This is a genomic window from Cupriavidus sp. 96C5-1 (assembly GCF_057798855.1).
Map to the genome: position 1 here is coordinate 114,084 of NZ_JBYOJU010000016.1, position 43,833 is coordinate 157,916.

Here is a 43,833-nt window from a genome sequence, read left to right on the forward strand (position 1 = left end):
AGCGTGCCGACGACGATGCCGGCAAAGCTGCCATCGGCATGCGACAACCTTCGGCTCAGGCCGATCGACTGGGCTGTTTCCGTCAGGCGGGGCTGGAACGGCTGGCTGACGAACAACCCGGCCGTGGTCGAATCGCGATGCACTTTGAAGTAGTCGCGGTCGGCAACATTGACCGGACGGGCAGGGGTGGAGCGGGAGTCGAGCACGAGATTGCCTTTCTCGTCCGTCGCCAGCATGGAGCCCAGGTCCGTTGCGTTGGTGGAGCGGTCAAACAGCACCAGCTGGCGGATGGCCGGAGGCAGCCGAAGGATCTCGGGATCCTTGACGCCGTCGATCACGGCGTGCATCGACAGCTCGAAGATTTCCAGGTTGCGGGCAATGTCGCGTTCCAGGATCAGCGAGAGATTGGAGGACGCTTCCTGCGCGCGCGCGAAGGCGTCCTGGCGCATTTCAAGGAGCGCTCCGGCACCGATGGCGGCGATGGCGACAGCAAGCGAAATGCTGCTGGCCACGAAAAGGTTGGGATACTTAAGAATCAATTTTTCGGGGCTGCCAAGGCAATTCGGATGTCTTTTGGAGGGGGCCGCGCCCAGGCGCGAGCTTGCCGATTGTACCGCCCCCTCTGCTGCATTTGTCTGCTTCTGGTCCGGCGTACAACCGTACAACTATAGGGGATCGACCGGATTGCTGCGCTGACGCGCGCGTATTTCATCCGCGGCACGGCGCACGGCAAAGAGGGTCAGGTAGTTCTCGACGCGCGCGCCGGTACTCAGCGTTTGAAGGGCATCGTAGAACGCGGCCTCCGCCTCCTTCGTCGATACCTGCACTGCGTGGGCAAGTCTTGCGATGAGCCCAGCATGGGAATCCGTGTTCATAGGGGGAACTCGCGAATGACAGCGTGGGCGGCACGGAACCCTGCATCCAGCCTGCCTGGGCAAGCGCCCGCGCTGTTTCTTGTGAATGCCGCGACTGGCGGCGCGATTATCAACAGACGATAGAACAGATTCGTGCGGCGGCCAACATGATTTTCAGCGCATGCGCGTGGCGTATGGGGCACTGGAAATGCTCTTGATCGACACAAAATGTAGCCGTTGGGTTGCGGATTCGGCGCGGGCAGGCCTGCCGGTCGGGGAAGTCTGCAATCCGGTCCTGATCTGTGGCCCGCGATTATATTCGATGCGTGATTCAAGCAACGCACCATTAATCCCTGCATTGGTGGGGAGAAAATCAGGGAAGATACCCCTGGCATTGGCTCGGCTCATGTGCGGGCTTTCTGGCTGCCCTGCGCGGCAGTTCGCCGGGGCTTGCTGTGCGCGCTTAAGAGAGCCGGCTGGCCGATATTCGGGCACTGGGCTGGCATGGAAGTGAGCTATTATGACATCAGCATGTCATAAACCCTTATTCAGCATTCAATCAGCACAATATGGAAGAAAGCGCGACATTGATCTCGCGGGATGGCTTCTCGCAGGCCATCATGAGGAAAGCAGGGGGGAAGCGCGCTGAAATACCTTCGAGTCCGACGGGCGCGGCGCTTTACTCCAACCGGGAACTCAGTCTGCTGGAGTTCAACCGCCGGGTGCTGGCCCAGGCCGAACACGCGGATACGCCTTTGCTGGAGCGCTTGCGCTTCCTGTGCATCTTCAGCAGCAATCTCGACGAGTTCTATGAGGTTCGGGTTGCGGGGCTGAAGGAGCAGATCAAGGTCCAGTCCGTGGCGACCGGCCCGGACGGGCTCGACGCGCAACGCGTCCATACCTTGGTCAGCGCCAAGGCGCGGGAACTGGTGGCGCACCAGTACCGGCTGTTCAATGAGGTCCTGATTCCCGAACTTGCAGAGCAGGGGATCCGTTTCCTGCGTCGCCCGAACTGGACTGCCGCGCAGTCGGAGTGGATTAGGGCCTACTTCTTCGAGCAGTTGATGCCGATCCTGACCCCGATCGGCCTGGATCCGACGCATCCGTTTCCCCGCGTACTGAACAAGAGCCTGAACTTCGTCGTCGAGCTGCAAGGACGGGACGCCTTCGGCCGCAGCCACCGCGCGGCCATTGTCCAGGCGCCGCGTGCGCTGCCGCGTGTCATCCGCTTGCCCAGGGAGGTCGCGGGCTGCGAGCATGGCTTCGTCTTCCTGTCGTCCATCCTGCATGCCCATGTGTGCGAATTGTTTGCGGGGATGGAGGTGCGCGGCTGCTACCAGTTCCGCGTCACCCGCAACAGCGGGCTGTTCGTCGACGAGGAGGAGGTCAAGAATCTGCGCGAAGCCCTGCAGGGCGAGTTGCCGCAGCGGCATCTCGGCGCCGCGGTGCGGCTGGAGGTGGCCGGCAACTGCTCGGCGGAGATGACGCATTTCCTGCAGGAGCAGTTCGGCCTGGATGATGCGGATGTGTTCTGCGTCGACGGGCCGGTCAACCTGGTGCGCCTGATGAATGTGCCGGACAAGGTCGACCGCCCCGATCTCAAGTATCGGCCGTTCCGTCCGGGGCTGCCAAAGGCGCTGCTGAACCAGCCGGATATGTTCCGCGCCATCCGCGATGGCGACATCCTGCTGCACCATCCCTATCAGTCCTTTGCGCCTGTTGTCGATTTCATCCAGCAGGCAGCGCAGGACCCGGACGTGGTGTCCATCAAGCAGACGGTGTACCGTGCCGGCCATGACTCCAGCTTGCTGCAGGCGCTCATCGATGCCGCGCGGGCCGGGAAGGAAGTCACTGCGGTGGTGGAACTGCTGGCGCGCTTCGACGAGGAGGCCAATATCGGCTGGGCCGCGGCGCTGGAGCAGGCCGGCGCCCATGTGGTCTATGGCGTGGTCGGCTTCAAGGCGCATGCCAAGATGGCCCTGGTGCTGCGGCGCGAAGGCCGGCATCTCAGGCGCTATGCCCACCTCGGCACCGGCAACTATCATGGCCAGACCACCAAGGTCTACACGGATTTCGGTTTGCTGACCTGCAACGAGGGCATCACCGACGACGTGGCCGGCGTCTTTGCGCAACTGACCGGGCTGGGCCAGACCAGCCAGCTCGCCCGCATCTGGCAATCGCCGTTCACCCTGCATGCGGCCTTGCTGGCGGCGATCCGGCGCGAGGCGGAGCACGCCAGGGCGGGACGCAAGGCAAGAATCATCGCCAAGATGAACGCCTTGCTGGAGCCAGGCATCATCGACGCCCTCTACGAGGCGTCAAACGCCGGGGTCAGGATCGACCTGATCGTGCGGGGCGCATGCGCCTTGCGCCCAGGTATTCCGGGGTGCTCGGAGAACATCCGGGTGCGCTCGGTCATCGGCCGTTTTCTTGAGCATTCGCGCATCTTCTACTTCTACAATGACAAGGCGGAGGACGTGATGCTCTCCAGCGCGGACTGGATGGGGCGCAATCTGTTCCGGCGCATCGAGGTGTGCTTTCCGGTGGCCGACAAGCGTCTCAAGGCGCGCGTCATCGACGAGGGATTGAAGGCATACCTGAAAGACAAGCGGGATACATGGGAAATGATGGCGAACGGCACTTACCGCCGCCGGCGCGGCCGTGTGCCATTTGCCGCGCAGGATGCCCTGCTTCGCATGCTGGCGGGGTGAACGACGCAGCTTGCGTCAGGTCCGCTTGCATGCGCGCCTGACGTGCTCCGGCCACGAGATGTGGCGAGATGCGGCGGGCCTTGCCGGACTTATTCCGGCAGGGCCAGGTCGGCGATCGCCGCGGCCAGGAAGCGGGCGGCCTCGCCGCCCGTCACCACCCGATGGTCGAAGGTCAGGCTGAGCGGCAGGATGCGGTGCACGGCAGGCACGCCGCCGGCCGCCACCACCGCGTCGTGAATGCGGCCGGCGCCGAGAATGGCCACCGTGGGCGGTACCACGATGGGCGCCGCGTACTTGCCGGCGATCATGCCGAAGTTGGACAGCGTGATGGTGTTGCCGCGCATCTCCTCGGGCGCGATGGTGCGTGCGCGGACGTCGGCGCGCATGCGGTCCAGGCCGCGCCGCAGGTCGGCCGCGTCCCGGTTGCCGGTATCGCGCAGCACAGGGACGAACAGGCCCTCCGGCAGGTCGACCGCGATCCCCACGTCGATCCGCTTGGGCACATGGCGGCGCCCGGTCTGGCTTTCGTACCACGCATTCAGGCCGGGCTCGGCGCGGCAGCCGGCGACCAGCGCGCGCACCAGCCGGATCGTGGTGTCGGAGCCAGGCACCCAGGCATGGATGTCGGCATCGTCGATCACGGTAGCCGCGGCCACTTCGTTCTGCGCGCGCGCCATGTTCTGCGCCATGGCGCGGCGCACGCCGCGCAGCACCTCGGGCGGTCCCAGGTCCGCCAGCGTCGCGGCGACGCGCCGGACGTCGGCGGCGGTGATGATGCCGTCCGCGCCCGAGGGGCTGACCATGGCCAGGTCCACTTCGAGCTGCCGCGCCAGGGCGCGCACGGCCGGCGCCGCCCGCACCGCGCCCCCGCCACCGGCGAGGGCCGCCGGCGCTTCCGCCAGCACCTGGGTGCCGACCTTGACCACGCCCACCACGGTGCCCGCGTCGTCTTCCCCCCCGGCGCCCTCGAAGCCCACCAGCGGCGCGCCGAGATGCACGATCTCGCCCGGCTGGGCGTAGAGACGGGCGATGCGTCCGGCGCTCGGTGACGGGATTTCGACGATGGCCTTGGCGGTCTCGACGGAGACCAGCGGCTGGTCGGCCGCGACCGTGTCGCCCGGCTTGACGTGCCATTCGGTGATCTCGGCCTCCTGGAGCCCTTCGCCCAGGTCCGGCAGCTTGAAGATGTTCATCGTGGCTCCCAGGAAAGTCGATGGTCGATCGTCGATAGTCGAGATCGTCAGGCGGCCAGCGCCTTGCGTGCCGCGTCCATGATCCGCGCCACGCTGGGCAGGTATTCGTACTCGAGCCGGGCCATCGGCACCACGGTGTCGTATCCGGTGACGCGCTGCACCGGCGCCGCCAGCGAATACAGTCCCGCATCGGCCAGGTTGGCCGCGATCTCGGCGCCGAAGCCAGCGGTGCGCGGCGCTTCATGAACGATGACGCAGCGGCCCGTCCTGCTGACCGAATCCAGGATGGTGCTCATGTCGAGCGGCTTGAGCGTGGCGACGTCGATCACGGTCGCGGCGATGCCTTCCTGCAGCAGCAGGTCGGCCGCCGCTTGCGTTTCCGTCAGCATCGCGCCCCAGCTCACCAGGGTGATGTCGCCGCCGTCGCGCAGCGTGAAGCAGACGTCCAGCGGCAGCGCCTCGCCGTTGTCCGGCACCTGCTGGCGAAACAGGCGATAGAGCCGGGTGGGTTCGAGGAACACCACCGGGTCGGGGTCGCGCATGGCGGCCAGCAGCAGGCCATAGGCACGCGCGGGCGAGGACGGTATCACCACCCTGATGCCGGGAATATGGGCGAACATCGCCTCCGGGCTTTCGGAGTGATGCTCAGGCGCGTGGATGCCGGCGCCAAAGGGCGAGCGCAGCACCAGCGGGCAGCTCAGCCTGCCGCGCGTGCGGTGGCGCAGGCGGCCGGCGTGGTTGATGATGTGGTCGATGACCGGGTAGATAAAACCGGTGAACTGGATTTCCGCCACCGGCGCCAGGCCCATCGCCGCCATGCCGATGGCGGCGCCGGCGATGGCGGACTCCGCCAGGGGCGTGTCGATGACGCGCTGCGCGCCGAAGCGGGCCTGCAGCCCGGCCGTGGCGCGGAACACGCCGCCGTTCACGCCGATATCCTCGCCGAGCAGCACCACCCGCGGATCGTGTTCCAGGGCATAAGCCAGTGCCTGGTTGACGGCTTCGACCAGGTTGATTTCAGCCATGATCGTGCTCGCTTCCGCTTGCCGGCACGTCCGGGGCAAAGCGCCGCGCCGTATCCGCTTGCGTGGCCAGCGCCGTGGGCAGGCTGGCATAGAGGTAGTCGAACATCGCCGCCGTATCCGGTGGGGGGATGGCCAGGTAGGCATCCACCGCGGCGGCAACCTCGGCGGCGCAAGCCTTGGCAAGCTGCTCTTCGCGCGCCGCATCCCAGGCGCCGAGCCGCAGCAGGTAATTGCGCAGCCTGGCCACCGGTTCGAGCAGCCAGTGCTGCTTGACCTGATCCACGTCGCGATAGCGCGAGGCATCGTCTGCGGTGGTGTGGTCGCCGAGCCGGTAGGTGATCGCCTCGATCAGCGTGGCGCCGCCGCCGGAGCGCGCGCGTTCGAGCGCTTCGAGCGTTTTCTGGCGGACCGCGACGATATCGTTGCCATCCACCTGCAAGCCGGGGATGCCGGCGGCGATGGCCTTTTGCGCGAGCGTTTGCGCGGCGGTCTGCTGGCTGCGCGGCATCGAGATGGCCCACTGGTTATTGTTGACGACCAGCACCAGCGGGGCCTGCCAGGCGCCGGCCATATTCATGCCTTCGTAGAAATCGCCTTTCGAGGTGCCGCCGTCGCCAAGCAGGCAGACCGCGGCGCGTGGCTCGTTGCGCAGCTTGATCGCATAGGCAATGCCGGCGGCATGGCAGACCTGGTTGCCGATCGGGACGCAGTTCGGGAAATCATGCGGCGCCGCTGCAAAGCAATTGCCGCGCTCGTCGCCGCCCCAATACAGCAGGCTCTCGGTCATCGAGACCCCGCGCTGGAACTGCGCGGCATGATCGCGGTAGGACGGCACCAGCACGTCCTGCGCGCGCATCGCGCTGGCCACGCCGACGCCTACCGCCTCCTGGCCGAGCGCCGAGGCGAAGGTGCCGATCTTGCCGGTACGCTGCAGCGCAATGGCCTTGAGGTCGAACTGGCGCGTGAGCACCATGGCCCGGTAGAGCGGAAGGAGAGCCCCGGGGTCGAGCGCGAATGCGGGTAGCGCCTGCGTCGGCTCACCTTGCGGATCGAGAAACTGGGTGTACTCGATTTCGAATGTTGCGACCGTTGTCATGGCAAGCCCTTTCTTTCTTGTTCCAGTCGTTGCACTGGGGGCTGTATCTTCTCGGTGCGCGTCCCCGGTTCTGGCGTAACAAGGTGGGGGCGACTGGCACACGCCGCATCTGGCGTTTGCTCCGGGAGGGTGTCTCGGATCCAGTGTAGTGCTATTGCGGCGTTTGGGGCTATTGGCGGGATCGGGACAATGTGGGGTAGCGACCGGACGCGCGAGCGCTGGCGGATGTGGCTCGCATGGCCTGCCGTACCGCCCGTTGCGGGCTCCGGATATCCGCGACGCAGGCCGGCGCCGCGGCCGGCCCGAAGATGCCAGGCCAGACGGTGGCATCGCCCCCGTGAAAACCCTAGGAAAATCGGGCTTGCCGGGTTTCGCCAACGAGGTCTAGAATATTTCAAAGTGCGAATTTAAGTTCGCAATCCGAATAAAAGTGGCTGTGCAGAGGGAATGCAGAGCCGGGGAGTGCTGCTACGCGCTCTTTCTTTTTGCGGTCTTTGCGAATAAAAATTCGCAATCCGAATTTACTGAGCCCGGCAGCGATGCCGATGTCCATCCACCTGTCTTGCGCGAGGGCTTTCTTCTGTCAGTTCATCGAATTAAAATTCGGATTCCGAACTCGAGGTAGAACTCGAGCTTGAACTAACAGTGGAGATTGAAATGGCAACCGAGAGCACAGTCCGTTCCGCATCGAAAGCGAGTAGCGCGAGCGACGCATCCAAGAACACGGTGCAGTCGCTGGCGAAGGGCTTCCGCATTCTCGAAGCGTTCTCGGCCCAGGAGCCCGAACTTACCATGGCCGAAGTCGCGCGCCGCTCCGGGCTGGACAATGCCACCGCCTTCCGCTTTCTCAACACGCTGGTGGATATCGGCTACGTGCAGCGCGTGCCGGATACGCGCTTGTTCCGCTTGTCGCTGAAGGTGCTGGACCTTGGCTTCGACGCCATCGCCCATTCCGACCTGCGCACGCGGGCTCGTCCGATCCTGCGCGCGCTGGTGGGCGAGATCAACGAAGCCGCGTCCATCGGCGTGCTGGATGGCGCCGAAGTGCTCTACGCGGAACGGGTCCAGGCCGGGCTGACGCGGCTCGGCGTCGATATCCGCATCGGCAGCCGGGTGCCGGCTTATTCCACCGCCGTCGGCTACGCCATCCTGGCGTGGCTGCCGGAGGACATGCAGGCCCGCGTGCTGGACGCCCAGCCGCGGCAGAAGCTGACCGACCACACGCTCACCGAGCTCGACACCATTCTCGAGCGGCTCAAGACCGTGCGCGGCAAGGGCTACGCGCTGTCGAACCAGGAGACGGTGTCCGGCCTCTATGTGGTCGCCGCCCCGGTGCTGGATGTCGACGGCGTGCCGATCGCCGGCCTGAGCGTGGCGGCGCCGGCCATGAATACCTCGCTTGAAGATTTCGAAGCGGCCACGGCGCCGGCGGTAGTACATGCCGCCAACGACCTGGCCCGTGCGTTGCAACCCTCCGGCGGATTCATTTCTCCCGGCTTGTCGCCAATTCCGATCCCATTGCCAACCGCGCGCCGCCGTTAGCGCCAGTTTTACCAGGAGACAAAACGTGTCTGATATCAATTTCCACGGCATCATCCCCGCCATCGCGGTTCCCTTCAACGCGGACTACAGCATCAACGAGCCGGAACTACGCCGCTTCTCGAAGTGGCTGGGCGGGCAGGAAGGCGTGACCGCGCTGATGACCAATGGCCATACCGGCGAAGTGTTCTCGCTGACCCCGCGCGAGCGCGCCGAGGTGACGCGCATCACCGCGGATGCCACCCGGGGCATCTGCCCGGTGATCTCGTCGGTGGTCTGCGAGGGCATCAACGATGCCGTGGAGCAGGCTGGCTGGGCCAAGGAAGCGGGCGCCGCCGGACTCGATATCATGCCGCCGCATCACTGGCTGCGCTTCGGCTTCAAGCCCGAGCACTGCCTCGACTACTTCAACGCCATCGGCAAGGCCAGCGGGCTGCCCCTGGTGGTGCATATCTACCCCGCCTGGACCCGCGGCTCCTACTCCTCCGAGCTGCTGGCGGAACTGGCGAGGCTGCCCTACGTGAAAGCGTTCAAGATGGGCGAGCGCGAAATGAACAAGTATGCGCGCGACATCAGGGAGATCCGCGCCGCCGATCCCACCAAGGTGCTGATGACCTGCCACGACGAATACCTGCTCTCGTCGATGGTGCAGGGCATCGATGGGGCGCTGGTCGGCTTTGCCTCGCTGATTCCCGGCCTGATCAACGACCTGCTCAAGGCGGTCAAGGCCGGCGACCTGCATGAAGCCATGCGCGTGCAGGCCCTGATCAATCCTCTGAAGGATGCGGTGTACGGCGCCGGCGAACCCACCGGCGAGGCGCACGGCCGCATGAAGGCCGCCATGGCGCTGGCCGGCATCCTGAGCGATGGCACCGTGCGCCCGCCGACCCACGCGCCGTCGGCCACCGAACTGGCCGCCATCAAGGCTGCGCTGGCGCAAGCCGGCATTCTCCAGAAGGCTGCTGCCTGAGCTGTCCGGGCCGCCGGACATTGGTTCCAAAGGGGCTTTCATGAGCCAATCCATGCAAGACAACGCGACGCCGGCAAGGCATGCCCTTGTTACCGGCGCCAGTTCCGGCATCGGGGCCGCCATCGCCCGGCGCCTGCTGTCCGCCGGCTGGCAGGTGACCGGCCTGGATCGCACGCCGGCGCCCGGCGGCGTGCGCTTTAGCGCCATCGAGATCGACCTCACCGATGCCGGGCAGCTCGCTGCCGCCGTCACGGCCTTGCCGCCAGTCGACGCCGTCGTCCATGCCGCCGGCTTTATGCGCACGGCGGTACTCGGCGAGCTGAAGCCGGAAGACGGCGAGGGCATGTGGCGCATCCATGTGGAGGCTGCCGCGGTGCTGGCCAACGCGCTGATGCCGACGCTGCCCGATGGCGCGCGCATCGTGCTGATCGGCAGCCGCACGGCGGCGGGTGCGCCCGGGCGCAGCCAGTATGCCGCGACCAAGGCGGCGCTGGTGGGCATGGCGCGCTCGTGGGCGGCGGAGCTGGCGCCGCGCGGCATCACGGTCAATGTGGTGGCGCCCGGCGCTACCGAGACCCCCATGCTGAACGACCCGGGGCGCAAGGGTACGCCGCCGCGCACGCCGCCCATCGGGCGCTTTATCCGCCCCGACGAAGTGGCCGGGATGGTGGGCTTCCTGCTTGGCCCCGACGCCGGGGCCATCACCGGGCAGCAGATCGTGATCTGCGGCGGTGGCTCGCTGTAGGGGCGCGGCGCCTGGCCAACGCTGAAATACGAAATACCGAAGTACCGGAATACCGAAACATCCGAGCATCGAAGACACTGGAGACAAGCATGTCCGTGCGCATCATCGACGTCCGTGAAGTGACGAAGCCGATCTCGTCGCCCATCCGCAACGCCTATATCGATTTTTCCAAGATGACGAGCAGCCTCGTCGCCGTGGTGACCGACGCCTTCCGCGACGGCAAGCGCGTGATTGGCTACGGCTTCAACTCGAACGGCCGCTACGGGCAGGGCGGCCTCATCCGCGAGCGCTTCGCGCCCCGCATCCTGGCGGCCGATCCGGCTTCGCTGCTGGACGACGCCGGCACCAACCTGGACCCCGGCCGGGTGTGGGCCGCCACCATGTCCAACGAGAAGCCCGGCGGCCATGGCGAACGCTCGGTCGCGGTGGGCACCATCGACATGGCGGTGTGGGATGCCGTGGCCAAGATCGCCGGCAAGCCGCTGTTCCGCTTGCTGGCCGAGCGGCACGGCGTCACGGCCAATCCGCGCGTGTTCGTGTATGCCGCCGGCGGCTATTACTACCCGGGCAAGGACCTCGGCGCGCTGCGCGCCGAGATGCGCTCCTACCTCGAGCGCGGCTACAACGTGGTCAAGATGAAGATCGGCGGCGCCAGCATCGGGGAAGACCGCGCGCGCATCGAGGCCGTGCTGCAGGAGATCGGCGCCGAGGCGCAGCTTGCCGTCGACGCCAACGGCCGCTTCGACCTGGATACGGCCATCGCCTACGCCAAGATGCTGCGCGACTATCCGCTGTTCTGGTACGAGGAAGCCGGCGATCCGCTGGACTACCACCTGCAGGCCACGCTGGCCGAATACTATCCCGGCGCCATGGCCACCGGCGAGAACCTGTTCAGCCACCAGGACGCCCGCAACCTGATCCGCTATGGCGCCATGCGCGCCGACCGCGACTACCTGCAGTTCGATTGCGCGTTGTCCTACGGCCTGGTCGAGTATGAGCGCACGCTGGAGGTGCTGAAGACCTTCGGCTGGTCGCCGCGCCGCTGCATTCCGCATGGCGGCCACCAGATGTCGCTCAATATCGCCGCCGGGCTGGGCCTGGGCGGCAACGAAAGCTATCCCGACCTGTTCCAGCCCTATGGCGGTTTCCCCGATGGCGTGAAGGTCATCGACGGGCATATCACCATGCCGGAACTGCCGGGCATCGGCTTCGAGGGTAAGGCCGACCTCTACGCGGAAATGGTAGCGCTGGCGCAGCCATGACGCGCTGAGGCCGGCAAGACAATCGGCCGCACCGAGCCCCGCAGCAGAACCGCCATGCATGGCGGCGCCGGGGACAAGGCCAGCGAACGCGCTGGCTTTGAACATCGATACGGGGCGTTGCGCAAGGGGGCCGGCCATGGCCTGGCCCCCGGGGCGGCACGCGCCTGCCGTCGAGATACAGGAGACCAAGATGTTGTCAAAGATGCTGTTCCCCCGGACGTTGCGTTGCGCAGCGGGAGCGCTGCTGCTCTGCGCCGCCGCGGTGGCTTCGGCGCAGACCTATCCGTCCAAGGCTGTGCGCGTCATTATTCCGTTCCCGCCCGGCGGGCCGACCGACACCGTCGGCCGCATGCTGGCGCAGAAGCTGGCCGAGCAGACCGGGCAGAGCTTTATCGTCGACAACCGTCCCGGTGGCCAGGGGATCATCGGCGCGGATGCGGTGGCCAAGGGCGCGGCGGACGGCTACACGCTGCTGTTCAGCGCTTCCACCTTCACTACCACGCCGATGACGCTCAAGTCGTCGCCCTACGATGTGTCCAGGGACTTCACGCCAGTCGCCCTCGTGGGCAAGGGCCCGCTGGCGGTGTCGGTCAACAGGAACCTGCCGATCAGGAGCGTCAAGGACCTGATCGGCTATGCTCAGGCGCGTCCGGGAAAGATGTCGTTCGCGATCGGCTCCCAGGCCTCCGCGGGCCATTTGTCGACCGAGATGCTCAAGCGGGCCGGCAAGCTCGACTACCTGGTGGTGCCGTACAAGGGCTCGGCGCCGGCGTACCAGGACCTGATCGGCGGCGCCATCGACGGTTTTATCGATCCGGTGCTCGGCGCCCTGACGTATCACAAGAGCGGCATGGTGCGCGTCGTCGCGGTCACGTCGCGGGACCGGCTGCCCTCGATGCCGGACGTGCCGACCGTCGGCGAGACGGTGCCGGGCTACGAGTTTTATTCGTGGTACGGGCTATGGGGCCCGGCCCGGCTGCCCGCGGAAGTGACCCGGCGGCTGAACGCCGAGGTCAACAAGGCGCTGGCCTCGGACCTGCGTGCCAGGCTGGCCGAGCAGGGCTACCTGCTGTCACCCGGCACGCCGGAAGACTTCGCGCGGTTCGAGAAAGAAGACATGGCCCGTTCCGCCAAGATCGTCGCGCAAGCGAAGATTCGCGCGGAGTAAGGCAGCCCGGCCCGCGCCGCAAGCCGGGCGCGGTGTCAGTCTTTGCAGGAGACGCAAGGCATCATGGACATATTCGACTTCAAGGACACCGCCATCATTGTCGCGATGGTGGTCGCCTATATCCTCTTTACCACCTGGCTGACGGTGCGCTCGCGCAGCAAGACCTCCAGCGAGTTCATGGTCGGCTCCCGCGCGATGCCGACCGTGGTGGTCGGCGTGCTGCTGATGTCCGAGTTCATCGGCGCGAAGTCGACCATCGGCACGGCGCAGGCGGCGTTCGAATCCGGCATGGCCGCCTCCTGGGCCGTATTGAGCGCGGCGATCGGTTTTCCGCTGTTTGGCTATTTCCTGGCCAGCAAGCTCTACAGCTCCGGGGAGTACACGATCTCCGGCGCCATTTCCAAGCGCTACGGCCGCTCCACGCAGGTCGTGGTGTCGCTGATCATGATCTACGCGCTGCTGCTGGTGAACGTGGGCAACTATGTGAGCGGGGCTGCGGCGATTGCCACCGTGCTGAAGATCAACCTGCCGACCGCCGCCCTGGTGACCGCCTTCGTCAGCACCTTCTACTTTGCCTTCGGCGGCATGAAGAGCGTGGCCTACGTGTCCATCCTGCACAGCGGCATCAAGTACATCGGCGTGCTGATCGTTACCGCGGTGGCGCTATACCTCTGCAAGGGATTCGCACCGATGCGGCAGGCGCTGCCGTCGTTCTACTTCACCTGGGACGGCCACGTGGGCGCCTCGACCATCGTCGCCTGGATCATCGGCAACGTAGGCGCCATCTTCTCCACGCAATACATCATCCAGGCCATTTCCTCGACCAAAAGCCCCGGCGCCGCCCGCCGTTCCACCTATGTGGCGGCGGCGCTATGCATCCCGATCAGCTTTGCGCTCGGCATCATCGGGCTGGCCGCACGCTACCTGCATCCGGACATGGACAGCCTGTACGCGCTGCCGGTGTTCCTGCAGAGCATGAATGTGTACCTCGCCGGCTTTGTCACGGTTTCGCTGGTCGCCTCCATCTTTATCGGCGTCAGCACGGTTGCGCTGGCTATCTCGTCGCTGGTGGTGCGGGATTTCTATGTGCCGTATTTCAAGCCCACGCCGGAGAGGGAGTTCCGCGCCACGCGTGTGCTTTCCCTGGTCATCGGCTTTGTACCGCTGATCTTCGTGTTCTTCGCTCCGGGCCTGCTGCACTTGTCATTTTTCACGCGGGCGCTGCGGCTCTCGATCTCCATCGTGGCCGTGATCGGCTTCTATCTGCCGTTCTTCAACGGCAACCGCGGCGCCACGCTTGGCTTGCTGGGAGCGGCCGCCACGACTACCGCCTGGTACCTGCTGGGCGATCCCTACGGCATCGACAATATGTATATCGCGCTGGTGACGCCGGCCGTGGTGATCTTCGTGGAGAAGCTGTTCCACTGGCATGAGCAGAAGGCGGCGGGGGACTATCGCCGCTCGGCCTGAACGCCGCCGGCTAGCGGACCGTTTCGGGCCACAGCGGGGAATCCATGGAGAAATCCGCCGCTTCCAGGGTGATCTTCCTGAGCGAGCGGACCACGGAGCGCGTATCGCCGGCGCGCCAGTGGAAGTGGTAGGAGAGATTGTGCAGGGGCTGCGCGCACGCCAGTTCGACCAGCTTGTCCGCGCGCAGGAACGGCTGTACATACACTCTGGGAAAGAAGCTGATGCCGACCCCCGAGACGGCCAGCGCGATGAGTGCCGTCAGGCTGTTGCAGACCAGTGCGCGCGGAATCTCCAGCCGTTGCTCCGCCGCCCATTGCTCGAAAGCGCGCGACAGGCCCGCCTCCGCGCTGAGCGTGATGACAGGATGATCCACGAAATGCCTTGGGGTCAGCACCGTCCCTTTCGGCAGCCGCTGCGGCGATGCCATCCATCCGTACTCCAGTTCTCCGACCTTCTCGTGGGCCAGGCCAGGGGAGGGGGACGGACCGGGAATAATGGCGAAATCCAGTTCGCCGCGCTCCAGCCTTCTCTCCAGGCGCAAGGCCAGGTCCACCTGCGGCTCCAGGACGAGGTTAGGGTGGAGTTCGCGCACGCGCGCAACGAAGCCCGGGAACCAGGTTGACGCCACCAGCTCGCTGATGCCGAACCGGCAAGTGCCGCGCAGGGCGCCCGGCATGTCCAGGCCGGCGCGGATGCGGCCTTCGATGTCAAGCATCTGGCTTGCGTGTTCCAGCAAGCGCTCGCCCGCATCCGTGATCACGGCGCGTTGTCCGGTGCGGTCGAACAGCGCCTTGCCGAGATCGTCCTCCAGCTCCGCGATGCGCTTGGATAGCGAGGATTGCGTGACGTGCAGCCGTGATGCCGCGACCGAGAAACTGCCCAGCTTTGCTGCCCAGAAGAATGCTTCCAGTTGCTTCAGCGTCATTGTCGACACTCCGACTTGTCCCGGAAGTGGGCGGCCGGGTCGCGCTTGTCGTGGTTATTCCGTCTTTTCATGTGGGGTCGTGAAGATTAGTCGCTTTTTCTCAGGCCGGCATTTACGTATCTTGCGTCCATTATCGATGCAGACTTCGGGATGGGGAAAAACATGTCGCTTAGGCTAAACACTTGTCTTCTGTGCGTGACGGCGCTGGCCTCCGCTGCCGCGCAGGCGGCGTGGCCGGACGACCGGCCGATTCAGGTACTGGTGGGATTCGCTGCCGGGGGCGGCACCGATACCATGGTGCGCGCCATGGCCCCGTTCATGCAAAAGTACCTGGGCGCCAAAGCCAGCCTGGTCATACAGAACAAGCCCGGCGCCGCCGGCGAGATTGCCAATACCAGCCTGATGCGGGCCGTACCGGACGGCTACACGATCGGCATCGTCAACCTGCCGGCGATGGCATTCGCGCCGCTGTACAGGAAAACCGGCTTCGATCCCGCGGCGCTGCGGCTGGTTGCCCGGGTGCTCAGCGATCCCACCATACTGGTGACCAAGGCGGACAGTCCGTTCAATAACCTGAACGATGTGGTGTCGGCGCTGAAGAAGAAGCCGGGTTCGCTGTCGTTCGGCCATAACGGCGTGGGTACGAATGGGCACCTGGCGCTGTTGCAGTTGCAGAACGTGGCGGCGGTGAAGCTGAACGATGTTCCGTATAACGGCACCGCGCAATCCAAGACGGCCTTGTTCGGCGGGCATATCGACTTTGCAACGGTCACCACCGGCGAGTTGCAGGATGCGAGCAAGGAGGCCGTGCCGCTGAAGATCATCGCGCAGATGGGCGAGAAGCGGGCGGCTTCGCTTCCGAACGTGCCCACCGCCAGGGAGCAGGGCTTTGACGACGTCATGCCCGCGGAGCGCGGCGTGGCGGCTCCCGCGGGTGTGCCCGCGGTCATTCTCGATAAACTGCGCATGGCGGTAAGGGCGACCTTGCAGGATCCCGAGTATCTGAAGAAGGCTGGCAACGATGCGCCGGTCCTGGCCTATCTTTCCGGAGACGATTGGGCAAAGGAGATCGCGGCCCGCAAGCCGACCATGCGCAAGCTGGCCGACGGCATGCCGAAGGATTGAACGGCAGCGCTGCCGCCGGTTTGCCATAGACCCATCCCGATCTAATCCATCTTCAGCTCCATTCTTACCGCCCACCAGGTCATGCAAAGAATTTCCCCAGCGCAGAAGACGGCCTCACTGCGTGAACTCCTGCGGACGAACGCCTTCATCGTGGCGCCCGCCGTCCACGATATCTTCAGCCTTCGGCTGGTCGAGCAAGCGGGCTTCCGCAGTGCGTGCATCAGCGGTGCCATGCTTTCATACAGCCTGTTGGGCATACCGGACATCGGTCTTCTTACGCTGACGGAGTGCGTCGAGCATTGCCGCCGCCTGACGCGTGCATCGTCCATTCCCATAACCGCCGATGGCGATGCGGGCTATGGCAATCCGCGCGGCGTGCATTACGCCGTCGAACTGTTCGAGGAGGCCGGTGCGGCCGGTTTGAATATCGAGGACCAGGTGGTGCCAAGGCGCTGGGGTTCGACGGCAGGCAAGGAAGTCGTGTCCGTGGGGGAAATGGTGGCGAAGATCGATGCCGCGCGACGCGCCAGGCGTGACGGCAACTTTCTCATCATTGCCAGGACGGATGCGTTTGCATGCGAATCCACCGGGCAGGTCATCGATCGGGCGCGGGCATATCAGGACGCCGGGGCCGATATGCTGCTGCCCGTCGCGCCGCGCACGCGGGAAGACATCCGCCGCCTGGCGCGTGCCCTGGAGATTCCGGTGACGCTCAGCGCCGGTACCGGTCTTGCCCCTGGTGCTTCCTGCGCCAATGTACCGCTGTCGCAGTTGCCGGAGCTGGGTGTGCGCCGGGCCAGCCTGACTACGCTATTGCCGGGTGCGTCCGTGGCTGGCATGAAGGCCAGCCTGGAATCGGTGCAGCGGCGGCTGCGCGGCAGCGAAAGCAGTGAGGGTATCGACGCGGCGGTAAGCGGCGCGGCGAGCCTGGATGGGCTTTTCGATGCGGCTGCCCAAAGCGCTTTCGAGGCAGCCTTGCTGCGGTGACCGGGGCGTGGATGCACCACGGAATCTGCTGCCGGGCGGCTGGTTGCCGCGCTAGCGCGGTGGCGCACCTGGCCGGTCCGCCTGACCGGCTGGTGCGGCCTGGCGGGTTTGCCTGGGCAAGGCGGGCGATGCGTACGTCTTCTGGTAGTGCACCGTGAACGTTCCCAGCGCGGCGAGGGCCGCTTGCGGATCGTGGCTCGGCTTGACGGCGAACGCGTCGAAGCCGCAGCGCGCCATATAGTGCACGGTGTCGATCATCACGTCGCCCACGGCGCGCAGCTCGCCCGTCCAGCCATATTGCGTGCGCAGCATCTGCGCCAGCGAATAGCCGCGCCCGTCGGTATAGACCGGGAAGTCGATCGCCAGGTGGGCGATGCCGGTCGGGTCGATGATGGCGGCGCCGGCCTCCAGCAAGGCTTCCGGGTCCGCATCCGGTGCCAGGTACACGGCCACCGGGTGGCGGCGCAGGCGTAGCGCGTGGCGTGCCGCCTGCCATGTCTCGGGCGTGACCAGCCATCCTTGCTCGTCTGGCGGCATGCCTGGCATGGCCGATGGCGGCGCGTCCTTGTCCGCCACGAAGGCACGCCAGATGTCTGCCTCGAGCCCGCCATGGCGGATCACGTTCTTTACGTGGTGCATGGGTGTGCCAACCTGGATCTCAGACACGGGCCACCTCCGCCTGCTGCCGCCGCGCGACGATCCTCGGGTCCTGGTAGACCGCCTGCTTGAAGGGGTCCAGCCCCACGCGTTCCACCACATCGATAAAGCGCTCAGCCTCGTCGTCGCGCAGCGACAGGTAGGTGTCGATCAGCAGCGCGACCACATCGGGGATTTCATCGCGCGCGAAGGACGGGCCGATGATGCGGCCGATGGCGGCACCGCCGCCTTTGTGCTGGTCGAGCAGGGCATTGCCCGCGGCGCCGTTCTGGCGGCCACCGATGGTGACCTGGTACCACTCCTCGCCGGCCTTGTCCACGCCGAGGATGCCGATATGGCCAACGTGGTGGTGCCCGCAGGAGTTGATGCAGCCGGAGATGTTCAGGTCCAGCTCGCCGATGTCGAACAGATAGTCCAGGTCGTCGAAGCGGCGCTGGATGGCCTCCGCCAGCGGAATCGACACCGCGTTGGCCAGCGAGCAGAAGTCCCCGCCGGGGCAGGCGATGATATTGGTCAGCAGGCCGATATTCGCCGTGGCCAGGTTGTGCGCTTCCAGGTCCTGCCAGAGCGAGTAAAGCGCGCCGCGGCGCACGTCGGCCAGGATCAGGTTCTGCTCGTGGGAGACGCGCAGCTCGCCAAAACCGTAGCGGTCGGCCATGTCGGCCACGGCCTCCATCTGGTCGGCCGTGATGTCGCCGGGTGGCACGCCGGTGGCCTTGAGCGAGACGGTCACCGCGGCATAGCCGGGCACGCGGTGCGCATGCACGTTGCTGCGCAGCCAGCGGGCGAAGCGCGGGTGCGCGGCCGCCAGGGCGGGCGTCGGGCCTGCCTCGTCCGCCGCGCCGGGATCATAGGCCGGCGTGGTGAAGCGGCTGGCCACGCCTTTGACGAATTCGGCGCTGACCGTATCCGGGCCGCCCCGGATCCGCTGCCATAATTCGTCCACCTGCTGGGCAAACACGCCCGGCGTGAGGTCCTTGACCAGGATCTTGATGCGCGCCTTGTATTTGTTGTCTCGCCGCCCGTGCAGGTTGTAGACCCGCAATGTGGCTTGCAGGTAGGTGAGCAGGTCGGACCAATGCACAAAGGCGTTGATCAGCTTGCCCACCATCGGCGTGCGGCCCATGCCGCCGCCTACCCAGACCCGGAAGCCAAGCTCGCCGTCCTGTTCCACCGCCTGCAAGCCGATGTCGTGCACGCCCACGGCCGCGCGGTCGGTGGTGGCCCCGCTGACGGCGATCTTGAACTTGCGCGGCAGGAAGGCAAACTCGGGGTGCAGCATCGACCATTGCCGGATGATCTCGCACCACACCAGCGGGTTCACCACCTCGTCCGGCGCCAGGCCGGCGAAATGGTCGGTGGTGGTATTGCGGATGCAGTTGCCGCTGGTCTGGATCGCATGCATCTGCACGGTGGCCAGTTCGGCCAGGATGGCGGGCGCGTCTTCCAGGCGGGGCCAGTTGAACTGCATGTTCTGGCGGGTGCTGAAGTGCCCGTAGCCGCGATCCCAGCGCCGCGAGATATCGGCGAGCTTGCGCAGTTGCCGGGAGACCAGCATGCCGTAGGGAATCGCCACGCGCAGCATGGGCGCATGCCGCTGGATATAAAGGCCGTTCTGCAGGCGCAGCACGCGGAATTCGTCTTCGGTGAGCTGGCCGTTCAGGAAGCGTTCGGTCTGGCCGGCGAATTGCGCCACGCGCTGATCGACCAGTTGCTGGTCGATGGTGTCATACAAATACATTGAGACTTCCAGGTGTGCCGGGCGGGGCGTGGGAGACGCAGCCCTCGCCGGTTAGTGTCCTGAGTCTGAAATTCGTCGAAGAAATATGTCTGTCATGACGATGGATCGCGCGTCGTATCGGCGGACTTATCGGCTGACTCATTCAACGAATTTGTGATTCAGGACACTTGGGACTGTGGGTAGTCATGAGGCTAGCGCCGCGCGCGCGTGCTGAACAGGAGCAGCTGATGCTGTTTGGGCCGTATCAGTGACGATGCCGGCGGCCGCCGGCATGGGCGAATGCCGGGCTTTCATGCCGCGGGCTCAACCGGCCTGAAGGCCAGCCACGCCTGGAATCCCAGTGCCTTGAAGATCAATCGGGGCGGCTCGAAGCCACTTTCCAGCAGCAGGGCCCGCAGCCGCGTATCGGTGACGGGGTGCCACTGCGTGCCCGTCTTGGCGAGTACCGCGTCGACGGCGGTGCGCTCCAGGCCCGTAGCCTGAAGCCATTGGCCGTAGGCCCGGGCTAGCAGCGGCACCGGCTCGTAGTCGAGCAAGACCAGCGCGCCGCCGGCACGCAGCCGCTGCGCCAGCGCGCTCAGGAAGGCCGCTTTGCCGCCATCGTCGGGGATGAAATGCAGGACCAGCGCGGCTACCGCGGCATCGTGCAAGCCGGCCGGCATCTGGTCCAGCGTGGTGGCGTGGAACGCGACGCGGCTCTCGCAACCGGCGCCTTGCGCCTTGCGGCGCGCCACGGCGAGCATGCCGGCGGAAGGGTCGAGTGCGCTGAAGCGCCACCGCGGCCCGCCGGCGGCCAGCCGCAGCAGCTCATTGCCGGTGCCGCAGCCGGCCAGCAGCAGGCGGGCGTCGGCCGGCAGCAGGCTGGCGAAGGTCGCCGCCATCAGGTCGTGGGCGAGGGCATAGCCCGGCACGAGCCGCGGTACGCGGTCATCGTAGTCGCTGGCCGCAGCGTCGGAAAACACGGTGCTGGGGCGATGGTCCGGGCTGGGCGAACCTGCTGTCATCGGTAACTCCTGGTTTGCCGCGCCTGGGCGGCGATGTCGGTGCCTGGCCTGCAGGCCTGCCAGCATGGTACGGTTGCGCTGAAGCGCCGGCGCTGCGGTTTTGAATGGTTTCCGGATGGATTCATATGCATTCGGGAGACCGCTCATGCGCGCGCAGATGGACCGTGCGCTGACGATCGGCTATCTCTGCGCGGCCGCCGGGCTCAACGGATTCAAGCTTCAGCACGGCCTTCCAGCGCTCTTCGGCCGCTCGCCAAAGACCGTGTTCGTCAAGCGGGGCGGGTAGCCGCCGACGGGCGGGCCCGTCAGTGCTGCGCCAGGCCGTCCAGGCGCTCCACTGCGTCCACCGCCGCCGCGCGGGCTGCGGGGGACAGGGTGAGCGTGATATGGCCGGTATCGGGCACCAGGGTCACCGGGATATCCGGCCTGCCCGCATCGGCAAACACCTGGGCGTACTTGTCGGCGACGAAGACTTCGTCGTTCCGTCCCGCCAGCACGGCCGCGGGCCGGTGGATCGCCCGGATATTCTGCTGGTAGGCCTCGTCCGGCTGGAAGTTCGTTACCAGCGCAAACGAGTACCACGGGGTGAGCTCGGCGCGCGGCGCGTCGTTGACGGCGAAGGCGATCACCGGCAGGTGGTTCAGGCCGGTGATGCCGATGCGGTTGAGCAGCACCAGCGCGATCACGCGCGGCATGCCGACCGATACCCAGCCGCCGCCGTTGGGGCGATAGGTGGCTGCGTGGCGGTTGGTGTAGGGTGCCATGAACAGGTAGTTGTCGAACAGCGCCTGCCGCTCGCCGCCCGCCACGCGGATCGCAAAGCCGCCTCCCGAGGAGAATCCCGCCAGCGTCTTCGGGCCGGCGGGCTGGACGGTGCGGACGAAGTCTTCCAGGTCGTCGTCCAGCTGGCCGATATAGGCGATGTCGCCGCGCGGGCCCGAAGCGCCGTGGCCGCGTATATCCAGTGCGTAGACCGTGAAGCCGGCCTGGGCGAAACGCTGGGCGAGCGGATGCATGCTCTGGCTGTTGGCGGAGGAGCCATGCACCAGCACCACGCTGCCCCGGCTGGCGGTGCCGCCGGTGCCCGGATAGCGGCGATAGGCGAGCTGCGCGCCATCGCGTGCCGCGTAGCGGGCGAGGGGCGGTAGCGCGGAGAAGTCCACGTCCTTGAACGGGTCGCTGATGCTCAGCATCGGTTTTGGCCGGGCCGGGCCGCCGAACACAATGGCGGCGGCCAGGGCCAGCAGCAGCGCGGCAACGATGGCGGAGACGGCAACGGCAATGGTTCGCGGTTTCACGGTGATGGCGTTGGCGTGGTTGAAATGGCCGGTCGTGTCTGGGGTGGGCACCCCTGCATATCGAAAGGTGCGCTATTCCCTACCGCAGGCTAGCACGCTTCGCCGCCGGACAGTGAGGATACCTGGCGTATGCGTATGCGTTGCTTGATGCGTGGGGCTGTCATCCGGAGCACCTGCGCGTGAAGGCGGAACCCGGCGACCTGCGTATCGCGCGGCACCCGGTGGATTACGAAGCGCCGGCCTGAGCGGGCGCAAGTTACGTGGGGGGCGGGGAGGGAGCCTTGGCGGCGGGCGCGCCTTCGCCGTGCTTTGGCGGACCGGCCAGCCTATGGCGCCGCGATCATTCTCATTCGCGCCCCATTACGCTTCCCGCGGCCTGCGGCGCAGCGCGGCGAAGTCGGATAGACGGCAAATACGTATCGGCGGGCGAGGAATCCGGCGTCGGTGCATGGCCTGCAAACTGGCCGGTCCACGCCACCGCTCCCGCCTGTGCGAGAATCCACCGTTCTGCCGAAAAACGGCAAGGATGCGACAATCTTCCGCTTGCGGCACAAGGCATTGTTCCTGATCTGGAACAGTCTATTCCGCATGCGATGGCATCCAACCGTCCGGCCGGCCATTATCCTTCGTCGCGGACTACCAGTTTTACTAGGCCGGCGCATCGACGCATTCAAAACTACGTGGTGTTGCCGATAACGTTATGCAATCATCTCGATTTCTCCAACTTGGTCTCTGCCATGCGCCTACTTGCTGCCTCCATCCTTTTTCTGTCTGGCGTACTTGCCAGTGCTGCAGCCGTTGCCGCCCCGGCCACTGAAGATTCCTCCTGGTTTGAACCGTTGCGCCTGGGCGCCTCCGTGGGCGCTGGCAGCGATGCCTCGATGGCGCGCCTGGAGGCGCGCTGGAATTTGAAGAGAGACCTCTGGTCCACGGATTCCAAGTCGGTGCGCATTCGCCTCGGGCTCGAAGCTTCCATCGGCGGCTGGAATCCGCATGGCGCCAACAGCAAATTGATGGGCGATATCGGCTTTACGCCGATCTTCCGCGTTCAGGGCGCCGGTTCGTCGGGTCCCTTCGCCGAAATTGGCGCTGGCGCGCACCTGCTGACGCGCGCGCATATTTCCGATACCAAGGTCTTTTCCTCGGCGTTCCAGTTTGGCGATCGCGTTGCCGTCGGCTACCGTTTTGGCGACGCACTGGATTCGGAGCTTGCAGTGCGTTTCCAGCATTACTCCAATGCCGGGATCAAGGAGCCTAACCCGGGCATCAACTATTACCTCCTGCAGTACTCGGCCCGCTTCTGATTTCCGATTTCTGAATTCCGATCGTTCGATGGCTTGCGGACCGGTTGCCCCGAGGCTGCCGGTTCGTGCCGGAGCGATGGCTTCTGGTTCCGCATCCGGATAGTCGGGCGACCAGGATCGAGGCCGTGCCTCGTTCTCGAATGTAATGTATTTTAAATGATACATTATATTGGGTGATGGCTTCGATTCCATTGGCTACAAACGCGGCAGGACCTCGTCAGTTCCTGTGATGGGCTTGGGACGTGCGGAAGGCCCTGGATGGCAAGCCGGGCGTGCGCCCGATCTCTTTCACTACACTCCAGCCAAGGCAATCGTCACTTCTCCCTATTCCGCGCCATGCGCCTGCGTCATCTCGAAGTGTTTCATGCGGTCATGCGCACCGGCTCGCTCAGCCGCGCAGCGCAACTGCTTTGCGTTTCCCAGCCAGCGGCCAGCAAGGTGCTCGCCCATGCGGAGCGCGATCTCGGGCTAAAGCTGTTCAAGAGGGCTCACGGGCGGCTGCTGCCGACCCGTGAGGCAGAACTGCTCTATGCCGAGACCGGACACCTGTTTGCCAACCTGGAGAATGTCAGGCGTCTCGCGCGCAATCTCAAGCGGCATCCCGAAGGCCATGTGCGTCTTGGCTGCCTGCCGAGCCTGGGCTTGAGCCTGATTCCGCAGGCGGTGCGGGATTTCCGCCTGCAGTGTCCGGGAGTCTCGCTGGAGATCCAGACCCGCCACAGCGATGAGCTGTTGGCGCTGGTGCTGTCACGGGAACTGGATCTCGGGGTGGTATTCGATCCGCCGGCCCGGCCGGGTGTGGCGGTGGCCGATCTCGGCCGTGCCGCGGTGGTCTACCTTGGGCCGCAACAGGGCGAGGCGGCGGGCGGACCGGTCCACCTGGCGGAACTTGACGATCAACGATGGATCGGGATCGGCAGCAGCGATCCGCTCGGCGGCCTGATCGCGCAGGCCTGCCACGAGCTTGGCCTGGAAGAGCGTACACCCATGATCGAGGCGCGCACTTACTATGTGGCGGCCGCCCTCGCGGAGTGCGGCGTGGGTTATGCGCTGGTGGACCAGTTTACCGCGCAGTTCGCCGCGCGCGGCAGCCACAGCGACCTGACCGTCCAGCCGGTGACGCCGGCTCTCTCGGTCGGGGTGACGGCGATCTATCCGGAGGGCGGCGTCTCCTCGCGTGCGCTGGATGCATTGCTGGACGTGTTGCGCGCTCAGTTGGCGGCGACCCTCGTCGTGGCGCCTCCACTGGCATCTCCATAACCTTGGGTTATGGGTTGTGCCGTAAAGATCATTTGAACCTGACCTCTGTCGCGTCCACACTTCCGCTTTGCCCAGCCAGTCCGCCAGCAGCGGAGATGGCGGGCGGCAACGGGATATCGAGGCAGGAGAGAACAGCATGCGGATTTGCGTACTTGGCGGCGGCGTGGTGGGTGTCGCCAGTGCATATTACCTGGCGCGCGAAGGCCACAGCGTGACCCTGCTCGAAGCGCGCGAGGGACTGGCGCTGGAAACCAGCCTGGCCAACGGCGCTCAGCTGAGCTACAGCTATGTGGCGCCGCTTGCCGATCCCGCGGTGCTGCCCAAGTTGCCGGGCTGGTTGTTGAACCGGGATTCCCCGCTGCGCTTCGTGCCCAGCCTGGACCCGCACCAATGGCGCTGGTGCCTGGCTTTCCTGCGCGCCTGCCGCAGCGACGTGGCCCGCGCGGTCACTGCCGAGTTGCTTGGCCTCGGTTATCACAGCCGTGCCCTGGTGCATGACCTTGTCACGCGCGAGAAACTGGATTTCGACTACCAGCGCAACGGCAAGCTGGTGGTCTACCGCGATCCGGCGGCATTCGCCGGCGCGCGCCGGCAACTGGACTACCAGGCCGGGCTCGGCAGCAGCCAGCAAGCGCTGGACGGTGCGGCCTGCGTGGCGCTGGAGCCCGTGCTGGCCCAGCTTGGTGATCGGCTTGCCGGCGGCATTCATACGCCCAGCGAAGATGCCGGCGATTGCCATGCCTTCAGCACGAAGCTGGCCGAATTGACAGGGCAGCGCTATGGCGCGAAATTCCACTGCGGCGAGCGCGTCACCGGGCTGCGCCGCGAGGGCCGCGCCGTGGTGGCGGTGCGTACGGAGGGCGGCGAGATCGAGGCCGATGCCTTCGTCATCGCGGCCGGCATGGGTAGCGTTCCCTTGCTGGCGCAGCTGGGCCTGCGCCTGCCAATGTATCCGCTGACCGGCTACAGCCTGACCGCGCCGGTGGTGAGCGGCAGGCACCGGCCGCCCGGAATCAGCATCACCGACCTTCACCACAAGGTGGTGTATGCCCGCCTGGGTCAACGCCTGCGCATTGCCGGCATGGTGGACCTGGCCGGCCGGCACCCCCGCGCCGACCGGCGGCGCATTGCCTTGCTGGCGCGGCAGGCACGCGAGACGTTTCCCGACGGCGCGGATTTCGACGCGGCGACTGCCTGGTGCGGAAGCCGGCCGGCTACCCCCGACAGCAAGCCCTTGATCGGTGCGACTCCGTACGCCAACCTGTGGCTGAACACCGGCCACGGCGCGCTGGGCTTTACCCTGGCTTGCGGTAGCGCGGCTTTGCTGGCCGACGCCATCGCCGGGCGGCCAGCGCCGCTGGATGCGGCAGCCTTTGCGCTGGCCCGCTGAATGCCATCTTCCATCCCTGAATCGAAACCCAATGCATCCGCGCTCTGACGGCGCGCCGCTTGCCGGTTCGCCGCGCGGTGGACCGGTTTCCCGGAGTTGAACCATGCCCACCTGCGATTTGTTGTTCCTGAATGGCCAGTTGATCGATGGTACCGGCGCGCCACGCCGCGCCGGCGCGCTGGCGGTGGCTGGCGGCCGCATTGCCGCCATCGGCGATTGCGCCGGCTGGGAAGCCGGTCGTGTCATCGATGCCGCCGGCCGTGTGCTTGCGCCTGGCTTTATCGACGTGCATACGCACGATGACAGCGCCTTGCTGAAGACGCCGGCGATGCCGGCCAAGACCAGCCAGGGCGTGACCACCGTGATTGCCGGCAATTGCGGGATCAGCATCGCACCGCTGGTGCCGCGTTACCCGCTGCCCCAGCCGCTGGCGTTGCTGGGGGAGATGCCGGACTACCGTTTCGCTACCGTGGCGGCATACCGGAGCGCGCTCGAGGCCGCGCCGCCTAGCGTGAATGTCGGGCTGTTGGTCGGGCACAGCACGCTGCGCGCGGGGGCGATGCAGGACACCAGCCGTGCTGCCAGCGCCGGCGAGATCGAAGCGATGAGCGCGGCCCTGGCGCAGGCCTTGCTGGACGGCGGCCTGGGCCTGAGTACCGGGCTGAGCTATCCGGCCAGCCGCGCGGCGCCCACCGCCGAGGTGGTGGCGCTGGCGCGGGTAACGGCCAGCCATCCCGGCGCGATCTACACCACGCATATGCGCAGCGAGCGCGACCAGGTGATCGAAGCCGTGCGCGAGACGCTGCAGATCGGCCGCGAGGCGGCCATTCCCGTCGTGATCTCGCATCACAAATGCATCGGTCGCCGTAATTTCGGCAAGACAACCGTGACGCTCGAACTGATCGACCGCGCGCTCGCAACGCAGGACGTCGCGCTTGACGTCTATCCCTATACCGCCAGTTCCACCGTGCTGTTGCCGGAATTCGTCGGCGATGCCGAGCGCATCATCGTCACCAGTTCGCAGCCGCACCCCGAGCAGGCGCGCCGCGATCTCCGCGAGATTGCCGCCGAGTGGGGCGTGTCGCTGGAGGATGCGGCAGCGCGGTTGGGGCCCGCCACCGCCATCTATTTCCAGATGGACGAGGCCGACCTGCGCCGCGTGCTGGGGCATCCGCGCACCATGATCGGGTCGGATGGCATCCCCGGGCCCTACCCGCATCCGCGCCTGTGGGGCAGCTTCCCGCGCGTGCTCGGCCACTACGCGCGCGAACTCGGACTGCTGACGCTGGAGGACGCGGTACGCCGCATGACCTCGCTGCCAGCATCGGTCTTTGGCCTGCCCGGGCGCGGCATGCTGCGGGAGGGGTACGCGGCGGACCTTGTGCTGTTCGATCCGGATGGCGTGATCGATCGCGCCGATTACACGCAGCCGTGCGAGCCGTCGGTGGGGATCGAGCAGGTCTATGTGAACGGCTGCGAGGTGTGGGGGCGCGCAGGCGCCACCGGCGCGGCCGCCGGCCGGTTCCTGGCGCGCTGAGCCTTGCCGTGGCCAGGCGGCGCCATCGTGCACTACCGGGCGTGGCCGGATTGCCAGCCCGCATCGCATCGCGCGGACAACCCATCACTACCCGAGGAGACCCAACTTGAAACAAGCCCATTCCCCGTTGCTTCCGATGCTGGCGGCGCTCGCTGTCGGCTTTGCCGCCGCGCCCGTGGCCGCTGCCTATCCGGAGCGGCCGATTACCCTGGTGATACCGTTCTCGGCAGGAGGGCCGACCGATGTGGTCGGCCGCATCGTGGCCGCCAAGGCAGCCGGACTCCTGGGCCAGCAGATCGTGGTCGACAATCGCGTGGGCGCGGCCGGCACCATTGGCCTGACGGCGGTGGCGCGCGCCAGGCCGGATGGCTACACCCTGGGTCTGGCCACCGTCAGTACGCACGGCACCGCGCCGCATCTGATGGCCAAGCCGCCTTATGACCCCGTCAAGGACTTCACGCCGGTGACCAACCTGGTCAGCAGTCCCAACATCCTGAGCGTGCATCCGGGCTTTCCGGCGCAGACGCTGAAGCAGTTCGTGACCTACGTGCAGCAGCACCCCGGCAAGGAGAGCTATGCCAACGCCGGCGCGGGCGGCATCAACGACCTTGGCATGGCCTGGTTCCTGCAGATCAACAATGCCGCCATGGTGAGCGTGGCCTACAAGGGTTCGGCGCCGGCCTTGAACGATGCGATCGGCGGCAGCGTTACCACGATTTTCGATAACTTCCCGTCCTCCCTGCCATTCATCAAGGCGGGCAAGTTGCGCGCCTTGGCCATCACCGGCACGCAGCGCAACGACAAGCTGCCCGATGTGCCGACCTTCGCCGAGCTTGGCTACAAGGACTTCGACGTCAGCGCCTGGTACGGCGTGGTGGCGCCGGCGCACCTGCCGGCCGACGTGCGTGCCAGGCTGGCGGATGCCTTCATTGCCGCACTCAAGGATCCCGGCACGCGCCAGCGTCTGATCGATGCCGGCGCCTACCCGGTCGGGAACAGCCCAGAGGCGTTCGCACGCCAGATCGGCCGCGAATACGAGCGCTGGGGCGCGGTGATCCGCAAAGCCGGAATCACTCCACAGTAGTCCGAGCCGGACAAAGCGGGCGGGGAGCGCCGCGGGTAGACAAGCGATACGAAACAAGAGATACGAAAAAAACGGAGATGGCATGACCTCATTGACACGAAATGCCCCAGCCTCGCCGCCAGCGGCGGCCGCGAGCGGGCTTCAACCCGGCCGGCGCAATGCCGCCATCGCGGTATTCCTGCTGGGACTGGCGGTTGCGCTGTACGTCCACTTCACCATGCCGGGGCAAACCAGCCTGTGGGGGCTGACGCCGGTGCTGGTATTTGCCGTCATTGCCTTGCTGGGGGTGGATATCGTGCTGTCCACCATTGCCGCCATCGTGCTCGGCGCCATCATGACGGGCACCACGCCCATCGGCATGGGCAAGCTGCTGGCGGATTCGCTGGGCTCCTTTATTGCGGTGGTCGGCCTGATCATCGTGCTGGGCGCTGGCGTGGGCGAGGTGGCCGCGCGTACCGGCGCGGCCGAACAGATGGTACGCGCCATCGTGCGCCGCATCGGCCTGTCCAACCAGGTGCGTGTGCGGCTTGGCATCATGGTGGCCTCGACGCTGATCTGCGGCGCGCTGGGCACGCTGGCCGGCGGCAACGCCATCATTGCCGCGGTGGTGATCCCGATTGCCGCCGCCGTGCGTCTGTCGCCGCCGGCGGTGGCGGCACTGTTCCAGACCGCCGGTTCGGCCGGCCTGGTGCTGGGGCCTTTCACGCCCAATGTGGTCACGGTGACCGGGCTGACCGGCCTGAGCTATCCGGAGTATCTGCTGGTGGCCGGCATCCCGATGGCGGCCGCGACCCTGCTGAGCGGCTGGTTCATGTCCGGCCGCATCCAGAAGATGACCGAGGCCAGCCACCAGTACGAGGAGGCGGAAGCTGGCGGCATGGCCGCCATCGACCTGGATGCCGCGCCGTCACGCCAGTCCGTGCGCGCCGCGTGGGCATTCTGCCTGACCATCGTCGCGCTGGCCGTGGCCGGGGTGCTGGCCAAGGCGGGCTACGCGTTCGCCATCATCGTCATGGTGTCGCTCGCCGCCACCACCGGGCTGGCCGGCGGCATGAGCCCGCGGGCCATCCTGCAGGCTATGTATGCGGGCGCCGGCAAGCTGATCTGGATCTTTTTCCTGTTCTGGCTGTTCAATCCGGTGTTGGTGCTGGTCGACAAACTGAACGCCTACCATGCCTTACTGGATCTCGCCAGCCCGCACCTGGCCGGCATCGGCGGCGCAATGCTGTGCGTGATCGTGCTGTGGTTCAACGTGATCGGCCATATCCCCGGTGCGGCCGTGGCGCAGATGACCTTCACGGCCAAGATCTTCGGCCCGCTGCTGGCGGCGGCCGGAGCCGGCCCGGCGGCCACCACCGCGGTGATCCTGGGCAGTTCGCAGATCGACTGGTTCGGGCCGTTCCCCACCTCAGACATGTTCGGCCAGATGGGGCTGGCACGCTCGACCCAGCTCAAGTACATGCTCTATAACGGCTGGGCCGTGATCGTGGTGAACCTGTGCCTGTTTTCCACCCTGTTCTTCTTCCTGGTTTAAGGAGAGCGACCATGTTCCCGCTGGGATCGCGTCCGCTGGACGCGCGCGCACTGCGCCAGCATGTCGAAGCCGGGCTGGCGCCGCTGCTCGCGGCGACGCCGGCGCGCCTGTCGCTCAGCCTGCGCGGCCTGGATGGCGCCGTGGTGCTGGAGCGCGATGCTGGCCGCGTGCGGCCGTCGGCCAGCATCATCAAGCTTCCCATCCTGCTGGCGCTGCTGGAGCAGGTAGCGGACGGCCGCTGCCGGCTCGACCAGCAGCTTGTCCTGGACGAGGACGAGCGCGCGGGCGGTACCGGCATTCTCCATCAGTTGCCCAGCGTGGCCAGTCTGTCGCTGGCCGAACTGGCGCGGCTGATGATCGTGCTCAGCGACAACGTGGCCACCAACGCGCTGATCGGCCTGCTTGGCTGCGCCGGGGTCACGCAGTGGTGCCGGCGGGCCGGCCTGGCGGCCAGCAGCTTGCAGCGGCGCATGATGGACGCCGCCGCGCGGGATGCCGGCCTGGACAATTTCACCAGCGCGGGCGATGCCGCTGCGGCGCTTGGCTGGATGCTGCGCGAGGCGTCGCTGCCAGCGGCACTGCGGACCTTCGCGCTGTCGTTGCTGGCCGACCAGCGCGAGCGCGCCCATTTCGGCGCCGCGCTGCCGGCACAGGTCCATCTCGCCAACAAGACCGGCCAGTTGCCGGGCCTGCGCCATGACGCCGGCATCCTCACCGCAGGCGATTGCAGCGTGGTGCTGGCGGTGCTGGCCGACGGCTTTACCGACCCGCGCACCGCGCACACCCTCCATGGCGGAGACGGGGCCGAACTGCTGGCGCAGATCGCGCGGCTGGTGGCCGGCGGGCTGCTTGCGCAGGCCGGCAAGCAACCGGCACAGGAATAGACAAGGAATATAAGGAACAGTCATGCCAATCAGAGTGGCAGCCATTCAACTCGACAGCCGGGACGACCGCGACGCGAACCTGGCTGCGCTGGAGCACTGGATACTGGCGGCGGCAGGCGACGGCGCCAAGCTGATCGTCACGCCGGAATACACCGATGTGCGCGGCGACGCCCAAGCACTGCGCGCCGCGGCCAGCCCGATACCCGGCGAGGTCACCGGGCGCATCGCGGCGCTGGCGCGCCGCACCGGCTGCTGGATTCACCTTGGCTCGATGCATGAGCGGCTGGCGGACCAGGCCCGGCTCGGCAACAGCGGCATCACCTTCGCGCCGGACGGCGCCATCGCCGCGCGCTATCGCAAGGCCCACCTGTATGACGCGGTGGTCGACGGCGTTCCCTACCGCGAGTCCGCCGATTTCGCGCCCGGCGAGCATTTGCAGACCGTCGAGGCGGCGGGGCTGACGCTTGGCCTCAGCATTTGCTACGACCTTCGCTTCGGGGAACTGTATCGCACCCTGCGCGGGCGCGGTGCCAATGTCCTGGTGGTGCCAGCCGCTTTCAATCTGCATACCGGCCGGGATCACTGGGAGACCTTGCTGCGCGCACGCGCCATTGAAAACCAGTGCTATGTGGTGGCTGCCGCGCAGATCGGCGGCGCCGGGCCGGGATTGCCCTGCCTCGGGCGCAGCATGATGATCGATCCCTGGGGCACGGTGCTGGCCTGCATGCCGGACCGCACCGGCTATATCATGGCCGATCTGGATCCGGAGCGGGTAGCGGCCCTGCGCGCCGGACTGCCGGCTTGGGAGCATCGCCGCACCGACCTTTACTTCCGCAACGCGGATGGCACGGCGGCAGCTTGAGGCGTGCCACCCGCCTCCTATCGCCTGCATCGTCCGTCAAGCTAGACTCGCGGGAGTCCGTCCGGGCCAGTGTCTGCACGCCCGGCCCGGGCGCTCCCGCGCCGGCGACTTCCAGGCCTGGGAGCGGTTCGACCGCCTGCAGCGCAAACTCGGTGGCCTGGTCGCTTTGTTCATGGTCGCCGCGCTCGTGCTGGGCGGCTCTCTTTTCGTGGCGGGCTGAGATGCCTGCTTGCCCATCTCCTGGTCAGGGGCGGGCGGACAGCGTGATTGGTTGAATCTTCCGCTGTAGGGGAGCTTTTCTCTTTGATGCTTGCCGGTTTGCTTGCGGATACTGTATAAATATACAGTGTTCACCAGCAAATCCCCCACTCAGCTTCGGACTGAGTCGCAAACGTCATATGACCTCGCCATTCCTTGCCCCTGCGCCCGACTTGTCGGGCGTTTCGCCCTTGGCGCAGGCGCCTTCGGCCCGTCAGGGCGCGCTGGACGCATTGGAGCGCCGTTATCCCGGCTTGTGGCGGGCAGGGCAGCTTGGCCATCTGGGCCGGGTGGGCAGCGTGCCGGCCCTGGACACGGGGCATGCGGCGCTCTCGGCCGAGTTGCCCGGGGGCGGCTGGCCGGTGGGTGCGCTGACTGAGTTGCTGCTCGCCGACCCGGGTGTTGGGGAGCTGCGCCTGCTGCGGCCCGCACTGCGGGCGCTGACCGCTGCGCAGCGCCGGCTGGCGCTGGTGGGGCCGCCGTACCTGCCCAATGCCATGTGCATGGCCGAATGGGGTTTGCCAGCGCACCAGTTGTTCTGGGTGCGTCCCCCCGCTGGCGCGGACCGGGCCGTGGCGCAGGCCGATGTGTTGTGGGCCGCGGAGCAGGTATTGCGCAGCCAGGCTTTTGGCGGGGTGATGGTGTGGCTGCCCACGGCGCGTCCGGAGGCGCTGCGCCGTCTGCAGGTGCTGGCGCAGGCGGGGGATGCGGTGGCCTGGGTGTGCCGTCCGGCCAGCGTGCTGCGCGAATCGTCGCCGGCGGTGTTGCGGCTGCTGTTGTCGCCGTTGCCTGGCAATGCCCTGTCGATCACTTTTCATAAGCGGCGCGGGCCGGTGCGCGATACGCCGCTGGTGCTGCCGCTGGGCGAGATGATGGCGGTGCCCGCCCGGGCGGAATCCGCGTCGCCGGCGCCGGTGCCTCTGGCGCCCCTACATGCCACGGTTTCCCATGCCGTTGCGGGAGAGCAAGCCCATGTCGTACTGGATCGCGGTGCATCTGCCGCGCCTGTCGCTGGACGCGCTGCAGCCGAACTGGCCTGACTCCGCCTCGCATGCCTCTGCTGGCGCCTTGCACCACAGCGTGCCGGTGGCGGTGATGGAGCGCGAGCGCGTGGTGCTGGCCAACGGGCCGGCGGTGGCGCTGGGAGTGCAGGCCGGGATGCGGCGCGGCGGCGTGCAGGCCTTGTCGGCGCAGGTGGTGCAACTGGAGCGCGAGCCGGTTGCCGAGGCGCAGCTGATGACGGCGCTGGCACTGGCGCTGCTGCATTTCACGCCGCATGTCGCGCTTCATCCCGATCCCGATGCGGCTACCGTGATGATCGATGCCGGTGCCAGCCTGCGGCTGTTCGGCGGCCATCTTGCGCTGTGCCGCGCGGTGTATGCGCGGGTGCGCCGGTTGGGCGCATTCCTGCAGCTCGGTTGCGGGCCCACGGCCTTCGGCGCCGCGTGGCTGGCGGCGCAGCCGCTGCGGCGGGATCGCCGGGGCGCCATGGTGCGGCCGGCGCGGCGCGCGGTGCAGCCGGCCCGCATGGCGCGCCTGCTGGACCGGCTGCCGGTGGCCATGCTGCACGGTCTGGCCGACGACGGCTGGCTCGACGGCATCGGCTGCCGCACCGTGGGAGAGGTGCGCGGCCTGCCGCGTGCCGGCCTGCGGCGACGGCTGGGGCCCGATCTGCTGGCACGGCTGGACCAGGCTTATGGCGAGGTGCCGGTGCGCTTTACCTGGTTCAGCGCGCCCGCGGCCTTCGCGCAGCGCATGGAGCTGCCCGGCCGTACCGAATCCGTCCAGGGTGTGATGGCGGGCGCGCAGCGCCTGCTGCTGGCGCTGGCCGGCTGGCTGGCGGTGCAGCAGGCCGGCGTGACCCGCCTGGTGCTGCGGCTCGAGCATGAGCGCTACCGGCTTGGCTGCGAGACCCCGGCTACGCCGGTGACGATCGGCCTGGCGCAGCCCAGCCGCGATCCGGTCCATCTGTCGAAGCTGTTGCAGGAGCGGCTGGACAAGCTGCAGTTCAGTGTGCCCGCGGTGGGCCTGCTGCTGCTGGTGGAGTCCATGGAGACCTGCCTGCCGCAGAGCGATTCGCTGTTCCCGGAGCCGGGCGGCACGCCGGCCGAGCTGGGCCGCCTGCTCGATACGCTGATGGCGCGGCTCGGCCGCGAGAACGTGCTGCAGCCCCGGCCGCTGGCCGACCACCGGCCCGAGCGCGCCAACCGCTGGTGCCCGGCCGACGAAATGCCGGGAGGTTCGCCGCGCGAGGGCGCGCGGGCCACGCCGGGTCTCCCCGAGCGCCCGCTGTGGCTGCTGGAACAGCCGCTGCCACTGACCGTGCAGCGCCACCGGCCTTGTCATGGCGGGCCGCTGACCTTGCTGTCGCGGCCGGAACGCATCGAATCCGGCTGGTGGGATGGCGCGCTCGCCACGCGCGATTATTTCATCGCCGAGCGGGGCGATGGCCTGCGCTGCTGGGTCTACCGCCAGCGTCCGGGGCGCGAGGAAGGCGGTGAGTACCGCTGGTTCCTGCATGGCTTGTTCGCCTGAGCCTCATCCTCGTCATGTCCAGCAAGCCAGCCATGCCTTCGTTTTCCGCTTTGCCGTCCGCGCTTTCGGCGCTGCTGCCGGCATTGCCGGATTATGTGGAGCTGCACTGCATCTCCAATTTCACGTTCCTGGATGGGGCTTCCCATCCGGTCGAGCTGATCGAGCGCGCGTTTGCGCTGGGCTACCGCGGGCTGGCGCTGACCGACGAATGCTCGGTGGCCGGCACGGCGCGCGCGCATCACGCGCTGAAAGACCTGCGCGAGCGTACCCGCGACGCGGCCGCGCGCAGCGCGGCGCGGCTGGCTGCGGGGCTGGATGAAGATGATGACGATGAGGATCCCACCGAGGACGACAGGGAGGAAGCCGGCCAGCCCGATGGCGGGCACGGCGCGGATGGCGAGCCCCTTGCCGGGCCGGATCCGGATTCCGCGTCCGCCGCCAGCAGGGCCGCGGCTCCCGGCGAAGCCTGCCAGGCCCGCCTGCGCCGCCATGAAAAACGCACCGCCCAGGCGCGCGCCGCGCAGGATTTCCGCCTGCTGGTCGGCAGCCGTTTCACGCTGACCGGCCACGCCGGCGAGCCGGTGCTGCGCCTGGTGCTGCTGGCACAGGACCGCGAAGGCTTCGGCAACCTGAGCGAGCTGATCACCCTGGGCCGCACGCGGGCGGAGAAGGGCAGCTACCGCCTGCATCCCGACGACCTGGCCGCGCCGCCGCAGCCGGAGCAGGCTCACCTGCGCGGCATGCCCAACTGCCTGGCGTTGCTGCTGCCGTCTTATTGCCCCGAGCCCGACGCGCTGCTGCAACAGGCGCAGTGGATGCGGCAGACCTTCGGCTCGCGCGGCTGGATCGCGCTCGAACTATTGCAGGGCCATGCCGACGCCTTGCACCGGTTGCGGCTGGAGGCCGTCTCGGCGCAAACCGGCCTGCCGCTGGCGGCGGCCGGGGCGGTGACCATGCATGTGCGCTCGCGCAAGCCGCTGTCCGACGTGCTGAGCGCCATCCGCGTGGGCCAGCCGCTGGCCGAGTGCGGCATGGCGCTGGCGTCCAACGCCGAGCAGCACCTGCGCATGCGGCAGCGGCTGTCGCGGCTTTATCCGCGCGAGGCGCTGGCGCAAACCGTGCGGATCGCCTCGTGCTGCGATTTCTCGCTGGAGACGCTGCGCTACGAGTATCCGGAGGAACTGGTCCCGCCCGGCGAGACACCCTTCAGCTACCTGCGCCGCGAGACCATGAAGGGGGTGCTGCGGCGCTTCCCCGGCGGCCTCAAGCACCAGTGGCGAAAGCAGTTGATGGACGAACTCGCGCTGATCCGGGAAAAGCACTACGAGCCTTTCTTCCTGACCGTGCACGATATCGTGCGTTTCGCGCGCAGCCGCGACATCCTGTGCCAGGGGCGCGGCTCGGCGGCCAACTCGCTGGTCTGCTATTGCCTGTTCATTACCGAGGTCCATCCCAAGGACGCGAATATGCTGTTCGGCCGCTTCCTGTCGCGCGAGCGCGACGAGCCACCCGATATCGATGTCGACTTCGAGCACCAGCGGCGCGAGGAAGTCATCCAGTACATCTACGGAAAATACGGCCGCGACCGTGCCGCGCTGGCGGCTTCGCTGATCACCTATCGCTCGCGCAGCGCGCTGCGCGACGTTGGCCGCGCGCTCGGCATCGATGCCAGCGTGATCGAGCAGGTGGTCAAGGGCCAGGCGTGGTGGGATGGCGGCAAGACCTTTCTCGATCGCATCGCCCAGTACGGGCTGGACCCGGACGCGCTGGCGGTGCGGCAGTGGGCCAGCCTGACCGCGCAATTGCGGGGTTTCCCGCGGCATCTGTCGCAGCATGTGGGCGGTTTCGTGATCGCGCGGCACAAGCTGTCGCGCCTGGTGCCGATCGAGAACGCGGCCATGGAAAACCGCAGCGTGATCCAGTGGGACAAAGACGACCTCGAATCGCTCGGCCTGCTGAAGGTGGACGTGCTGGCGCTGGGCATGCTGTCGGCGATCCGGCGCGCGCTGGCATTGATTCCGACCCGCTCGAGCGCGCCGTTGCGGATGCAGGACATTCCCCGGAAAGACCCGCAGACCTACGACATGATCTGCGCCGCGGACACCATTGGCGTGTTCCAGGTGGAATCGCGGGCGCAGCAGTCGATGCTGCCGCGGCTGCAGCCGCGCACGTTCTATGACCTGGTGGTGGAGGTGGCCATCGTGCGGCCGGGGCCGATCCAGGGCGGCATGGTGCACCCCTACCTGAAACGGCGCGAGCAGCTGCGGCGCACCGGCAAGCCGCCGGCATATCACAATGAGGTGATCAAGGATGTGCTGGGCCGGACCCTGGGCGTGCCGATCTTCCAGGAACAGGTCATGCAGCTGGCCATCGATGCAGCCGGCTTCACGCCAGGCGAGGCCGACCAGTTGCGCCGCTCGATGGCGGCCTGGCGGCGCAAGGGCGACCTGAAGAAGCACCAGGACGCGCTGGTCAAGGCGCTGACCCGCAACAAGTATCCGGAAGCCTTCGCGCTGGCCATCTGCAAGCAGATCGAGGGTTTCGGCGAATATGGCTTCCCGGAAAGCCATGCCGCCAGCTTCGCCAAGCTGGTCTATATCAGCGCGTGGATCAAGTGCCATCATCCGGCGGCCTTCCTGTGCGCCTTGCTCAACAGCCAGCCGATGGGTTTCTATTCGCCCTCGCAACTGGTGCAGGATGCCCGTCGCCACCACGTGACCATCCTTCCGGTGGATGTGACGGTGAGTTGCTGGGAAAGCACGCTGGAGCCCGCGGCGCCGGAGCCTGCGGCGCGAGTGCGCGAGCGTGCGCAGCCGGCGGTGCGGCTCGGACTCGATCGCGTGGGCGGCATGCGCGAAGCCGCGGCCCAGCGCATCGTGCAGGCACGCGCCGAGCAGCCTTTCGCCAGCGTCGAAGACCTCGTGCTGCGGGCGCGGCTGGACCGTCATGACATCGATGCGCTGGCTGCCGCCGATACGCTGTCCGGCCTGGCCGGGCATCGCCGCCAGGCGCGCTGGCAGGCCCGTGCCGCCGCGCTGCAGGCGGCCCACCGCGACCTGCTCTATGAAGCGCCGCCGGCCGAGAGCGAACTACGCCTGCCGGCGCCGCGGCTGGGCGAGGACGTGGCGGCGGACTACGCCAGCCTGGGCCTGTCGCTCAAATCGCATCCGCTGGCGCTGCTGCGGCCGCGGCTGGCCGCCATGAAATACGCCACGGCGCTGGAACTGGCCCGTTGCGGCAACGGCCGGCGCGTGCGGGCCTGCGGCATTGTCACGGTGCGCCAGCGTCCGGCTACGGCCAGCGGCACCATCTTCACTTCGATCGAGGACGAGACGGGTGTCGTGAATGTGATCCTGTGGCCGGACCTGATCGAGCGCCAGCGCAGGGAAGTGCTGGGCGCCACCTTGCTGGGCGTGATCGGCATGTGGCAGCGGCAGGGAGAAGTCAGGCACCTGGTGGCGCAGGAACTGGTGGACCTGAGCCCGCTGCTGGGCCGTTTGATGGTCTCCAGCCGCGACTTTCATTGAGCGGTGCCGGGCCGGCACCATCCGGCAGCGTTACCGGGCGGATGCTTCCTGGTCATGAGGCCCGCCGCACAACGGCCTGGCCGTCTCTCCCTGCCACCCTACCGCCCTGAGCAAGGCATAGCCATGCGATGTGATATGCGGGCACGCCTGTCCCGGCGCGCATTCCTCGAGCGTCACCAGGCCGCGTTCCAGTAGCGCTTCCAGATCCACGGGATCGAGTTCCCGCCGATCATGCACATCGCGGGCCAGCAGCAAGGTGGCAAATTCGTGTGGACTCAGCATCGCCTACTCCTGGTTGAAAATCCTGATCGCGCGGACCGGCGGGGGTGGACGCCGCCGCCTGGGAAAAGACAGCACTCCCGTCCATTGGTTCAGGCGCGTTTTTCGTCTTGGCGAGGCAGCCGGCAGACCTCGCGTTCCTTTTTTCCTTCACTTCGGTTGTACGCGGCTTATGCGTCCGTTTCGTGTCCGGTACGTATCCCATCCTGGCGCGTATGTCACCGATTTCACGCCGGCATTACGCCCGCTTTTCGAGCATCCTGCACCTGCCTTGTGCTGTTTCCGCCCCGTGTTTGTGCAGGCCGGAATTACTGCGAAACATCGCTTCAGTAAGCTGCCGGATGGCCGATACAAGGCGCATTCATGCGTTTTCGGGATCTCTCGTGGCTACCTTTCTTTCTCCCGCAGTGCGCCTGATGGCGCGCCTCGATATCACCCGCAAGCTGGTCTTGCTCGCAGTCCTGTTCCTGATCCCGCTGAGCGGCTCGCTCTATGCGGTCCTGAGCCTGTCGGTGCAATCGGTCCGCGCCGCGCAGGACGAACTGCGGGGCCTCGCCATCGTCGACCGTGCGCTCGACTTCATGCGCGAAACGCAGGTCAGGCGCGGCGCAGCCAATGCCGTGCTGGCCGGCAATGCGGCATTCCGCGCCACCTTCGATGCCGCGGATGCCAAGGCCGGCACATACCTCGACGCGTTGATCAGGCAAGCCGACGCGGCGGCGGGCTTCGACGTGAGCGCGGACACGCGAACACTGGGGCAGGCGTGGAAACGCATGCATGAAACGGGCCTGGACGTCACGGCCGGGCCGCTGTTCGACATGCACAGCGCACTGGTCAAGCAGACCCGGCTGTTTATCGGCGATGTGGCCGACCGCTCCTCGCTCGCGCTCGACCCGGATAGCGGCTCGTACTACCTGGTCAACCTGATGGTGGGGCCGATGCCCAAGCTTGCCGAACTGAGCGCGCTGGCGCGTGGCCGGGGCGCCGCGATCATCAGCCAGGGCGGATATTCCGACGCGGCGCAGCAGGCCGAGCTGGCCGCGCTGGCCGAGCAGATCCAGGACGGCCTGGAATCCGTGCGGCGCGATATCGGCCGCGTGACGCGCGGTGCTCCGGACTATCGCGCGCGGGTGGAAGCGGCGCAGGCGAAGCTGGCCGCCATGGACGCCTTCCATCGCACGCTGAAGGAAAAGATGCTCGGCACGGGCGGCATCGCCATCGATGCCAAGGCGTACTTCGGCGAAGCCACCGCCGCCATCGATGCGGTTTCATCGGTCAACAAGGAATTCAACGCCATCGCCCGCGCCATGCTGGCGCAGCGCATCGCCGCCGGCGCGCTGCAGCTGGAAGTGCTGGCCGGCGTGGCGCTGCTTGCCGTTGGCGCTGCGTTCTACCTGTTCGCGGGCTTCAGCCGCGGCATGCACGAGGACGTGCGGGAAGTGGCCAGCATGGTGGCGCGGATCAACGGCGGCGACCTGGCGCTGCGGATCGAGGTGCGGGGCAGCGACGAACTCAGCGAGGTGAAGCGCCACCTGCTGTCGCTGGTGGAGAACTGGCGCGCGCTGATCGGCGATACCAAGATGGGGGCGCAGAACGTGCTGGTTGCCGCTGGCGAGATCGCGCAGGGCAACCTGGACTTGTCGCAGCGCACGGAGGAGCAGGCGTCGTCCCTGCAGCAGACCGCCGCCAGCATGGAGCAGCTTACCGCGATCGTGCAGCAGAATGCCGGCAGCGCGGACCAGGCCAGCGCACTGGCCGGCGAGGCGTCGGATATCGCGGTGGCGGGTGGCGCTTCGGTGGGGCGCGTGTTGCAGACCATGGGCGAGATCGAGGCCGATTCGAGGCGCATCGCCGAGATCATCGCGGTAATCGACGCCATTGCCTTCCAGACCAATATCCTGGCGCTCAATGCCGCGGTGGAGGCGGCGCGCGCCGGCGAATACGGCCGCGGCTTTGCCGTGGTGGCCACCGAGGTGCGCGGCCTTGCGCAGCGCGCGGGCAGCTCCGCCAAGGAGATCCGGTCCCTGATCTCGCAGTCGGTGCGGCGCGTCGAGACTGGCTCCGTGCTGGCGGGCGATGCTGCCGCGACCATGGACGGCATTGTTGCCGCGGTCAAGCGTGTGACCGCCATGATGGACGAGATCAGCCATGCATCCCGCGAACAGAGCAGCGGCATTGCGCAGGTGAACCAGGCCGTCACCCAGATGGATCAGGTCACGCAGCAGAACGCCGCGCTGGTCGAGCAGGCCGCTGCCGCCGCCGACGCCTTGCGGGAGCAGGCGCAACGCATGGAACAGTCGGTCGCCGTTTTCCGGCTGGAAGAGGCCATGCCGGCGTAGCGAAGGCGGCGGGCATCAGCGCCGGTTGGCGATCCAGATGCCCGCCACGATGGCGGCCAGCCCGGCCGCGTGAAACCAGCGCGGCCAGTCGCCCAGCAGCGCGGTCGACATCAGCGCGGCAAACACAGGCGTGAGCGTAAAGAAGAAGACCGGCAACTGGGCTCCGGCGCGGGCAATGGCGCGGTCCCAGGAAAAGTAGGCTAGCAGCGATGGGATCGTTGCCACATACAACAGGATGCCAATCACCTTGCCGTTCCAGTGCATCGGCACAGGCGCCGTCCACAGCTCCCACGCCACGAACGGCACGCTGGCCAGCACGCCCGCCACGATCTGCGCGAACAGCAGCACGGCCAGCGGCAGGGCTGGCCGCTTCTTGCGCAGCAGCCAGGTGTAGGCGCTCCATGTAATGGTGGCCGCCAGCATGAACAGGTCGCCGGGCACGAAATCCAGCTGGGCCAGCCGCTCCGGCTCGCCACGCAGCAGTACTACGCCCACGCCGGCCAGACAGAGCAGGGCGCCCAGCGCGTGCCGGCTGCGCACCCGCTCACGGAAGAAGAGTGCGCCGATGATCAGCAGGAAGATCGGCGCGGAGGCGCCGATCAGGGTGACATTGATCGGTGACGACGTGGTCAGCGCCAGGTACTGCATGGCGTTGTAGACCGAGACGGAGAGCATGCCCATGGCGGCGATGACACCGGCGTGCTGCTTCAGGGCCGCGGCATGCTCGCGCACGCCCCGCCGGACATAGGGCGCCAGCAGCAGCCCGGCCAGCGCCCAGCGGGCAAAGTTCAGCGTGATCGGCGGGATGGCGCCCGCGGCGTAGTGGCCGACGATGGCATTGCCGGCCCAGCTCAATGGCGGAAATGTCAGCAGGCCCAGCGTGGTCCAGTCGAGCCTGGTCTTGCCAAGCGAGGAAGCGGTCATCGGTGTGTTGTCGTCCTGTTTGTATTCTTTTGTTCTTCTCTGCTTTCCTGCTGGCATTATGCCGCAGACGTCAATTGCAAACGATTGTCAACACCCTGCTTTTGGCGGGTACCTTGCGCTAGTCTCCCCACCTATCGGGCTGGGTTCCAGGTCCGTTCATCAATTTTCTGACTCGGTTGGAGTGGGCTATGGGTATGCTGGATTTCATCAAGGATGCAGGCGAGAAACTGCTTGGCATTGGCACGGCAAAGGCGGCGCCTGCGGCCGATGCGACAAGCATCGTCGATGACGCCAATCGCGCGGCGGCTGCCTCGATCGAGGGGTATATCGCCAGCATGGGCCTGTCGGCCGACGGCCTGTCCGTCACCGTCGATGGCGCGCAGGGCGTGGTGACTGTCTCCGGCCAGGCCGCCGACCAGGCCACGCGCGAGAAGATCATCCTGTGCTGCGGCAATGTCCAGGGCGTGGAAAAGGTGCAGGACGACATGACCGTCAGCGCCGAATCCGCCGCCGCGCAGTGGCATACCGTGGCCAAGGGGGACACCCTTTGGGCCATTGCGCAGAAGTGCTACGGCAACGGCGCCCGCTACCCGGAGATATTCGAGGCCAACCGTCCCATGCTGAGCGATCCGGACAAGATCTACCCGGGCCAGACGCTGCGCATTCCGGGCTGAGCCCGGATGCTGGCCTGGTCGGCCAGCGCCGGATACGAACTGTTACACGGCGCTGCGCGCAGGCTGTCAACACGTGTAGCCGCCGGGCCGTTTCTACAGGCAACGCGCAAGATGCGCGGCTCACCTGGAGATTGACATGAAGAAGGTTCTCGCCATCCTGACCCTCGGCCTCTTTGCTGCCGGCGCTTTCGCCCAGGCACCTGCTGCCGAGGCCACCAAAGAGCCGGTCAAGGTCGAAAAGAGCACGCACAAGAGTACCAAGACGCACGGCACCAAGCATACCAAGCCGGCAACGCCGGCCAAGTCCGCCGCACAGTAATGCGGCGATTCGGGGTGCGCCTCGCTGGGGGCGCATTCCTTTTTCCTTCTCGTGACCTATGCACCTGATCTGGACGATTCTCATCGGCTTCGTGGCGGGGCTCGTAGCACGCGCCATTACCCCGGGCAACGGCCCTAGCGGCTTCTTCCTGACCGCCGCGCTTGGCATCGGCGGCGCGCTGGCGGCTACCTTCCTCGGGCAGGCTTTGCACTGGTATCGCCCAGGGCAATCGGCGGGCTTCATCGGCGCCGTGGTCGGCGCGGTGATTCTTTTGCTGGCCTATCACCTCATCAGCAAGAAGAGCTAGGCTAGCCAAACAAGCAAACAAGACATAGCGAAACACGGAACGCGATCATGAGCCTGATGGATTTTTTGCAGAGCGCGGCGACTGCCCTCGGCGGCACGCCCGAACAACAGGTGGACCACATAGCGCAGAACGCCCCGGCGGGCGCGCTTGGCGAGGTGCTGGCCAGCGCCTTCCGTTCCGATCAGACGCCGGCGTTCGGCAATATGGTGGGTGAACTGTTCGGCCAGTCCAGCGGTGCGCAGCAAGCCGGCATGCTTAACCAGCTGCTGGCAACGCTGGGCCCCGCCGTGCTGTCCGGTGCGGCGGGTGGCGCGCTGGGCAACCTGCTGCAGCCCGGCGCCACCCAGGTCACGCCCGAGCAAGCCAGCCAGCTCACGCCGGCACAGGTGCAGGAGATCGCGGCCCATGCCGAGCAGGCGCATCCGGGCGTGGTCGACCAGATTGCCGGCTTCTATGCGCAGCATCCCACGCTGGTCAAGACCATTGGCGGCGCTGCGCTGGCCATTGCGCTGGCGAAGTTCAAGGAAAGCCAGCAGGGCTGAGTCCTCACCCCAGGCCGCCTTGCGCGGTCTCGCGCCCGCATCGGGTCCAGGCCCGGCTCCATGAGAATTTTCGAATGGGGCTTGCCAGGATGATGCGGGCGCTTTAGTATTCGCCCCCTTCGCAATACAAAGACCGCTGCAACGCAGACGGGACCAGGGTTGCGGGGGTTGGCAGGGGAGGTTGGCGAGCCGTGTTCAGGCGCCGGCCGCAGCAAAGAAAGTTTGCGAAACCTGTTGACGAAACGATGATCACGCTTCATAATCTCGTTTCTCTGCTGCAGACAACGCAGCGACGCGGTAAGCAAAGCGAACCGCGGCCAGTTCTTTAACAAACAAACAACCGATAAGTGTGGGCGCTTGATAGCGGATGCGGAAGGCTTCGGTCTTTTAGCTTACAAGTTATAAAGTGCTCGCACAGTAAAACATGTTGGTTATGTCTTCGGACGTAGCCAGTCAGTTTTCTGAGAGTGAGCGACCGCTCGAAAGAGCGAGATTCTTCGGAAT

The 43,833-nt window shown here is 66.8% G+C and carries 39 protein-coding genes (1 of these 39 cut by a window edge); 26 read left to right on the plus strand and 13 right to left on the minus strand.

The features are described from left to right. Nucleotides 1-512: the start of a sensor domain-containing diguanylate cyclase gene (locus tag AC3FOF_RS19000; protein ID WP_488727471.1), read on the minus strand. Its footprint begins 970 nt before the window's first position; the window shows 512 of its 1,482 coding nt (coding positions 1-512); it begins with the start codon at nt 510-512; the stop codon falls past the left edge of the window. Nucleotides 513-665: 153 nt separating this feature from the next. Continuing rightward, nucleotides 666-875: a DUF3562 domain-containing protein gene (locus AC3FOF_RS19005; RefSeq protein ID WP_276264867.1), complete on the minus strand. Its 210-nt coding sequence runs from the start codon at nt 873-875 to the stop codon at nt 666-668. Nucleotides 876-1,474: 599 nt separating this feature from the next. Between AC3FOF_RS19005 and ppk1 the strand changes: the two genes are divergently transcribed. Further along, nucleotides 1,475-3,565: a polyphosphate kinase 1 gene (gene ppk1, locus AC3FOF_RS19010; protein ID WP_488727472.1), complete on the plus strand. Its 2,091-nt coding sequence runs from the start codon at nt 1,475-1,477 to the stop codon at nt 3,563-3,565. Nucleotides 3,566-3,654: 89 nt separating this feature from the next. Here ppk1 and AC3FOF_RS19015 read toward each other — a convergent pair whose 3' ends face one another. The 4 genes from AC3FOF_RS19015 to AC3FOF_RS19030 all read right to left on the minus strand — a co-directional run bounded on the left by AC3FOF_RS19015 (nt 3,655) and on the right by AC3FOF_RS19030 (nt 7,432). Next, nucleotides 3,655-4,758 (minus strand): dihydrolipoamide acetyltransferase family protein, encoded by a 1,104-nt coding sequence (locus AC3FOF_RS19015; RefSeq protein ID WP_488727473.1) that lies wholly within the window; start codon nt 4,756-4,758, stop codon nt 3,655-3,657. A gap of 47 nt (nt 4,759-4,805) precedes the next feature. Then, nucleotides 4,806-5,783, minus strand: coding sequence for an alpha-ketoacid dehydrogenase subunit beta (locus AC3FOF_RS19020; RefSeq protein ID WP_017225328.1), 978 nt, complete (start codon nt 5,781-5,783; stop codon nt 4,806-4,808). Next, nucleotides 5,776-6,879, minus strand: a complete 1,104-nt coding sequence (gene pdhA, locus AC3FOF_RS19025; RefSeq protein WP_017225329.1) for a pyruvate dehydrogenase (acetyl-transferring) E1 component subunit alpha — start codon at nt 6,877-6,879, stop codon at nt 5,776-5,778. Before pdhA ends, AC3FOF_RS19020 begins: the two co-directional genes overlap by 8 nt. Nucleotides 6,880-7,273: 394 nt before the next feature. Further along, complete coding sequence (locus AC3FOF_RS19030) at nt 7,274-7,432, minus strand: hypothetical protein (protein WP_488727474.1); 159 nt, start codon at nt 7,430-7,432, stop codon at nt 7,274-7,276. A gap of 104 nt (nt 7,433-7,536) precedes the next feature. Between AC3FOF_RS19030 and AC3FOF_RS19035 the strand changes: the two genes are divergently transcribed. From AC3FOF_RS19035 to AC3FOF_RS19060, 6 genes are all read left to right on the plus strand, one after another. Then, complete coding sequence (locus tag AC3FOF_RS19035) at nt 7,537-8,421, plus strand: IclR family transcriptional regulator (protein WP_488727475.1); 885 nt, start codon at nt 7,537-7,539, stop codon at nt 8,419-8,421. A gap of 25 nt (nt 8,422-8,446) precedes the next feature. Continuing rightward, the gene (locus AC3FOF_RS19040) at nt 8,447-9,388 is read left to right on the plus strand and encodes a dihydrodipicolinate synthase family protein (RefSeq protein ID WP_017225331.1); all 942 of its coding nucleotides are present in this window, start codon (nt 8,447-8,449) and stop codon (nt 9,386-9,388) included. Nucleotides 9,389-9,440: 52 nt separating this feature from the next. Further along, nucleotides 9,441-10,133 (plus strand): SDR family NAD(P)-dependent oxidoreductase, encoded by a 693-nt coding sequence (locus tag AC3FOF_RS19045; protein ID WP_276268318.1) that lies wholly within the window; start codon nt 9,441-9,443, stop codon nt 10,131-10,133. 89 nt (nt 10,134-10,222) lie between these two features. Further along, a complete protein-coding gene (locus AC3FOF_RS19050) occupies nt 10,223-11,395 on the plus strand; it encodes a mandelate racemase/muconate lactonizing enzyme family protein (protein ID WP_488727476.1) in 1,173 nt (390 codons plus the stop codon). Nucleotides 11,396-11,585: 190 nt separating this feature from the next. Beyond that, a complete protein-coding gene (locus AC3FOF_RS19055; RefSeq protein ID WP_488727477.1) occupies nt 11,586-12,563 on the plus strand; it encodes a Bug family tripartite tricarboxylate transporter substrate binding protein in 978 nt (325 codons plus the stop codon). Between the two features lie 63 nt (nt 12,564-12,626). After that, nucleotides 12,627-14,033, plus strand: coding sequence for a sodium:solute symporter family protein (locus AC3FOF_RS19060; protein ID WP_017230635.1), 1,407 nt, complete (start codon nt 12,627-12,629; stop codon nt 14,031-14,033). 10 nt (nt 14,034-14,043) lie between these two features. Here the strand turns inward: AC3FOF_RS19060 and AC3FOF_RS19065 are convergent, their stop codons facing one another. After that, nucleotides 14,044-14,958, minus strand: coding sequence for a LysR family transcriptional regulator (locus AC3FOF_RS19065; RefSeq protein ID WP_488727478.1), 915 nt, complete (start codon nt 14,956-14,958; stop codon nt 14,044-14,046). Nucleotides 14,959-15,120: 162 nt separating this feature from the next. On the opposite strand from AC3FOF_RS19065, the gene AC3FOF_RS19070 reads away from it, so the two are divergent. Both AC3FOF_RS19070 and AC3FOF_RS19075 read left to right on the plus strand, forming a co-directional pair. Continuing rightward, on the plus strand, nt 15,121-16,083 hold the full coding sequence (locus AC3FOF_RS19070) for a tripartite tricarboxylate transporter substrate binding protein (protein ID WP_035817449.1): 963 nt from the start codon (nt 15,121-15,123) through the stop codon (nt 16,081-16,083). An 81-nt stretch (nt 16,084-16,164) separates the two neighbouring features. Continuing rightward, nucleotides 16,165-17,070, plus strand: a complete 906-nt coding sequence (locus AC3FOF_RS19075) for an isocitrate lyase/PEP mutase family protein (protein WP_276268323.1) — start codon at nt 16,165-16,167, stop codon at nt 17,068-17,070. A gap of 51 nt (nt 17,071-17,121) precedes the next feature. Here AC3FOF_RS19075 and AC3FOF_RS19080 read toward each other — a convergent pair whose 3' ends face one another. The 3 genes from AC3FOF_RS19080 to AC3FOF_RS19090 form a co-directional block, all read right to left on the minus strand. Then, nucleotides 17,122-17,709, minus strand: a complete 588-nt coding sequence (locus AC3FOF_RS19080) for a DUF934 domain-containing protein (RefSeq protein WP_276268338.1) — start codon at nt 17,707-17,709, stop codon at nt 17,122-17,124. 19 nt (nt 17,710-17,728) lie between these two features. Continuing rightward, the gene (locus AC3FOF_RS19085; RefSeq protein ID WP_017230639.1) at nt 17,729-19,468 is read right to left on the minus strand and encodes a nitrite/sulfite reductase; all 1,740 of its coding nucleotides are present in this window, start codon (nt 19,466-19,468) and stop codon (nt 17,729-17,731) included. Nucleotides 19,469-19,758: 290 nt separating this feature from the next. After that, nucleotides 19,759-20,472 (minus strand): class I SAM-dependent methyltransferase, encoded by a 714-nt coding sequence (locus AC3FOF_RS19090; protein WP_276268324.1) that lies wholly within the window; start codon nt 20,470-20,472, stop codon nt 19,759-19,761. A gap of 145 nt (nt 20,473-20,617) precedes the next feature. Here AC3FOF_RS19090 and AC3FOF_RS19095 point away from each other — a divergent pair, with 145 nt between their 5' ends. Next, nucleotides 20,618-20,758 (plus strand): hypothetical protein, encoded by a 141-nt coding sequence (locus AC3FOF_RS19095; RefSeq protein WP_488727479.1) that lies wholly within the window; start codon nt 20,618-20,620, stop codon nt 20,756-20,758. A 19-nt stretch (nt 20,759-20,777) separates the two neighbouring features. Here AC3FOF_RS19095 and AC3FOF_RS19100 read toward each other — a convergent pair whose 3' ends face one another. Continuing rightward, the gene (locus AC3FOF_RS19100; RefSeq protein ID WP_017228267.1) at nt 20,778-21,821 is read right to left on the minus strand and encodes an alpha/beta fold hydrolase; all 1,044 of its coding nucleotides are present in this window, start codon (nt 21,819-21,821) and stop codon (nt 20,778-20,780) included. A 230-nt stretch (nt 21,822-22,051) separates the two neighbouring features. Between AC3FOF_RS19100 and AC3FOF_RS19105 the strand changes: the two genes are divergently transcribed. From AC3FOF_RS19105 to AC3FOF_RS19155, 11 genes are all read left to right on the plus strand, one after another. After that, a complete protein-coding gene (locus tag AC3FOF_RS19105; protein WP_488727480.1) occupies nt 22,052-23,074 on the plus strand; it encodes an acyloxyacyl hydrolase in 1,023 nt (340 codons plus the stop codon). 336 nt (nt 23,075-23,410) lie between these two features. Continuing rightward, on the plus strand, nt 23,411-24,334 hold the full coding sequence (locus AC3FOF_RS19110) for a LysR family transcriptional regulator (protein WP_488727481.1): 924 nt from the start codon (nt 23,411-23,413) through the stop codon (nt 24,332-24,334). 136 nt (nt 24,335-24,470) lie between these two features. Further along, nucleotides 24,471-25,724, plus strand: coding sequence for a D-amino acid dehydrogenase (locus AC3FOF_RS19115; protein ID WP_488727482.1), 1,254 nt, complete (start codon nt 24,471-24,473; stop codon nt 25,722-25,724). A 103-nt stretch (nt 25,725-25,827) separates the two neighbouring features. Next, nucleotides 25,828-27,261, plus strand: coding sequence for an N-acyl-D-amino-acid deacylase family protein (locus tag AC3FOF_RS19120; protein ID WP_488727483.1), 1,434 nt, complete (start codon nt 25,828-25,830; stop codon nt 27,259-27,261). Nucleotides 27,262-27,397: 136 nt separating this feature from the next. Next, nucleotides 27,398-28,345: a tripartite tricarboxylate transporter substrate binding protein BugE gene (locus tag AC3FOF_RS19125; protein ID WP_276268339.1), complete on the plus strand. Its 948-nt coding sequence runs from the start codon at nt 27,398-27,400 to the stop codon at nt 28,343-28,345. An 82-nt stretch (nt 28,346-28,427) separates the two neighbouring features. Continuing rightward, complete coding sequence (locus tag AC3FOF_RS19130) at nt 28,428-29,879, plus strand: gluconate:proton symporter (protein ID WP_488727484.1); 1,452 nt, start codon at nt 28,428-28,430, stop codon at nt 29,877-29,879. A gap of 11 nt (nt 29,880-29,890) precedes the next feature. After that, on the plus strand, nt 29,891-30,763 hold the full coding sequence (locus tag AC3FOF_RS19135; protein WP_488727485.1) for a serine hydrolase: 873 nt from the start codon (nt 29,891-29,893) through the stop codon (nt 30,761-30,763). Between the two features lie 22 nt (nt 30,764-30,785). Beyond that, a complete protein-coding gene (locus AC3FOF_RS19140) occupies nt 30,786-31,625 on the plus strand; it encodes a carbon-nitrogen hydrolase family protein (RefSeq protein ID WP_276268331.1) in 840 nt (279 codons plus the stop codon). Nucleotides 31,626-32,023: 398 nt separating this feature from the next. Further along, entirely contained in the window at nt 32,024-32,923 is a 900-nt protein-coding gene (gene imuA / locus AC3FOF_RS19145; RefSeq protein ID WP_488727486.1) for a translesion DNA synthesis-associated protein ImuA, read from the plus strand. Continuing rightward, nucleotides 32,856-34,418 (plus strand): Y-family DNA polymerase, encoded by a 1,563-nt coding sequence (locus AC3FOF_RS19150; protein ID WP_276268333.1) that lies wholly within the window; start codon nt 32,856-32,858, stop codon nt 34,416-34,418. Before imuA ends, AC3FOF_RS19150 begins: the two co-directional genes overlap by 68 nt. A 32-nt stretch (nt 34,419-34,450) precedes the next feature. Then, nucleotides 34,451-37,945 carry an error-prone DNA polymerase gene (locus AC3FOF_RS19155; protein WP_488727487.1) on the plus strand — a complete coding sequence of 1,165 codons (3,495 nt, stop codon included), beginning with the start codon at nt 34,451-34,453 and terminating at the stop codon, nt 37,943-37,945. Between the two features lie 30 nt (nt 37,946-37,975). Here AC3FOF_RS19155 and AC3FOF_RS19160 read toward each other — a convergent pair whose 3' ends face one another. Further along, complete coding sequence (locus AC3FOF_RS19160) at nt 37,976-38,227, minus strand: hypothetical protein (RefSeq protein WP_017230365.1); 252 nt, start codon at nt 38,225-38,227, stop codon at nt 37,976-37,978. Between the two features lie 380 nt (nt 38,228-38,607). Here AC3FOF_RS19160 and AC3FOF_RS19165 point away from each other — a divergent pair, with 380 nt between their 5' ends. Beyond that, the gene (locus tag AC3FOF_RS19165) at nt 38,608-40,563 is read left to right on the plus strand and encodes a methyl-accepting chemotaxis protein (protein ID WP_488727488.1); all 1,956 of its coding nucleotides are present in this window, start codon (nt 38,608-38,610) and stop codon (nt 40,561-40,563) included. 15 nt (nt 40,564-40,578) lie between these two features. Here the strand turns inward: AC3FOF_RS19165 and AC3FOF_RS19170 are convergent, their stop codons facing one another. Further along, the gene (locus tag AC3FOF_RS19170; protein WP_017230367.1) at nt 40,579-41,487 is read right to left on the minus strand and encodes a DMT family transporter; all 909 of its coding nucleotides are present in this window, start codon (nt 41,485-41,487) and stop codon (nt 40,579-40,581) included. 188 nt (nt 41,488-41,675) lie between these two features. Between AC3FOF_RS19170 and lysM the strand changes: the two genes are divergently transcribed. The 4 genes from lysM to AC3FOF_RS19190 all read left to right on the plus strand — a co-directional run bounded on the left by lysM (nt 41,676) and on the right by AC3FOF_RS19190 (nt 43,329). After that, entirely contained in the window at nt 41,676-42,161 is a 486-nt protein-coding gene (lysM, locus tag AC3FOF_RS19175; RefSeq protein ID WP_017230368.1) for a peptidoglycan-binding protein LysM, read from the plus strand. A 136-nt stretch (nt 42,162-42,297) separates the two neighbouring features. Beyond that, nucleotides 42,298-42,480 carry a hypothetical protein gene (locus AC3FOF_RS19180; protein ID WP_017230369.1) on the plus strand — a complete coding sequence of 61 codons (183 nt, stop codon included), beginning with the start codon at nt 42,298-42,300 and terminating at the stop codon, nt 42,478-42,480. Between the two features lie 58 nt (nt 42,481-42,538). After that, nucleotides 42,539-42,787, plus strand: a complete 249-nt coding sequence (locus AC3FOF_RS19185) for a GlsB/YeaQ/YmgE family stress response membrane protein (protein WP_017230370.1) — start codon at nt 42,539-42,541, stop codon at nt 42,785-42,787. A gap of 47 nt (nt 42,788-42,834) precedes the next feature. Then, the gene (locus AC3FOF_RS19190; RefSeq protein WP_017230371.1) at nt 42,835-43,329 is read left to right on the plus strand and encodes a hypothetical protein; all 495 of its coding nucleotides are present in this window, start codon (nt 42,835-42,837) and stop codon (nt 43,327-43,329) included. Nucleotides 43,330-43,833: the final 504 nt, after the last annotated feature.

Coding starts and splice junctions, on each gene's coding strand:
- AC3FOF_RS19115 (WP_488727482.1), top strand. CDS start 24,471: ATGCGGATTTGCGTACTTGGCGGCGGCGTGGTGGGTGTCGCCAGTGCA.
- AC3FOF_RS19110 (WP_488727481.1), top strand. CDS start 23,411: ATGCGCCTGCGTCATCTCGAAGTGTTTCATGCGGTCATGCGCACCGGC.
- AC3FOF_RS19005 (WP_276264867.1), bottom strand. CDS start 875: ATGAACACGGATTCCCATGCTGGGCTCATCGCAAGACTTGCCCACGCA.
- AC3FOF_RS19160 (WP_017230365.1), bottom strand. CDS start 38,227: ATGCTGAGTCCACACGAATTTGCCACCTTGCTGCTGGCCCGCGATGTG.
- ppk1 (WP_488727472.1), top strand. CDS start 1,475: ATGAGGAAAGCAGGGGGGAAGCGCGCTGAAATACCTTCGAGTCCGACG.
- AC3FOF_RS19125 (WP_276268339.1), top strand. CDS start 27,398: ATGCTGGCGGCGCTCGCTGTCGGCTTTGCCGCCGCGCCCGTGGCCGCT.
- imuA (WP_488727486.1), top strand. CDS start 32,024: ATGACCTCGCCATTCCTTGCCCCTGCGCCCGACTTGTCGGGCGTTTCG.
- AC3FOF_RS19065 (WP_488727478.1), bottom strand. CDS start 14,958: ATGACGCTGAAGCAACTGGAAGCATTCTTCTGGGCAGCAAAGCTGGGC.
- AC3FOF_RS19060 (WP_017230635.1), top strand. CDS start 12,627: ATGGACATATTCGACTTCAAGGACACCGCCATCATTGTCGCGATGGTG.
- AC3FOF_RS19130 (WP_488727484.1), top strand. CDS start 28,428: ATGACCTCATTGACACGAAATGCCCCAGCCTCGCCGCCAGCGGCGGCC.
- AC3FOF_RS19155 (WP_488727487.1), top strand. CDS start 34,451: ATGCCTTCGTTTTCCGCTTTGCCGTCCGCGCTTTCGGCGCTGCTGCCG.
- AC3FOF_RS19085 (WP_017230639.1), bottom strand. CDS start 19,468: ATGTATTTGTATGACACCATCGACCAGCAACTGGTCGATCAGCGCGTG.
- AC3FOF_RS19030 (WP_488727474.1), bottom strand. CDS start 7,432: ATGGACATCGGCATCGCTGCCGGGCTCAGTAAATTCGGATTGCGAATT.
- AC3FOF_RS19095 (WP_488727479.1), top strand. CDS start 20,618: ATGCGCGCGCAGATGGACCGTGCGCTGACGATCGGCTATCTCTGCGCG.
- AC3FOF_RS19070 (WP_035817449.1), top strand. CDS start 15,121: ATGTCGCTTAGGCTAAACACTTGTCTTCTGTGCGTGACGGCGCTGGCC.
- AC3FOF_RS19020 (WP_017225328.1), bottom strand. CDS start 5,783: ATGGCTGAAATCAACCTGGTCGAAGCCGTCAACCAGGCACTGGCTTAT.
- AC3FOF_RS19015 (WP_488727473.1), bottom strand. CDS start 4,758: ATGAACATCTTCAAGCTGCCGGACCTGGGCGAAGGGCTCCAGGAGGCC.
- AC3FOF_RS19050 (WP_488727476.1), top strand. CDS start 10,223: ATGTCCGTGCGCATCATCGACGTCCGTGAAGTGACGAAGCCGATCTCG.
- AC3FOF_RS19075 (WP_276268323.1), top strand. CDS start 16,165: ATGCAAAGAATTTCCCCAGCGCAGAAGACGGCCTCACTGCGTGAACTC.
- pdhA (WP_017225329.1), bottom strand. CDS start 6,879: ATGACAACGGTCGCAACATTCGAAATCGAGTACACCCAGTTTCTCGAT.
- AC3FOF_RS19185 (WP_017230370.1), top strand. CDS start 42,539: ATGCACCTGATCTGGACGATTCTCATCGGCTTCGTGGCGGGGCTCGTA.
- AC3FOF_RS19150 (WP_276268333.1), top strand. CDS start 32,856: ATGTCGTACTGGATCGCGGTGCATCTGCCGCGCCTGTCGCTGGACGCG.
- AC3FOF_RS19090 (WP_276268324.1), bottom strand. CDS start 20,472: ATGACAGCAGGTTCGCCCAGCCCGGACCATCGCCCCAGCACCGTGTTT.
- AC3FOF_RS19055 (WP_488727477.1), top strand. CDS start 11,586: ATGTTGTCAAAGATGCTGTTCCCCCGGACGTTGCGTTGCGCAGCGGGA.
- AC3FOF_RS19035 (WP_488727475.1), top strand. CDS start 7,537: ATGGCAACCGAGAGCACAGTCCGTTCCGCATCGAAAGCGAGTAGCGCG.
- AC3FOF_RS19140 (WP_276268331.1), top strand. CDS start 30,786: ATGCCAATCAGAGTGGCAGCCATTCAACTCGACAGCCGGGACGACCGC.
- AC3FOF_RS19170 (WP_017230367.1), bottom strand. CDS start 41,487: ATGACCGCTTCCTCGCTTGGCAAGACCAGGCTCGACTGGACCACGCTG.
- AC3FOF_RS19135 (WP_488727485.1), top strand. CDS start 29,891: ATGTTCCCGCTGGGATCGCGTCCGCTGGACGCGCGCGCACTGCGCCAG.
- AC3FOF_RS19120 (WP_488727483.1), top strand. CDS start 25,828: ATGCCCACCTGCGATTTGTTGTTCCTGAATGGCCAGTTGATCGATGGT.
- AC3FOF_RS19045 (WP_276268318.1), top strand. CDS start 9,441: ATGCAAGACAACGCGACGCCGGCAAGGCATGCCCTTGTTACCGGCGCC.
- AC3FOF_RS19080 (WP_276268338.1), bottom strand. CDS start 17,709: ATGCACCACGTAAAGAACGTGATCCGCCATGGCGGGCTCGAGGCAGAC.
- lysM (WP_017230368.1), top strand. CDS start 41,676: ATGGGTATGCTGGATTTCATCAAGGATGCAGGCGAGAAACTGCTTGGC.
- AC3FOF_RS19190 (WP_017230371.1), top strand. CDS start 42,835: ATGAGCCTGATGGATTTTTTGCAGAGCGCGGCGACTGCCCTCGGCGGC.
- AC3FOF_RS19180 (WP_017230369.1), top strand. CDS start 42,298: ATGAAGAAGGTTCTCGCCATCCTGACCCTCGGCCTCTTTGCTGCCGGC.